Below are 57,671 nucleotides of genomic sequence, written 5' to 3'. Positions count from 1 at the left end.
CAAATCCGCTGTGGCACCGGCCTCTTGGATGTGGTAACCCGAGATCGAGATCGAGTTGAACTTCGGCATCTTGGTGCTGGTGTAGCCAAAGATGTCCGAGATGATCCGCATCGACGATTTCGGCGGATAGATGTAGGTGTTGCGGACCATGAACTCTTTGAGGATGTCGTTCTGGATGGTCCCGGCCAGCTTCTCCGGCGGTACGCCCTGTTCCTCGGCGGCGACGACGTAGAGCGCGAGGATCGGCAGCACCGCGCCGTTCATCGTCATCGAGACCGACACGCTGCCCAGATCGATGCCGTCGAACAGCTGGCGCATGTCGAGGATGGAATCGATTGCCACACCGGCCATTCCGACGTCGCCCTGGACGCGCGGGTGGTCCGAGTCGTAGCCACGGTGGGTGGCGAGGTCGAACGCGACCGACAGCCCCTTCTGGCCGGCGGCCAGGTTGCGGCGGTAGAACGCATTGGACTCGGCGGCGGTGGAGAATCCGGCGTACTGACGGATGGTCCACGGCTGGTTCACGTACATGGTCGGGTACGGCCCGCGGATGAACGGCGGGGTGCCCGGGAAGCTGTCCAGCGGGTAGCCGGCTGCCATCGCGGCGTCCCTGTCTTGGGCGATGTACACCGGCTTGACGTCGATGCCCTCCGGGGTCGACCAGGTGAGCTGCTCGGCGGTGTAACCGTGGGCCTGGGCCGCGTCGGCGACGTGGGTGCCGACGGCGTCGGCGGTGGGGACGGTCGCGGCCTCACCCTGCAGCGGAACGTCGGCGAAACTGCCGATGGTGGTGACGTTAGAAGCGGTCATGGTCATGCCCCCAATCGGGTGAGCAGGGTCGAAAGCGCTTCGACGGCATCGATTTTCATGGTCAGGTACTCGTCGGGCTGGTCGGCGGCACCGGCCACCGCCTGCTCCGGACCGGCGAGATAGATGTGCGTGATGCCGGCTGCCCGGGCGGCCTTGACGACGCCACTGGCCTCCTCGGCGTACCGGGCGTCGGTGCCGCAGACCACAGCCGCGGCATGGCCGTCTGCCACCGCGAAGACCCCCGCGGCATCGACCGTGCCCGGGTTGACGACCTCGATGCCACCGGAAGCCAGCAGGTTCGAGGCGAACGTGGTGCGGATGTTGTGCTCGGCCAGCGGCCCGACGGGCAGCAGCACTGCCTGCGGCCGCTTGCCGGTCTTGGCCAGGTAGGCATCGGAGCGGTTGCGCAGCGCCTCGAAGGCCGCCGCGTACCGGACCACGCCCGGGAACGAATCAGTCTGCGCCAGTGGGTTTTCCTCGAGGTTCGGGAACTCGTTGACGCCGGTGAGGGCGGTGCGCCGGTGCGCGATGTCGTCGGCGCGAAGGGCCGCGACCTCGGCGATCTGGGCGCCCAGGTGATCACGGGCCGCGACAAAGCCGCCGAGCGACTCCAGCTCCTGGAACTTCGTCCAGGCCTGCTGCGCCAGCTGATCGGTGAGGTCCTCGACGAACCATGAGCCGCCCGACGGGTCGATTACCCGGCCCAGGTGCGACTCCTCCAGCAGCAACAGCTGGGTGTTGCGGGCCATGCGACGACTGAAAGTGACTGCGGTACCGGGCAATCCGCCGTCGATGGCGGCATCGAACGTCTCGACCAGCACGGTGTCCGCGCCGCCCACGCCTGCGGCAAACGCGGCGAGAGTGGTGCGCAGCATGTTCACCCACGGGTCGCGCTGCGACATCATGGCCTTCGACGTGACGGCGTGGATGGTCGCGGCACCCGCGTCGGGGGCGCCGGCCACCTCGGCCACGCGGGCCCAAAGTCGGCGGGCCGCACGGAGTTTGGCGATGGTGGCGAACTGGTCGTCGTCAGCGGCGAAACGGAAGCTGATCTGCCGCAACGCATCAGCGACGGACAGTCCGCTCTCGGTGAGCAGGCGCAGGTAGGCGACACCGGCGGCGATGGCACCCGCCAGCTCCAGCGAGGCGCTCGAGCCGAGGTTGTGCAGGGCGGCGGCGTCGACCGTGACGGCACGCACTCCCCCGACGTACTCGGTCAGCTTCGCCGCGGTGGCGACGACGTCCGCCTCGGTCGCGGCGGCGCGGCCCGACAGCGGTGCCGTCAGCGGGTCGGCGCCCAGGTCGATCGACAGCCGGGCGCGCTGGTCGGCGTCGAACGGCTGCACCAGGGTGAGCAGCTGATCCGCTGCGCCTGCTACGTCGGTGCCGGCATCGAGGATCACCGGGACGAGGTCCAGGAAGACGCCCTCGAACACGCGGTCCAGCTGGTCGACGGGGACGCCGCCGGTGCCGACCCGCACCTCGAGGGCACTGGTGCCGTCGGTGAGGGCGAGCAGGACGGCGCCGTTGACCATGCGGACGTCAGCGACATCAACATCGCCGGCGATCGGGAAGGGCTCGGCCACCTTCCAGCCGGCGAGCACGTCGCGGTGGGCGTCACCGCCGCGGGTGAACGGCCAGTGCCCGGGCAGCGCGGGCTCGGCCAGACCGTCCAGGCTGGTGTAGAGCGGACGGACCGGGAATCCGTCGTACGTCGGCGAATCGAGCAAGCGCTCGGGTTCGGCCGGCAGATCCTCGACAGCCTTCCGCGTGCTCTTGGCGAGCACGCCGGCGACGTTCGTCTGCCACCGCGCGTAGCGGTCCCGAACGGTGGACACGTCGACAGTCACCGGCGACTCCCAATCTTTCGGCCATCGGATATATGGCACTGCATGCAGAAATGCCTATCACACTTGACTTTCAGGCTAAATCACGCAGGTCGCTACTACCCAGTAGCTCCACTGCGCACCGACTGTCCGCATCGTCGGCGCCGGTGGAGGCTGGTGCCGCGGCCCATCCCGTGGACACGCGCCTGACGTCAGCGATCGGCGATGGCCCCGTACCCTTGGAAAGCGTGAACCCCGTTGTCAGCGCGCTGCGCACGGTCCTGTCTGCGGTGCAGACGACTGCGGCGCAGATGCCGTTGCGTCGAGCCGTGGGCATCGGAACGGCGATTGTGATTCTCGTCGCAATTGCCATCTGGGTGCCCTTGCCCAGCGCGGTGGAGATGCGCGACTGGGCTGCCGCGGCCGGCCCGTGGTTCCCGCTGGCCTTCCTGGTGGCCCACACCGTCGTCACGGTGCTGCCGTTCCCCCGCACCGCATTCACCCTCGCGGCGGGCCTGCTGTTCGGTTCCGCACTCGGCGTCACGCTGGCCGTCATCGCCAGCACGCTGAGCGCATTGATCGCGCTCTGGCTGGTTCGGGTGCTGGGCTGGCAGTTGAGCAAGCTCTCGCACCAGCACATCGACAGCCTCGATGCCCGGCTCAAGGAACGCGGCTGGGCGGCGATCCTGTCGATGCGCATGATCCCGGCCGTACCGTTCTCGGTGCTCAACTATGCGGCCGGCGCCTCGTCGGTCCGGGTCGTGCCGTACGCGATCGCGACGTTCTTCGGGTTGCTGCCCGGCACCGCGGCGGTCGTCATCCTCGGAGACGCCCTCACCGGGCAGATTCGGCCGTCCCTGCTGGTCGTATCGGCCTGCACTGCGACCATCGGGATCTCGGGGCTGATCTACGAGATTCGGCTGCATCGCCGAGCACACGCCGCAGCAGTCGCGCCCGACGCGGTGACTGCTCAACCCTGAGGCGCCGAGCGGCCACCTGCTACACGCGAAACGCAAGAATCCGGGTAGCAACTGGCCACTGAGCAGCCTTATGACTCGCGGTCGGGGCCTTTCGCCGTCATCGCGGTGAACAGCGCCAGGAACAGCACGGCGGGTGCCGCGTTCTGGGGCTTGTCATGCGCTCTGATGTGCGCGGTGACCGCCAGCGTGAAGTACAGCGCCAGCATCGCGGTGGTCAGCCGGGCAAGCGCGGGATTGCGCCCCACGGCAAGCAGACCCACAGCCGATGCCGCCTTGGACCCGACCAGAATCCACCGGTACTCCAGCGGGAAGTTCACTCCGGCCAGTGCCTTCTCGATCGGCGCGATGGGGACGGCACAGGCCGCCGCGTCACCTGCCTGCAGCAGCGCCAGCGCCGTGTAGGTCTTCGGGGACGTCAACACACTCATGGTCACCTTGCGTGTTGTCCGGCGGGCGGGTCGATTTCAGGAGTTGGACGCGCCTCGAGCGGCTGGGTCGGGGGTGCCGGGGGCACCGGGGGCGCGGGCAGCGGCGGTGGGGTGCTGTAGCCCGGCTGCTGCACCGAGGCACGCGCCTCGGCTTCGGCCTTGGCCACTGCCCTGGCGATCTCCGGGTCGGTCTGGGTGTTGAACCAGTCGGCGACCTCGTCGGCGTCGTCGTCGGCCTTGGGCAGGTTCTCCTCCACCGGCGACGGCGTGTAGCGGAACACCCCGTCCTCCCCCGGAGCTCCGAGCATCTTGGTGAAACCCTGTAGCGCAGAACCGAAGTCGCTGGGCACCACCCACACCTTGTTGGCCTCGCCCTTGGCCATCTGCGGCAGCGTCTGCAGGTATTGGTAGGCCAGCAGCTCCGGCGTGGGCCGGCCCGCCTTGATGGCCGCGAACGTCTTCTCGATGGCCTTCGCCTGGCCCTGGGCGTTCAGGTACTGGGCGGCCCGTTCACCCTGGGCCCGCAGGATCCGGGACTGCCGGTCCGCCTCGGCGGCCAGGATCGCGGCCTGCTTGGCACCTTCGGCCGACAGGATCTGCGATTGCTTGGCACCCTCGGCCTGCTTGATCGACGCCTCCCGGCTGCCTTCCGCCATCAGGATCATGGCGCGCTTCTCCCGATCGGCCCGCATCTGCTTCTCCATCGACTCCTGGATCGACGGCGGCGGATCGATGCTGCGCAGCTCCACCCGGGCTACCCGCAGGCCCCAGCGGCCGGTGGCCTCGTCGAGCACGCCGCGCAGCTGGGCGTTGATCGAGTCGCGAGAGGTCAGCGTCTGCTCCAGCGTCATACCGCCGACGACGTTGCGCAGCGTCGTGGTGGTCAGCTGCTCGACGCCGACGATGTAGTTGCTGATCTGGTACACCGCCGCCTGCGGGCTGGTCACCTGGAAGTAGACGACGGTGTCGATGTTGACCGTCAGGTTGTCCTCCGTGATCACCGGCTGCGGCGGGAACGACACGACCCGCTCACGCAGGTCCACCCGGGCCCGGATCTTGTCGATGAACGGCAGCAGCAGCGTCAGCTGCCCCGAGACGGTCTTGCTGTAACGGCCCAGCCGCTCGATGACCGCGGCCTCGGCCTGCGGGATGAGCGCCACCGATTTGACCACCACCACGATGGCCAGCGCCACCAGCATCAGCAGAAGAACAAGTGCACCAGTCAATTTCAGCTCCCCTTGCGTTCAGATGGTCCGGTAGACCACCGCGGTCGCGCCGTCGATCCGCATCACGGTGACGTGATCGCCGGGCTCGAAGACATCGTCGTCGGCCATCGGACGCGCCGTCCAGATTTCGCCGTCGAGTTTTACCTGTCCTTCATGGCGCGCCACGCGTTCCAGCACCAGGGCGGTCTTGCCTTCCAGGGCTTTTACCGGCTCGGGCAGGCCGGCAGCACCCAGCCGCTTGCGCAGCGACGGGCGGACCAGGACCAGCAGCAGCACCGACACGATGAGGAAACAGGCGCCGTCAGCCCAGATCGGCCAGTCGGTGGCCCAGCTCAGACCAGCGGTCGCCAGGGCGCCGCCGGACAGCATGAGCAGGAACATGTCACCAGTGAGCGCTTCGGCGCCGGCAAGCCCGATCGCCACGATGAGCCACAGCAACGGCACCGGCATGCGACCAGAGTAGCGCCTTACAGGCGTTCCGGGCCGGAGCGTTTTACACTGCGTGCATCATGTGGTGTCCGAGTATTTCGCTGACGGTGTGGGCCAATGCCTGGCATGCCGGCCTGGCCGCGCCCGACGATGTCCTGGATGCGCTATCGCCGTGGGCGCCAAGGCATTCCATTGCCGCCTACGACGCCGTGGCGGCCAGCCGAACCGGCCTGCCGTGGCCGGACCTGACCAACTACGGCGGCGTCACGTTGCTGCAGACGCTGCGACACGCAGCCGGCGCCGCCCGCTCGGAGCCGGCGCTGAACCTGGTACTGCCCGTACCCGGCGATGTCCGCGGCCTGCCCCCCGGCACCCAGTTCCAGCAGGACGCCGTCGACGTGGGCGAAGCCATCGTCATCACCTCGAACTACGGCGAGGCCGTCGGCCTGGTCCCCGACTTCGAGTACGAGGACGACACCGACGACGCCGAGGTCAAGGCGCTGTCCTGGACGGTGTACTCGCTGCCGAGCGCGCCGGTCATCGGTCATTTCGACCTCGGTGACGAGGAGTTCCGGCTGCGCGACGCGGTCCGGTCGGCGGCCGACGCCCTCAGCCGGTTGCGGGCCGAACCCGGCTCGGACATCGACGATCCGCGCGAGATGGTCGAGCAGCTGCTCGAAGCCGGCCAGCTGCACCGGCTGCCGGACCATGCCCCGACCCGCGCCGTGCGGGTGCTCGAGACCGCGGCCCACATCGACGCGATCATCACCGTCAGCGCCGGGCTGGCGCCCATCGGCCTGCAGAGCGCCTCGGAGATGCAGACCGCCAGCGAGGCCATGCGGCCGCTGGCCGACGTCGTGCGGTCCGCCCGACTGGCCGCTGTGACGGCCATCCTGCATTCGGCCTGGGAGCGCTAGGGACCCGTCAGTCGGCGAAGCAGTGCGGTGAGCAGGGTGCGCCGTCGACGCTGCAGCCGTAGCCGGGCACCGGGTCCGGACCGTCGACCCGCGCCGCCGCCGCGCCCGTGCGCAGTTCCTCGACCAGCGAGGCGGCCAACCGGGCGAACCGCGGGTCCGCGCCCGGAGTTGCAGTGCGCACCAACGTGATTCCAGCTTCGGCGGCGAGCTCGGCAAGCTCGTTGTCGAGGTCCCACACCACCTCGATGTGGTCGGCGACGAACCCGATGGGGCAGACGATGACGGCCTTGGTGCCGGCGGCCGCCAGCGCCGACAAGTGATCGCCGATATCCGGTTCCAGCCAAGGGATTTGCGGCGGACCGGACCGGGACTGCCACACCTGGTCGTAGTCGTCGTACCCGGCGGCCGCGGCGACCAGCCGAGTGGCGTAGCCGACCTGCCGGCTGTACAGCCGCGGGCCGTACCGCTCGTCGGCGCCGACAGGAATGGAATGCGCGGTGAACACCAGCCGCGCGTCGTCACGTAGGTCAGCGGGCACCTGCGCGGCCGCTGCCCCGATGGCTTCGGAGAACATCTCGACGAACAGCGGATGGTCGAAGTACTGGCGCAGCTTGACCAATTCCGGCGCCTGCGCCCCGGCCGCGGCGCGGCCGCGCGCGATGTCCTCGACGTACTGCCGGCAGCTCGAGTAACCGCCCCACGCGGATGTCGTGAATACCGCCGCCCGACGAATTCCGTTGTCCCGCATGGCGGCAACCGTGTCTTCGATGTACGGTTCCCAGTTGCGGTTGCCGAAGTACACCGGCAGCTCCGGCATTGCCGCCTCGAGCTGGGAGATCAACGCCCGGTTGATGCCATTGATCGGCGACGCTCCCCCGAAATGCATGTAGTGCTCGGCGACGGCGTCCAGGCGCTCCGGCGGCACCCCGCGCCCCCGCGTCACGTTCTCCAGGAACGGACGGACGTCGTCGGGACCGTCGGGTCCGCCGAACGACAGCAGCAGCAGCGCGTCAAAGTCCACGTGTTTGGTCCCTCCTCAGACGCGAAACGGCGTTCCGGCGGGAGAGCACACCTGCCGGAACGCCGTTTCGGCGGAAAACAATTCAGATCACATCAGCTGGGTGCTGGCGCCACCGTCGGCGTAGATGATCGACCCGGTGGTGGCGGGCAGCCATTCGGACAGCAGCGCACAGACGGTCTTGGCGACCGGCGTCGGGTCCTTCATGTTCCAGCCGATCGGTGCCCGCTGGTCCCAGCCCTCTTCGAGCAGCTGCATCTGCGCGCCGGCCTCGTCGCCCAGCGCGCCACCGACGATGGCGCTCATGGCCAGGGTCCGGATGGGGCCTGCCGCAACGAGATTGGACCGCACGCCGAACTTGCCGGCCTCACGCGCGACGAACCGGTTGACCGACTCGAGGGCGCTCTTGGCGACCGTCATCCAGTTGTAGGCGGGCATGGCGCGGGTCGGGTCGAAGTCCATGCCGACGATGCCGCCGCCTTCGTTCATGATCGGCAGCAGCGCATTGGCCAGCGAGGCGTAGGAGTACGCCGAGATGTGGATGCCCTTGGCGATGTCCTCGTAGGGCGCGTCGAAGAACGGGTTGATGCCCATGCCGCTCTGCGGCATGAAGCCGATGGAGTGCACGACGCCGTCGAGCTTGTTGCCCTCGCCGATCACCTCGGTGACGCGCTCACCGAGCGAAGCCAGGTGCTCGGTGTTCTGCACGTCGAGTTCCAACAGCGGCGCCGGGTTCGGCAGCCGGTCGGCGATGCGCTGGATGAGCTTCATCCGGTCGAAGCCGGTGAGCACCAGTTCTGCGCCCTGCTCCTGGGCGACCTTCGCGATGTGGAACGCGATGGACGAATCGGTGATGATCCCGGTGACCAGGATGCGCTTGCCTTCGAGCAAACCTGCCATTGTTCTGACTCCTTTAAGTTCTGCTAAGCCAAAGGGTTTCGAGTTGAGCCCGGTGGGTCAGTGACCCATGCCCATGCCGCCGTCGACCGGGATCACCGCGCCGGCGATGTAGCCGGCATCCTCGGACGCCAGGAAGCTGACGGCACCGGCAACGTCCTCGGCGGTACCGACGCGCTTGGCCGGGATGAACTCCAGCGCGCCTTCCTGGATGCGCTCGTCCAGGGCGCGCGTCATCTCGGTGTCGATGTACCCGGGGGCGACGACGTTGGCGGTGACGCCCGCCTTGGAGAGCTCACGGGAGATCGAGCGGGCCATGCCGATCAGGCCGGCCTTGGCGGCCGCGTAGTTGGCCTGGTTGCCGATGCCCCACATGCCCGAGACCGAGCCGATGTAGATGATGCGGCCGAAGCGCTTGCGCTGCATGCTGCGTGACGCGCGCTGGGTCACCCGGAACGCGCCGGTCAGGTTGGCGTTGATGACCTCGGTGAACCGCTCCTCGGTCATGCGCATCAGGAACGCGTCCTTGGAGATACCGGCGTTGGACACCAGCACCTCGACGGGGCCTTGGTGCTCCTCTACCTCTTTGAAAGCGCGGTCGACGGCCTCGGTGTCGGTGACGTCACAAACGACGCCGAACAGCCCCTCGGGGGCACCGGAACCGCGGTGGGTCACGGCAACCTTGTGGCCGTCGGCGGCCAGGCGCTGCGCGATGGCCAGGCCGATGCCCCGGTTACCACCGGTGACCAGCACGGAACGGGAAACAAAGGCCGGACGGCCGGCGACCACGTCGGTGGCACCCCCAACAGCACTTTCCGAGGCAACAGTGTCACTCATGCTGGTCAACTTATCGTCTCGGCCTTTGTTCGCCGAAATCGGCGCGCTGCGGCGAGCCGCACATCGATCTGTGCGACCGTTGACAGCTACCGCGCCGCCATGGCACCACGGCGGCGGCTCGCCACGAACCTCACGACGTCCGCGATCCAGTCCCGGTCGGTGCGCAGGGTCAGCAGCGGGGCGTCGCATCGGCGCAGGGTGCGGGCCACTTCGTCGCGGTGTGCCTGGGCGGCGCGGGCGAAGTCGTCTCGAAGTTGCTCGTCGATGGTGAATTCCTTGGTGATGCCGGACTCTGCGTCCTGCAGCACCACGTCCCCGATCGCGGGCAGCTCCACGTCGCGCGGGTCGATGACCTCGATGCCGAGGACCTCGTGCCGCCCGGCGATGGCCCGCAATGGGCGCATCCAGTTGATGGGTCCCAGGAAGTCGCTGATGATCACCGCCATGCCGCGCCGGCGCTCGGGCCGTCGCAGCGCGTCGATGGCCACGGCCAGGTCACCGCGGACCCCGGCCGGAGCCTTGGGCGTGGTGGCGATGGCGCGCAGCAGCTCCTGCTCGTGCAGCCGGCCCGACAATGCGGGCACCCGGCGGATGGTGTCACCGTTCGAGATGACCGCACCGAGCCGGTTGCCGCCACCGCTGTTGAGGAACGCGATGGAGGCCGCCGCGGCGACCGCCAGATCGCGCTTCTCGCAGCCCGCGGTGCCGAAGTCCAGGCTCGCCGACATGTCGACGACCAGCCAGGTCTCCAGCTCCCGGTCGGCGATCATCTGGCGCACGTGCGGATGCGTGGTGCGGGCTGTGACGGACCAGTCCATCCGGCGCACGTCGTCGCCGGGCTGGTAGAGCCGGGACTCCCCCGGCTCGGAGCCGGGTCCGGGGATCAGGCCCTGGTGGTCACCGTGCAGGACGCCGTCCAGCTTGCGCCGGACAGTGAGCTCGAGCTTGCGCAGCGCGGCCGACAGTTCGGGATCCCGAATCTGCCCGCGCTGCAACGACGGCAGGTCGACGGAGCGGCCTGGCTGCGGCGAAGCCGGACGATCAGACCTGGGCTCGGTCACCGACCTGCGGCCCCAGCTACGCCGGCCATCACGGGCGGAACCGAATGTCCTTGCTGCGGAATGGCATTCACCTGCGGCAGCGCGACGGTCTGCAGGATGCGGTTGACGACGGTCTCAGCGGAGATCTCGTCGGCGAGCGCGTCGTAGGTGAGCACGAGACGGTGCCGCAGCACGTCCGGGATGACCTCGACGACGTCCTGCGGGATGACGTAGTCGCGGCCGCGCACCAGCGCAAGCGCACGGGAGGCGCTGATGATGCCCAGCGAGGCACGCGGCGAGGCGCCGTACGCGATCCAGGCCTTGGCGTCGGGCATGCCGAACTTCTCCGGCTCACGCGTGGCGGTGACGATGCGCACGACGTAGTCGACGAGGGCGTGGTGCACGAAGTTGTTGGCGGCCACGTCCTGCAGGTGCAGCAGTTCCTCGGTGGTCAGGATCTGCTTGGGCTCCGGCGGCTTGACGCCCATCCGGTAGATGATCTCGCGCTCTTCCTCGGGCGACGGGTAGCCGACGTTGAGCTTGAACAGGAAGCGGTCGCGCTGCGCCTCGGGCAGCTGGTAGACGCCCTCCTGCTCGATGGGGTTCTGCGTCGCCATGACGAGGAACGGGCTGGGCAGCGGGAAGGTCTTGCCGCCGATGGAGATCTTGCGCTCGGCCATGACCTCCAGCAGCGCCGACTGCACCTTGGCAGGCGCACGGTTGATCTCGTCGGCGAGCAGGAAGTTGACCATCACGGGGCCGAGCTCGATGTCGAACTCTTCCTTGCCGACCCGGTAGATGCGGGTACCGACGATGTCGGTGGGCACCAGGTCGGGGGTGAACTGGATACGGGCGAACGAACCGCCGACCACCTTGGCGAAGGTCTCCACGGCCAGGGTCTTGGCGACACCCGGCACACCTTCGAGCAGCACGTGGCCCTTGGCCAGCAGGCCGACCAGCATGCGCTCGACCAACTGGTCCTGGCCGACGATGATGCGCTTGACCTCGAAGATGGCGCGCTCAAGGGTGTGCACCTCGGACTGCAACGCCCCGCTGCCAGGCTGCTGCGCGGTGGGTGCGGCGTGCGCCCCGGGCGGGTAGCCCTGTGTGGGGGCCGGGCCTGGGTAGCCTCCGGCGCCCTCCAGCGGCCCACTCGGTGACGTCATCTAGCTTCCTCCCACGTTTTGATTCGGCCGATTGCCCGGCGCAAAGTCGCTGGTCTAGCAGGTAGCCGCCAATATAGCGGCGAACCCGGAATCAACTATTCCAGGCGGCCCCGTATCCGTCGAATGATTGCCGACGGCGGAGCCGTCAGTGCTGCTCGGTCGGACTTTCCGCAAGTCTAGGTCTCGATGATGCGGGACAGGTGTGGCGACATGCCGGCCGTCCGGACCGGGCTGACCGTCACCTTTCCCGCGCTGCCGGAGGCCTCCAGCATCTTGCCGCCGCCGAGGTAGATCGTCACGTGCTGGCTGCCACCCGGACCGTAGAAGATGAGATCGCCGCGCTTGGCTTGCGACGGCGGGATGGCGCGGCCGGTGTCGTACTGGTCGCCCGAGTACTTGGGGATCTGGACGCCGACACCGGCATAGGCGTAGCGCGTGAACCCGGAACAGTCGTAGCCGATCTTGCCGGCGTCGTAGTCGACGCCGGGTCCGGGACCGGTCAAGGTACCGCCGCCCCACGAGTACGGGACGCCCATCTGGGAGCCGCCGCGCCGGATGACGTATTCGATGGCCTGCTTACCGCCGACGCGGCCGCCGGGCATCATCGTGGCGGTCCCGCCGCCACCGCCGCTCGGCTTGCCACCAAGGCCCAGGGCGGACAGGAAACTCTGACCGAGGTTCTGGGTGGTCTGCAGGGCAAGCTGACTGGCCTGGAAGGACGCGTTGGCGATGGCCACCGGGTCCCCGGGGGCGCCGGAGCTGGCTTTCATGGGCAGTGTTGGGTCCCAGCCGCCGTCGGGCTCGGCGATCGCACTCGGCGCAGGCCCGAACACAAGCGCCAGCGCCAGCGCGCCAACGCCCGCGAGGACGTCTCTCCGGTGAAATTCCTTGCCCTGCAATGCAATAACCTCTGTTCTTCCCGTCGCTTCGCTCGCCCTGAATCAGTATTCGATGTAACGGATCACGTACGGCGTCATGCCGCTGGTGCGGACCGGCGAGACGTGCACGTCTGAGCCGGTGTACGGCGCTTCTAGCATCTGACCGTTGCCGAGGTACAGGGTGACGTGCTGGCTGCCGCCCGGGCCGTAGAAGATGACGTCGCCGCGGCGGGCCTGCGAGGTCGGGATCTTGCGGCCCATCTCGTACTGGTTGCCCGAATAGTGCGGCAGCTTGATGCCGACGCCCGCGAAGGCGTACAGGATCAGGCCCGAGCAGTCGAAGCCGACGGTGCCGGCGCCCGAGTCGATGCCCTTGCCCGGGCCGGCCGCGGTGCCACCGCCCCAGGAGTACGGCACGCCGATCTGCGTCATGGCGCGCTTGATCACGTACTCCGAAGCCTGCTTGCCGTAGACGCGCGGGATGGCGCCATTGGTGTAGCCGCTCTTCGTGACCTCCGCGGGCACCAGGCCGAGCTTCTGCAGGAAACTGTGGCCCATCTGCTGGGTGACCTGCGCCGAGGTGGCGGTCATACCGAGCACGTTGTTGATGACGGCGATCGGGTCACCGGGAATATTGGCGCTGGGCAGCTTCGGCAGGGTCGGGTCCCACCCGCCGTCGTCCCACTTGCGGGGGCCGGCGGCGGTGGGAGCGCCGTCCCAGTTGGCGGCGTACCGACCGGGGTCGGCGGCGGGCACACCGGATGCGGCGGCCGGCCCGGTGGTCGTCCCGGTGGTCGTGGCCGCCCACTGCGTGCGCACCGCGTCGAGCTTGGCCTGGGCCGCATTCCGCTGGCTGACCAACTGATCGAGTTGGGTCTGCTGGTCGGCGAACGTGGTCCGGGCATCGGTCAGGGCTTTGACCGCGTCGTCCTGGCTGGTCTGCGCATCTTTGACGGCCTGGTCGGCCTTCTGCTTGGCCAGCCGGGCGGCAGATTCGCGATTGGCCAGTTCGGTCCGGGTGCGCTGCAGGTCGGCGATGGCCTCCTGCGAGCTGATGGTCAGGGCCTGGCCGGTGGCGGCGGTGTTGATCATCTCGCCGGGATCGGTGGCGGTCAGGTACGACGCGGACGGGCCGTTGACGTACGCCGCTTCGGCGTACTTGTCGAAGTGCGACTGCGCGGCGGCGATCGCGGCGTTGGCGTCCTTGAGCCCACTCTGACTGGCGTCGATGTCCTGCTGGGCAGTCGCGGCGTTGTCGCGGGCGGTCTGCACGTCGGAGATGGCCTTGTTGACCGATTCCTGCCGGGTCTGGATGGAGGCGCCGAGGTCCTGCAGTTTCTGGTTGGCGTTGGCCAAATCGGTGACCAGGGCGGCGATCTCGCTGCCGCCGGGTTGCGCGGAGGCGGTGCCGGAACCGAATACGGACGCGGTCATCACACCGAACACGAGCGATCCGGTGCCCACGCGGCAGCCCAGCCCGATGACAAAGGGGCGAATGCCGTGTCCCCTGACTCTGGGTCCCATTGACTCTGGTCTCCTATGGCTCCAGCGCGCTGGTGCCCGCGAAAGGCGTATGCGGGCGCAATCCGTCGGTTCCGTTAGTCGCAGAAATCAAAATTCATCACAACTGCAACATGCGGTACCAACTGCACCGTACGTCACAGGTTGCACAAATGAAACGTTAGTAACAAACCACATCGGTGTAATTGAAAAAGGTGTGACCGAATAGTGATATTCGAATTCGCGGCGCACCGCGCCCAGCTACTCCGAAGGAGTTGCGGCGACAGTCGCCGGAGCGGCCGCGCTGGCCGATTTCCGGGCCCGAACCTGCAAGAACCGGGTACCGACGGCGGCCGCTACCACACCGAGGATGACGACCAGAGTGAACGACGTCCACGGAAAAATCGGCGTTTCCAGCTGGCTCACAAAATTCTTCGACGACTGCACGACACTCGGCGTCTTCGCCAGATCCTGACCCGCTTCCAAGTGCGACCGGTCATAGGTCGGACTGTAGGCACCGGCGAATCCAGGACTCAGGGTGAGCACCGTCGACTCGGGGTACACATGGCCGACGTCGGCGGCGATGTCCCGCAGCGGGGTGTCGATGCCGGGACTCGTCGGCAGCACGACGATCTTGAGGTCGATGCCCTTGGCATGGGCGTCGGCGACCACCTGCCGCAGGGCCGCCGCCTCCGTGGCGGCCTCGGCGGCCTGCTTTGCTTCCTGCGGCGTGGCCGGCGTCTTGGCGGGCGCGATGCCCGGCGCACTGACCCCACCGTCACGCACCTGCGTGATCACCGTCGCCATGCAGACGTCGACGGGGGTCTTGGCCGGGTCCTGCCCGACCGTGGCACAGACGTCCGGCGGAATGAATGCCGCGAAAGTTGTCACGGGGCAAACGGTACTGGAATTTCGGCGAACTCCCTGACGGCACACCCACAACCCGACAACACTGTAGCCACCCCCTGGGCGCTCATAGGACAAGCGTACTGTTAGGGTAGCAACGCGCCGCTGACACAGCCCGTCGCGGCGAGATCTAGCCGGGAGTTGATGTGAGCAGCAATTCATTTGGAGCCCGTGACACGCTCGTTGTCGGGGAAAACAGCTACGAGATTTTCCGCCTCGACGCGGTGCCGGGGACCGAGAAGCTTCCCTACAGCCTCAAGGTGCTTGCGGAGAACCTGCTGCGCACCGAAGACGGCGCGAACATCACCAAGGATCACATCCTGGCCCTGGCCAACTGGGATCCCTCGGCTGAGCCGAACACCGAAATCCAGTTCACCCCCGCCCGCGTGATCATGCAGGACTTCACCGGCGTGCCCTGCATCGTGGACCTGGCCACCATGCGCGAGGCCGTCACCACCCTGGGCGGCGACCCCAACAAGGTCAACCCGCTCTCTCCCGCCGACATGGTCATCGACCACTCGGTGATCCTCGACGTCTTCGGCCGCGCCGACGCCCTCGAGCGCAACGTCGACTTGGAGTACGAGCGCAACGGCGAGCGCTACCAGTTCCTGCGCTGGGGCCAGGGCGCGTTCGACGATTTCAAGGTCGTCCCCCCGGGCATGGGCATCGTGCACCAGGTCAACATCGAGTACCTGGCGCCCGTCGTGATGGTCCGTAACGGCCAGGCCTACCCCGACACCTGTGTGGGTACCGACAGCCACACCACCATGGAGAATGGCCTGGGCGTGCTGGGCTGGGGCGTCGGCGGCATCGAGGCCGAGGCCGCCATGCTGGGCCAGCCCGTCTCGATGCTGATCCCGCGCGTCGTCGGCTTCAAGCTGACCGGCGAGATCCAGCCCGGCGTGACCGCCACCGACGTGGTGCTGACCGTCACCGACATGCTGCGCAAGCACGGCGTCGTCGGCAAGTTCGTCGAGTTCTACGGCAAGGGCGTCGCCGAGGTGCCGCTCGCGAACCGCGCGACGCTGGGCAACATGAGCCCCGAATTCGGTTCCACCGCTGCGATCTTCCCGATCGACGGGGAGACCATCAACTACCTGCGCCTCACCGGCCGCACCGACGAGCAGCTCGCGCTGGTCGAGGCCTACGCCAAGGCCCAGGGCATGTGGCACGACGCCGATCGTGAGCCGGCCTTCTCCGAGTACATCGAGCTGGACCTGTCCACGGTGGTCCCGTCGATCGCCGGCCCGAAGCGCCCGCAGGACCGAATCCTGTTGTCGGAGAGCAAGATCGCGTTCCGCAAGGACATCCACAACTACACCAACGACGGCACCCCTGCTGCGCCCACTCCGCACACGCACCTCGATGAGGCCGTCGAAGAGTCCTTCCCGGCCAGCGACTCGGCCGCCTTGTCGTTCGCCGACGACGGTGCCGTCGACGTCCAGTCCGCCGCCAACGGCGCCGAGGGCCGCCCGAGCAAGCCGATCACCGTGACCGGCGAGCGGGGCACGTTCGTGCTCGACCACGGCGCGGTCGCGGTCGCGGGCATCACGTCCTGCACTAACACCTCGAACCCGTCGGTGATGCTCGGCGCGGCACTGCTCGCGCGCAACGCCGTCGAGAAGGGCCTCACCACCAAGCCCTGGGTCAAGACCAACATGGCCCCCGGCTCTCAGGTCGTCACCGACTACTACGAGAAGGCCGGCCTGTGGCCGTACCTCGAGAAGCTCGGCTACTACCTGGGCGGCTACGGCTGCACGACGTGCATCGGCAACACCGGCCCGCTGCCCGACGAGATCAGCAAGGCCATCAACGACAACGACCTCACCGTCACCGCGGTGCTGTCCGGTAACCGCAACTTCGAGGGACGCATCTCCCCCGACGTCAAGATGAACTACCTGGCCTCGCCGCCGCTGGTCATCGCGTACGGGCTCGCCGGCACCATGGACTTCGACTTCGAGACGGATTCCCTGGGCAAGGACACCGAGGGCAACGACGTCTTCCTCAAGGACATCTGGCCGTCGGCGCAGGAGATCGACGACACCATCAAGTCGGCGATCAGCCAGGACATGTTCCGCAAGTCGTACTCGACGATCTTCGCCGGCGACGAGCGCTGGCAGAACCTGTCGACCCCCGAGGGCGACACGTTCGAGTGGGACGAGAACTCGACGTACGTGCGCAAGGCGCCGTACTTCGACGGCATGCAGATGGAGCCGGCACCCGTCACCGACATCTCGGGCGCCCGAGTGCTCGCCCTGCTGGGCGATTCGGTGACCACCGACCACATCAGCCCGGCCGGTCCGATCAAGCCGGGCACCCCGGCTGCGCAGTACCTGGATTCGCACGGCGTGGCCCGCAAGGACTACAACTCGCTGGGCAGCCGTCGCGGTAACCACGAGGTGATGATCCGCGGCACGTTCGCGAACATCCGCCTCCAGAACCGCGTGCTCGACGGTATCGGCCTCGAGGGCACGCAGGGCGGCTACACGCGCGACTTCACCCAGGAGGGCGGCCCGCAGTCGTTCATCTACGACGCGTCGCAGAACTACCAGGCGGCCGGCACTCCGCTGGTCGTGCTGGGCGGCAAGGAGTACGGCTCGGGTAGCTCGCGCGACTGGGCCGCCAAGGGCACCAGCCTGCTGGGCGTCAAGGCGGTCATCGTCGAATCGTTCGAGCGCATCCACCGCTCGAACCTGATCGGCATGGGCGTCGTCCCGCTGCAGTTCCCGGCGGGCGAGTCGTGGAAGTCCTTGGGCCTCGACGGCACCGAGACGTTCGACATCGCGGGCATCACCGAGCTGAACAACGGCAAGACCCCGAAGACCGTGCACGTCACGGCCACGAAGGAAAGCGGCGAAAAGGTCGAGTTCGACGCCGTGGTCCGCATCGACACGCCCGGTGAGGCCGACTACTACCGCAACGGCGGCATCCTGCAGTACGTGCTGCGGAACATGCTGCGGTCGGGTAGCGAGTCCTGATAGCTGGCTGACACGGTTGGGCGGCCTTTCGGGCCGCCCAACCGTTCACCAGTAGGAGCCCTCGTGCCCAAAGTTAGCGACGATCACCTCGCCGCCCGCCGAGCGCAAATCCTCGACGGGGCTCGACGCTGTTTCTCCGAGTTCGGGTACGAGGGTGCGACCGTGCGGCTGCTCGAAGAAGCCACCGCGATGTCGCGCGGCGCGATCTTCCATCATTTCCGCGACAAGGACGCGCTGTTCTTCGCGCTCGCCGAGGAAGACGGTGAGCGCATGGCGCAGACCGTCGAGAAGGACGGCCTCGTCCAGGTCATGCGCAACATGCTCGCCAAGCCGGACAACTACCAGTGGCTGGGCACCCGGCTGGAGATCGCCCGCCGGCTGCGCACCGACGCCGAGTTCCGCGCCGAATGGCAGCAGCGCTACGAGGAACTCAACCAGGCCACCATCGCTCGTCTGGAGCGCAAGAAGGCCGCCGGCACGCTCCGTGACGACGTGCCCACCGAAGTGCTGCACATCTATCTCGACCTGGTGCTCGACGGCCTCATCGCGCGGCTCGCCTCGGGTCAGACCGGCGAGGATCTGACCGCCGTCCTCGACATCGTCGAGGCGTCGGTGCGCCGCAAGCCCTAGCGGCTCTGTTAGCGGTTGGCGCTCATCACCGACAGCAGTTCATAGCCGACGTGTGCGGCCGCGATCCCCGTCAGCTCGGCATGGTCGTAGGCCGGCGACACCTCGACGATGTCGGCGCCGACGACGTTCAGGCCGGTGAGCGAGCGCAGCGAGTGCAGCAGCTCGCGCGAGGTCAATCCCCCGGCTTCCGGCGTCCCGGTCCCGGGCGCGTGCGCCGGGTCGAGCACATCGATGTCGACGGAGACGTAAACCGGGGCACCGTTTTTCCCGTCGCTTCGCTCGCCCTGGCCGGTCAGCCGCTTCACCATGCGCTCACGCACGCTGGCCAGACCGTCGACCTGGTAGTCGTCCGAGCGGATGACCTGGAAGCCCAGGATCGCGTCGTCCTCGAGGTCCTTCTTGCTGTACAGCGGACCGCGGATACCCATGTGCAGCGAGCGCTCCATGTCGATGAGGCCCTCTTCGCTGGCCCGGCGGAACGGGGTGCCGTGCGTGTAGGCGGCACCGAAGTAGGTGTCCCAGGTGTCGAGGTGGGCGTCGAAATGCAGCACGGCGATGGGGCCGTGGTCGCGGTGCAGCGAGCGCAGGATCGGCAGCGCGATCGTGTGGTCGCCGCCCAGCGTCAGCACGGCGCTGCCGTCCTTGCGCAGCGCGGTCACCTCGGCGTCGATGGTCTCGATCGCCTCGTTGATGTTGAACGGGTCGACGCCGATGTCTCCGGCGTCGGCGACCTGCTGGTTGGCGAACGGTGACACGTCGAGCGCCTGGTTGTAGGGCCGCAGCAGCTTGGACGCCGCCCGGATGTGGCCGGGGCCGAAGCGCGCGCCCGGGCGGTAGGAAACGCCGGAGTCGAACGGGACGCCGAGGATCGTGACGTCGGGTGACGACACCTGGTCCAGGCGCGGCACCCGCGCGAAGGTGGCCGGTTCGGCGTAGCGCGGGAAACGGCTGGCATCGACCTGGCCGATGATCTCGCGGCCGTCGGGCGCGGTGGTCGTGATGTACCGGTCGAAGCTCATCGGTTCTCCAAAGTCGTGGCGTGTGGCTTGGGTCTCATTGTTTCCGGCAGTAGAATTATTGTCAACCTTTGTTTCCTAGGAGGAAATCGTGGGCGGTTCGCCGGCAACGCAACTATCGATCGCCGCACGCTTGAAGGCTGCCCGCAGCGCCAAGCGGATGACCCTCGATGAACTCGCCGCCGCCAGTGGCGTCACCAAGGGCTATCTGTCGAAGGTCGAACGCGGCCAGTCCAACGCGTCCGTCGCCGCGCTCATCCGCATCTGCGAGGCACTCGAATTGCAGGTCGGTTCCCTGTTCGACGAAACGCCCGTCGGCGAGGTGGTCCGCGCCGGGGAGTACCCGCCCATCGAGTTCGGCGGAACAAAGATGAACGAGTTCCAACTGACGCCGAGCAATGAGCGCCGCTTCCAGGTCCTGATGAGCGATATCGAGCCCGGCGGCGGCAGCGGGACCGACACCTACTCCCTGCCCGCCGAGGTCGAGTTCGCCATGGTCATCGAGGGCCGGCTCCACATCGATTTCATCGAGGGCAACGGCAGCCGCATCACCCTCAACCAGGGCGACGCACTGACCTTCGATGCGGATCGTCCCCACGCTTTCCACGCCGATGCGCAGTCCGGGGCGAAGGTGCTGTGGGTGCTGACCCCGGCCCTGGCGCATCGCCGCCTCGCCGAGGCAGCTGAGTAGCCCCGCCGCTAGGCGGCACTCAACTCTTCGCGGCTGCGCTCGGCCGCCGCGTGCTCGCCACCGAGATCGACACCGCGGGTCAGGACGTAGTACGCCAGGCCGGACACCGCCAGCCCGACGATGAACGAGATATCCACTCCCCCAAGCAGTTTGGCGATCGGCCCTTCGTAGAAGTGCAATGCCACGAACGGCACCATCGACACCATGCCGAGGACGTACGCCGCCAGTCCCCGCCAGGACCACCGGCCGTAGATCCCGTCCGGCCGGAAGATGTCGACGATCGAATAGTGCCCGCGCCGAACGAAATAGAAGTCGACCAGGTTCACGGCGGTCCACGGGATCAGGAAGTACAGCATCAGCAGCACGAAGGTGTTGAACGACTCGAGGTAGCCCTCGGGCAGCGACAGCGCGACGACGAACGCGATGAACGACGTGACCGCGATGCCGATCACCCGCAGCCGAATGGTGGGCGTGATCGGCCGGAAGGCGTCGAGGGCGCTCATGCTGGTCAGGCTGGCGCCGTAGGCGTTGACCGACATGATGGTCACCAACGCCACCGACGACACCACGACGGTGAAAGTGCCGAAACCGGGCAACAATTGGTTGCCGACGGTCCGGATCGACGCGATGGCATCCGGTGTCGGCAGCGCGGACGCCAGGATGGCGCCGAACGACATCAGCCACACCGACGAGCCGGCGGCCCCCAGATAGGTCCACCAGATGACGTGCTTGGCCGAGGTGTTCTCGGGCAGGTACCGCGAATAGTCGGACACGTAGACCGCGTACGAAATCTGATAGCCGGCCGCCGCGGCGAACTGCATCAGGAACACCGTCAGCGAGAACTTGCCGCCGTCGGGGATGGCGGCGTTCAGGTGCAATGTCGACAACGCGTACACGGTCAGTACACCGAACACGACGATCAGCAGGTACGTCAGCCAGCGCTGCACGACCATCATCAGGTCGAAGCCCACGACGGCGATGACGATCGCGGCCACCATCAGCCCGAGGTACCAGACCCAGTTCGGGCCGGGGAAGACCGTCTTGAAGCCCGATGTCGCGAGGATCGTGTTGAAGACGTTGAAGCCGATGTAGACGAAGATGACGGCGATGAAGGGAACGAGAGCGCCGCGCGAACCGAACTGGGCGCGCGACTGAATCATCTGCGGCAGGCCCATCGTCGGGCCCTGGTTGGCGTGGAAGCACATGAAGAGCGTCCCGAAGCAGGCGCCAGCGACCGCGGCCAGTACCGACCACCCCGCGGACAAGCCGTTGGCCGGCCCGAGGAAGCCCGTGACCATCGTGGTCAACACGAAGTTCCCGGTAAACCAGAACGGCGCCTGGTGATGCACCTTGCCCTTGCGTTCCCGGGTCGGAATCCAGTCGATAGACCGGGTCTCGATTGCACCTGCCATGGCATCCCCTTTGATGTGGCTCAGATCACTGCCCCATAGGGTAGGCAGCAGGGACCCCAAAGGCAACAATTGTTTCCTAAGTCACTCCGGCTGTTGACAGATGGGAGTGACGTACCGCACTCTGTTACGCGAGTCACAAATCTCGTGGCGCGCCCTCCTCTCCACGGAGCTCCCCTTGGCCATCACCGAGGCCCCCAGGCCGGGCATTCTGCGCGCGATGAGCGCGCAAAAGTCGGTTGACGACATCGTCGCTGCGAACGACGCCACCGACGGCCCCCACCTCAAAAGGTCGATGGGATTCATCCATCTGACCGCCCTGTCCATCGGCGCCACCCTCGGCACCGGAATCTTCGTCATTCTCGGCGCGGCGGTACCAAAAGCCGGCCCCGCCGTCCTGCTCTCATTCATCCTCGCCGCCGTCACCGCGCTGTTCTCGGCGCTGTCCTACGCCGAGCTCGCGGGCACCATCCCCGTCTCCGGCAGCTCCTACTCCTACGCCTACGCCACCATGGGCGAGTTCTGGGCCTGGGTGTGCGGCTGGTGTCTGATGCTCGAGTACGGCGTGTCCGTCGCGGCGGTCGCCGTCGGCTGGGGCGGCTACATCAACACCCTGCTGCACCAGTTGTTCGGCGTCGAACTCCCCGCAGCCATCACCGCCGCACCCGGCGAAGGTGGCGTCATCAACCTGCCCGCCGTCGCGATCGTGGTGCTCGCGTCGATCCTGCTGCTGCGGGGCGCATCCGAGTCCGCGGTCGTCAACACCGCGATGGTCATCCTCAAGTGCGTCGTGCTGGTCTTCTTCTGTGCCGTCGCCTTCACCGCGTTCAAGGCCGGCAACCTGACCCCGTTCATGCCACTCGGCTTCCTCGGCGTCTCCGCCGCGGCGTCCCAGGTCTTCTTCTCCTACATCGGCTTCGATGCGGCGTCCACCGCCGGCAACGAGGCCAAGAACCCCAAGCGGGACCTGCCGCGCGCGATCATGGCCTCGCTGTTGATCGTCACCGTGCTGTACCTGGCGGTGGCACTGGCGGCGCTCGGCGCCATGAGCTGGACCAAGTTCAGCGCCGACGAAGGCGCCACCCTCGCCGTCGCGCTCAGCGGCATCACCACCAGCAACGTGCCGGCCATCATCCTGTCGGTCGGTGCCGTCATAGCCATCGCCAGCGTCGTCCTCGCCGTCCAGTACGGACAGACCCGCATCCTCTACACCATGGCCGTCGACGGACTGGTTCCCGCGCTGTTCGCCAAGGTCAACCCGAGAACCTTCGTGCCGACGTGGAACATCGTCATCTGCGGCGTCGTGGTGTCACTGCTGGCCGGCTTCATCTCGCTGGGCGAGCTGGCCAACGCCACCTCGATCGGCTGCCTGTTCGCCTTCGCCCTGGTCAACATCGCCGTCATCATCCTGCGCCGCACGCGCCCCGATCTCGATCGCACGTTCCGGCTGCGGCTGTTCCCCGTCGCACCGATCCTGGGCTTCCTGTTCTGCTGCTACCTGATGTGGGCGCTGCCTGTCGCGACCTGGATCGCGTTCGGCATCTGGGGTGCCCTCGGCCTCGTGGTCTACTTCGGTTACAGCATCAGGAAATCCAAGCTGCGAGTGGACGCTGCGTAGATGATCACCGTCGGCATGTTCCAAGGTCCGCAGGAATCCGGGACCGTCGCCGAGAACCTGGCCGCCATCGCGTCGGCGGCCAGGCAGGCCGCCGACGCCGGCTGCCGGATCGTCGTCACCCCGGAGATGTCGGCCACCGGATACAACATCGGAACCGACATCGCCCGGCGCGCCGAACCCGCCGACGGCCCGATCTTCCGGGCCGTTCAGCAGATTGCGCGCGACACCGGAATCGCCGTCGTCTACGGGTATCCGGAGTCGGCGCCCGGTCAGCCGTACAACAGCGTGCAGGTCGTCGACCGCGACGGCGAATCCCTGGCCAACTACCGGAAGACCCATCTCTACGGTTTCGACCGGGACTACTTCACCCCCGGTTCACAGTGGATCACGCAGTTCGACCTCGACGGCGTCACCTGCGGCCTCTTGGTCTGCTACGACATCGAGTTCCCGGAGAACGCGCGGGCACACGCCGACGCGGGTACCGAATGGCTGGTCGTCCCAACGGGACTCATGGAGCCATGGAGTTTCGTCGCGACGCACATCGTGCCCGCCCGCGCCTACGAAAGTCAGCTGTTCCTCTCGTACGTCAACCGTGCCGGAGTCGAGAACGACCTCGAATACTGCGGACTGAGCTGCACCATCGCGCCCGACACGACCGAACTGAGTCGCGCTGGTAAAGCCGAGCAATTGCTCATCACCCAGATTGATCCCACCGCGGTAGCCGTGTCCCGCGCAGTCAACACCCATCTCAGCGATCGCCGCCGAGACCTCTACCAGGAGAACCAGATCCGATGACTGTCCCCCAGCCCATCAACGAAACATCGTTGTCGGACCAGCCGGCAGCCAAGCCCATAACGATGTTCGGACCGGACTTCCCCTTCCCCTACGACGACTACGTGTCCTCCGCTGCAGGCCTCGGCGCCATCCCCGCCGACCGCCACGGCACCGAGGTCGCGATCGTCGGCGGCGGCTGCGCCGGCATCACCGCCGCCTACGAACTCATGAAGCTGGGCCTCAAACCCGTTGTCTACGAAGCGGATCAGATCGGCGGCCGCATGCGGTCCATCCCGTTCGAGCACGCCCCCGACGCGGTGGCCGAGATGGGCGCCATGCGGTTCCCGCCCACCTCCACCACGCTCTACGAGTACTTCGACAAGGTCGGCATCGAGACCGTCGAGTTCCCGAACCCGCTGTCGGTTGCGGCGCCCAGCACCGTCGTCGACCTCAAGGGCCAGACGTACTACGCCGAGAAGCTCGCCGACCTGCCGCAGGCCTTCACCGACGTCGCCGACGCCTGGCGCCAGACGCTCGAGGACGGCGCCGACCTGCACGCGATCCAGAACGCCATCCGCGAGCGTGACACCCAGGCGCTGAAGTCGGCGTGGGGCAAGCTCGTTCGCGAACTCGACGACGAGACGTTCTGGGGCTTCCTGACCAAGTCGCACCACTTCAAGTCGTTCGAGCTGCGCGAGATCTTCGGCAAGGTCGGCTTCGGCACGGGCGGCTGGGACACCGACTACCCGAGTTCGATGCTCGAAATCCTGCGGGTGGTGCTCACCGAGGCCGACGACAACCACCGCGGCGTGGTGGGCGGTTCGCAGCAGCTCCCGCTGCGCCTGTGGCAGCGCTCCCCCGAGCGCCTCGCCCACTGGCCGGCCGGCACCTCGCTCGAATCGCTGCACGGCGGCAAGACCCGAGGCGCCGTCACCGACATCCGGCGCACGCACCCCAACCGCTACACGATTACCGACGCCGACGGGGAAACCCGCACCTATGACGCCGTCATCGTCACCGCCCAATCATGGATGCTGCTCAACAACATTCGCTGCGACGACGACCTGTTCCCGTCGAATGTGTGGTCGGCCATCGAGCAGACCCACTACATGGGTTCATCGAAAGTGTTCGTGTTGGTGGACCGCCCGTTCTGGAAAGACAAGGACGCCCAGGGCCGCGACGTCATGTCGATGACGCTGACCGACCGGATGAGCCGTGGCACCTATCTGCTCGATCAGGGGCTCGACGCGAACGGCAACGAGAAGCCCGGCGTCATCTGCCTGTCGTACACCTGGGAGGACGACTCCCGGAAGATCGTGCCGCTGAACGCAACCGAGCGCATGGACCTCATGCTCAAGTCGCTGCAGGCGATCTACCCGAATGTCGACATCCGCAGCCACATCATCGAGACGCCGAAGACGGTGTCGTGGGAGATCGAGCGCAACTTCATGGGTGCGTTCAAGGCGAACCTGCCGGGCCACTACCGCTACCAGGAGACGCTGTACACCCACTTCATGCAGCATGGCCTCGACGAACGGCATCGCGGCATTTACCTGGCCGGTGACGACATCTCGTGGACGGCGGGGTGGGCGGAGGGCGCGATCACCACGGCGCTCAACGCGGTGTGGGCCGTGATGGATCAGTTCGGTGGATCGACCTCGCCGACGAACCCCGGTCCGGGCGACGTCTTCGAGATGATTGCCCCGGTGCGGCTGACGGACGAAATCTAGGGCGCGTTAACGGGTTACGAACCGCGGAGACCGTCTTGTGCGTACCCCCGCACGCGCAGGACGACTCCGCGAATGTCCGTTCGCGGCGAAAGCGGCTGGGCCGCGGGCTATTCAGGCAATCTTGCGGGTGTGGTTGGGGCCGCCGCGGCTGCGCATGACCGCGCCCGACTGCACCAGCATGCTGTGCACCGACCCATAGGATTTGCCAGATATGGCCACCAATGACCTGATACTGGCGCCGCTCTCGTAGGCGTTGCGCAGCTGGGTCATCATCTGGTCGCGAGATGCCTTGGATTGCCTCATCGCCGGTCCCCTGACTCTCCCCCGGCGGTATACCGGGCTGACGGGAATCAGCGTAAGAAACAGCAGTCGCTCGGCGCGGGCGATTCGGTGAATCGGGTCAGGCCAATTCGATGAGATCGCGGTAGGTGTCCGACCAGAAGTCCTCGGTGGCGTCGGGCAGCAGCAGCACTCGCTGCGGATTGAGCGCCTCGGCCGCGCCCGGGTCGTGCGTCACGAGCACCACCGAACCGGCGTAACTGCGCAGCGCATCGAGCACCTGCTCGCGCGATGCCGGGTCCAGGTTGTTGGTCGGCTCGTCGAGGAGCAACACGTTGGCGGTCGAGGCGACCAGGCCCGCCAAGGCCAGCCGGGTTTTCTCGCCACCGGACAGTGTGCCGGCGGGCTGATCCAGCTGCGGGCCGGTGAACATGAACGCGCCCAGCAGGCCACGCAGATCCTGCTCGCCCGTGTCCGGGGCGGCGTGCCGGATGTTGTCCCACACCGTCGCCGCGTTGTCGAGAGTGTCGTGCTCCTGCGCGAAGTAACCGATCTTCAGGCCGTAGCCAGGTTCGATACCGCCGGCGTCGGCGGTCTCCACGCCCGCCAGCAGACGCAACAGCGTCGTCTTACCGGCACCGTTGAGGCCGAGCACGACGACGCGCGAACCCCGGTCGATCGCGAGGTCCACGCCGGTGAAGATCTCCAGCGAGCCATAGGTCTTGGTCAGACCCTTGACGATGAGCGGCGTCTTGCCGCACGGTGCCGGCGTCGGGAACTTGATCTTGGCGACCTTGTCGGCCACGCGCTCGGCATCGAGCTCGGCGATCATGCGCTCGGCGCGGCGCAACATGTTCTGTGCCGCAACGGCTTTGGTGGCCTTGGCACCCATCTTGGCAGCCTGGGTCCGCAGCGCACTGGCCTTCTTCTCAGCGTTGGCGCGCTCGCGGCGGCGGCGCTGCTCGTCGGTGGCGCGGGCGTCCAGGTACTTCTGCCAGCCCATGTTGTAGACGTCGGCCTCGCCGCGTACGGCGTCCAGGAACCACACCCGGTTCACCACGTCGGCGAGCAGCTCGACATCGTGGCTGATCACCACGAGGCCGCCGGTGTGGCTCTGCAGGAACGTGCGCAGCCAGCCGATGGAGTCGGCATCGAGGTGGTTGGTCGGCTCGTCCAGCAGCAGCGTGGTGTTGGAGCCGGTGCCCTCGGATGCGCCGAACAGGATGCGGGCCAGTTCGATGCGGCGACGCTGACCGCCGGACAGGGTCCGCAGCGGCTGGGTCAGCACCCGGTCCGGCAGGCCCAGGCTGGCGCAGATCCGGCCGGCGTCACTCTCTGCGGCGTACCCGCCCAGGGCCGAAAACCGCTCCTCCAGAACGCCGTACCGGCGCACCGCCTTGTCGCGCGCGGCGTCGTCGACGACCTCGGCCATGATGGCCTGCACTTTCTCCAGGTCCGCGAGCAAGGTGTCCAGTCCGCGGGCCGAGAGCACCCGGTCACGGGCCAGGACGTCCAGATCGCCTTCCTTCGGATCCTGTGGCAGGTATCCGACTTCACCGATCCGCTCGACCGAGCCCGCGTAGGGCTGGCTTTCACCGGCCAGGATGCGCAGAGTGGTGGTCTTGCCGGCGCCGTTGCGGCCGACCAGACCGATCCGGTCGCCCGGCTGGATGCGCAGCGCGGAACCCTCGAAGGCCAGCAACGTGCGCGCTCCGGCGCGGACCTCCAGGTCCGTTGCGGTGATCACGCTGCTGCCTCCTTGGCTCGGGGTACTGCCTACTTGTCGACGGTGCTAGCCGATTCCTCGCGCTAGCGCTCGTCGGTGAAGACCGCGGGTCGTTTCTCGGCGCGCGCGGCAACCGCCTCTTCGAAGTTGGCGGTGAGCAGTCGGATGAAGAGCTGACCCAGGCCTTCGGCCTGCATATGGCTCTCCAGACTACCGGCGTCCAGTCCACTCCAGAGAGTCCGCTTGGTCAACTCGATTCCCGGGCGGGAGAACGAGCCGATGCGCTCGGCCATGTCGAAGCAGGTTTGCAGGAGCTGATCGTCGGCGACGGTCCGCGACACCAGACCGATGCGCTCGGCCTCTTGCGAGTCGATGTCCCGGCCGGTGAGCATCGCCTCGAATGCCCGCGACGTGCCGATGGCCCGCGGCAGCAGATAGGACAGGCCCAGTTCGCTGGCCGTGAGGCCGTTGTTGATGCCCGCGGCCCGGAAGTAGGCGCCCTCGGCGGCGACCCGGATGTCGCACGCCAGTGCCAGGCACAGCCCGCCGCCGATGGCCGCACCGTTTACCGCTGCGATCACGGGTTGGTGCAGCTTGCGCAGGGCAAGGATGACGTCGTCGAGCACCTCCATGGAGCGCAGCGCGAACGTCGGGCGGGTCAGCCCGGCCACGTGCGGCACCGACCCGGCCGACTTGTGGTCGGCACCCGACGAGAACCCGCGGCCGGCTCCGGTGAGGACGACCGCGCGCACGTCGTTGTCGTGGTTGATCTCGTCGAGCGCCGCCTTGAGCGGGACCATGACGTCGAAGGCCATGGAGTTCATCCGCTCGGGGCGGTTCAGGGTGACCAGTGCGACGCCTGGGCGCGGCCGGTCGACGAGTACCAGTGGGGTCTGTTCGCTCACGTCCTGCACGCTAGCGGGTGCGCAATGTCACACCCGCCGGCAGTGCAGATTGCTCAGATGTCGGTGGTCGCGCTGTCGTCGGCCATCGCGGCGTCGATGTCGAATTCCTTGATCTGGCTGATGACCTCGTCGAGCTGGTTCGCGGCGAGCATGCCCGAGTGACGGAAGACCAGCTGGCCCTTCTTGAACGCCATCAGGGTCGGGATGGCCTGGATCTCGGCCGCGCTGGCCAGACCCTGCTCGGCCTCGGTGTCGACCTTGGCGTGAAAGACGTCGGGGTGCTTCTCGGACGATGCGGTGAACGTCGGGGCGAACGCCCGGCACGGTCCGCACCATGACGCCCAGAAGTCCACCAGCACGATGTCGTTGTCGCTGATGATGCCGTTGAATTCGGCGGCGGTGATGTCTTTGGTGCTCACGCTTCTCCCAACATTGCGATGTACCTGCTTGTTCCCAGTATGTGGTCAGGCCAACCGGGCCAGCGCACTGGCCGCATCGTAGCCATTGAACCCGTCCAGGGTGCCCGTGCGCAGGCGGTTCACCCATCCGGGATCGGCGAGCAGCGCCCCAGACCATTGAAGTTGGCAAAACCAGGCCATTCCCTGTGAAACTGCCGGGTACCATCCCCGCATGTCGCTAGAGGTCCACGAGCAGTTTGCGGACTTCACAATCATCCGCCGCATCGGGGCCGGCGGGATGGGCGAGGTCTATTTGGCGCAGCATCCTCGATTGCCCCGACGGGACGCACTGAAACTGCTCGCGGGCGAAGCATCCGACGACGCCGAATTCCGCGAACGGTTTCTCCGTGAAGCCGACCTCGCCGCCACACTGTGGCATCCGCACATCGTCGGTGTACACGACCGCGGCGAGTTCCACGGCAAACTGTGGCTGTCGATGGACTACGTCGAAGGAGAAGACGCCAGCACGCTGTTGAAGCGCCAATATCCGAGTGGCATGCCGATCGATCTCGTCGCCGAAATCATCAATGCGGTTGGTGCGGCACTGGATTACGCGCATAGCAAAGGCTTGCTACACCGAGACATCAAACCCGCGAACATCCTGCTTACCGACGCCGACGACAACGGCGGGCGGCGCATTCTGCTGAGCGATTTCGGCATCGCTAGAACAATGGACGACCGAGCCGGACTCACTGCCACAAACATGACAGTGGGCACCGTGGATTACGTTGCACCCGAACAGCTTCTGGGTGAGGCGCTCGATGGCCGCGCCGATCAGTATGCATTGGCGGCCACCGCGTACCACCTGCTGACCGGCACAGTCCTGTTCCCGAATTCCAACGCTGCTGTGGTCATCAGCCACCACTTGCGTTCGTCGCCTCCACCACTACGGGCCATCCGGCCTGATCTCGCGGCGTTTGAGCCGGTGTTTGCCGCAGCACTGGCCAAAGACCCCAATGGACGCTTCGCGAAGTGCACAGATTTCGCGAGTGCATTCGCGGCCCAGCGCGGTACCGACGCGGCGGCACCGACCATGGCCGCCGTGCTCCCCGGATTGACGATGGTTAGAGAACCCGTCGCACATCACACGCTGCCTCCGCCATCAACAGCACAGGCTCCTCAGACTCTCGGCACGCATCGCACTGCATGGATCGTGGCCGCTGCCATCGCAATTGGTGTCGTCGCCCTCGTCGGAGGGCTCCTCATCGTGGCGAAGCAGAGCAACTACACATCCACAACCACCCAACAAACGACGGTGACCGTCGCAGCGCCTCTGCCGCAGTCGCCACCGAATCTCACCGCCGGCAGCGCGCCGCTGCCCCCGTCCACAGTCACCGTGACCCGCCCGTCGCCAGTGGTCGTCACACCAACGGTCAATGCCTCACTACAGCCGGTCGGCGTCGTCGTCGGCACCTGCGATGAGGGAGGTTCGTGCGGGGTGCAGCAGCGGATCGCTCCGCGTACCAGTGCAACTCGCATGTATCCAGATGATCTGAAAGACGGCATGACGGTCACGATCGCGTGCCAGACCACCGGAGATCTGCGAACGAGTTCAGGGCATGGATCCAGCACCACGTGGGTGCGATTGACGAACGGCGCCTACGTGAACTCGGTATACCTAGATATCAGGCCGGCGTGGGTGCCATTCTGCTGAACCCGTCAGTCGACCGAGGACACCGCCGATTGGTGCTGATCTTGCTGTGCACCATGGCGTTAGGCTCGACCAGTTGTCAGGCCCCGCCGCCGCAACCTGCGGGGGCCGAGCCCTCGATCGTGCGCTCGACTGCCGTGCCGTTGGCACCAGCCACAGCAGTCACCACAGTCACCACAGCTGAACCTACCTGGCAGCCGATAGCCACTTCGGTACAAGACCGAAGTATCCAGGCAACGACGGTCGGACATGGCCCGCACCGGGTCCTGTTCGTCGGGGGGATTCACGGCGACGAGCCGGAAGGATCGGTTACCGCCGCCCAACTGCCCGCCGCTTTCGTCGCCGCCGGACTGAGCGAAGCAGCCACACTCACCGTCATCGAGGACGTGAACCCCGACGGCCGCGCGGCGGGAACACGCGGCAACGCGAACGGTGTCGACGTGAACCGGAACTTTCCCGCACGCAACTTCGACTCCACCATCCCGGAATCCGGGGGCGAGCCATTGAGTCAGCCCGAATCCCGCGCGTTGGTGGACACGATCGACCGCGTGCACCCTGACCTCATTCTCGTCGCACACTCCTGGCGGGGCCGGCAGTTCATCAACTTCGATGGACCTGCTCGACAGATCGCCGAGCAGTTCTCGATGACCAGCGGCCTACCCGTCGAAGAGTCGTCGTCATTCGCCCCGACCCCCGGCTCCTTTGGGTCCTACGCCGGACGCGACCGAGGTATGGCAGTGCTCACCATCGAGGTGCTCAGAGGCACGGACCCGACCGTTGTATGGGCTTCGCTCGAAGAAGCACTGCTGCAGGCGATACGCGGTTGACCGACATTCCCGTCCGGAGGCCGCTGGTCAGGCCAACCGGGCCAGCGCACTGGCCGCATCGTAGCCATTGAACCCGTCCAGGGTGCCCGTGCGCAGGCGGTTCACCCATCCGGGATCGGCGAGCAGCGCCCGGCCGATCGCGATCATGTCGAACTCAGCGGCGTCGAACTGCTCGACCAACTGGTCCACCGGGCCTGGCTCGATGACCTGGCCGGGCTTCTCGGACCGGAACGCGGTCTGCAGGCCCACCGAGCCGACGGCGATGACGGGCGTCCCGGTGACCTTCTTGGTCCAGCCGGCCAGCGTCAGGGCCGGGTCGGCGTCGGGGAACGCCGGCACGTAGTGGCGGCGGGTCGAGGGATGTAGCGCGTCGACGCCGGCATCGACCAGCGGGGCCAGCAGTTCCTGCAGCTGCATCGGATCGTCGACCAACGTCGCGTTGTAGTCCGTGCCCTTCCACTGCGAGAAGCGGTAGATGATCGGGTAGTCCGGGCCGACCGCGGCGCGCACCGCCGCAATCACCTCAGCCGGGAAACGGGTCCGGTTCTCGAGCGTGCCACCGTATTGGTCGGTGCGCAGATTCGTTCTGGTCCACAGGAATTGGTCCAGCAGGTAGCCGTGGGCGCCGTGCAGTTCGACCGCGTCGAAGCCGACGTCCTTGGCGTTGCGGGCCGCCTCGGCGTACCACTGCGCGACAGCAGGCAGCTCATCAGCGGCCAGGGCCCGGCCCATCTGCTCGCCGAGACCGTTCACGCCCGACGGGCTGACCGGGGCCACCCCGTCGCGGTCGCCACGCTCGGCGCCCTGGTGCCAGAGCTGCGCGGCGATGGTCGCGCCGTGGCGGTGCACCGCGCTGGTGACGTTGCGCCAGCCGTCGAGCGCCTCGGCGCCGACCAGCGTCGGGATGTCTTGCGAACCGGTCGCCGTCGGGTCACCCAGTCGCACACCTTCGGTGATGATCAGGCCGACACCGCCGGCAGCCCGGCGGGCGTAGTACTCCGCCACGTCGGGCCCCGGGACGCCTCCGGGCGACGCCTGCCTGGTCATGGGAGCCATCGCGAACCGGTTGGGTACGGTCAGGTTCCGCAGGGCCAGTGGAGCGAAGAGTCCAGTTGCATCGACGGTCATGAGCCTATGCAACACCGTGACGGCTCAACCGATTCCGCCGGCGCCCGACTGGCGGGTCGGTTATCGCCTTTTCATGCGGTCTCCGCGTCCGGTGGTGCCGCTCGGAGGCTCGGCGGTTGCACCAGCATCAGCAGGTAGCGCCAACTGAAGCCCGAACGCTGGCCCGGGATGGCGCACCAGACTCGCTGCACCTCGGCGGACAGTTCGTCGTCCTCGGCGACGGCTCGCAGGTCTGCCGCCGTCGCAATGCCGAGCGCCGAGAACTGCTGTGCGATCTCGGCCAGCGCCACCGCACGCAGCGGCGCGTTCTTCGCCGTCGATGTCGGTCGGCGATTCCCGATGTCGGCGGCCCACTGGTAGGGCCCGCCCACGGCGGCAATGTTCGCCAAGAGCTCCGGCACGCCATCGCGATCGGCGTTCCCGCCCTGCCCGGCCCGAAAAGCGCGGTACCGCGCGACGATGTTCTCGACCGTCAGGTGCCGGGCCCCGGTGACGTACATCGCGTCAATCATGCACAGCGCCAGCGAATTTGGGTACTCGTCGCCGGGATCGCGCGCGACTTCGCCCGGCCTGATTTCAGAATTCATGGTGCCTCCGTTCCGCATCGGACCTGATTGGTCCTCTTGCGGTGGAAGCTAGAGAAGGCGACCGACAAGAACGCCGCCAAAAGACGTCAGAATCGCCGGTTATCCACAGGCCTCAGGGCCTGGACTGCGTCGAGCGTGTGGCTAAACGAGATAATTCGGGCAAATCTCCTCGTCTTCCCACACGCTCGACGAAAACTAGCTAGACGGTGAAGCCCAGTGCCCGGAGCTGCTCGCGGCCGTCGTCGGTGATCTTGTCCGGACCCCACGGCGGGTTCCAGACCCAGTTCAGCTTGAGGTCGCTGACCAGGCCGGCGCCCACCAGGGCGGACCGCGACTGATCCTCGATCACGTCGGTCAACGGACAGGCCGCCGACGTCAGCGTCATGTCGAGCTTCACGACGGTGCCTTCGTCGCCCTCTTCGAGCGTCATGCCGTAGACGAGACCCAGGTCCACGACGTTGATGCCGAGCTCAGGGTCGACGACGTCGCGCATGGCCTCTTCGACGGCGTCGAGCAGCTGGGGGTCGTCGACCACGTTGGCCGTGGTGGTTCCTTCGGGTGTGCCTTCAGTCATCGCCTGTCCTCCGCATTGGTGCCGACAGCTGCCAGCACAGTCTCTGATGCACTCGCCTCGGCGAGCGCGGCTTTGAACGCAGTCCAGCCCAGCAGCGCGCATTTCACCCGTGCCGGGTACTTGGCGACACCGGCGAACGCGATGCCGTCACCCAGCACATCTTCGTCCCCCTCGACGTTGCCGCGGGAGGAAATCATCTCGGTGAACGCGCCGACGGTCTTGAGCGCCTCTTCCACGCTCTGGCCGATCACCTGATCGGTCAGCACCGACGTCGACGCCTGGCTGATCGAGCAGCCCTGCCCGTCATACGAGATGTCGGCGACGGTCTCGCCGTCGTCGGACAGCGTCACGCGCAGCGTCACCTCGTCACCGCACGTCGGGTTGACGTGGTGCACCTGCGCGCCGAACGGCTCCCGCAGCCCGCGGTGATGCGGGTGCTTGTAGTGGTCCAGGATCACTTCCTGGTACATCTGTTCCATTCTCATGCAAAGAACTCCACAGCGCGTTTGACACCGGCGACCAGCCGGTCGACCTCGTCGAGGGTGTTGTAGACCGCGAACGACGCCCGGGCCGTCGCGGCGATACCGAATCGCCGGTGCAGCGGGGCCGCGCAGTGATGACCGACCCGGACCGCGATGCCGCCGTCGTCGAGGATCTGGCCGACGTCGTGGGCGTGCACTCCGTCGAGCACAAAACTCACGGGTGAACCGCGGTGCTCGGTGGTGGTCGGTCCGATGATCCGCACCTGCGGAATCTGAGTCAGTCCGTCGAGCGTGGCAGCCACCAACTCGGCTTCGTGTGCTTCGACGGCCGCCATCCCGATCGCGTCGAGATACCGTGCGGCAGCGGCCAATCCGACCACTTGCGAGGTCATCGGGGTGCCGGCCTCGAACCGCTGCGGTGCCGGGGCGTAGGTCACCGACTCCATGGTGACGGTCTCGATCATCGATCCGCCGGTGAGGAACGGGGGCAACGCGTTCAGCAGCGCACGACGGCCGTACAGCACACCGATTCCGGTGGGTCCCAACATCTTGTGACCCGAGAACGCCGCGAAGTCGACGTCGAGAGCATGGAAGTCGATCGGCTGGTGCGGCACCGACTGGCAGGCGTCCAGCACGGTCAACGCGCCGACGGCCTTGGCCCGCGACACCAGTTCGGCGACCGGCGCGATGGCGCCGGTGACGTTCGAATGATGAGTGAAAGCAACAACTTTCACCCGATCGTCGAGCTGCAGAGAATCCAGGTCGATGCGGCCGTCGTCGGTCACGCCGTACCAGCGCAGCTCGGCGCCGGTCCGGCGGGCCAGCTCCTGCCACGGAATCAGGTTGGCGTGATGCTCCAGCTCCGTGGTGACGATGACGTCCCCCGGCCCGACCACGCGGTCGAACCGGCTGTCCCCCACCGCATACGACACCAGGTTCAGCGCCTCGGTGGCGTTCTTGGTGAACACCAGCTCGTCGTCATCGGCACCGACGAACGCCGCGATGTCCGCGCGCCCTTGTTCGTAGGCGTCGGTGGACTCCTCCATCAGCTGGTGCGCACCGCGGTGCACCGCGCCGTTGGAGGTGGTCAGGAACTGCCGCTCGGCATCGAGGACCTGCAGCGGCTTCTGCGACGTGGCCCCGGAATCCAGGTACGCCAACGTGTTTCCGCCGCGCATGACCCGACTGAGGATCGGGAAGTCGGCCCTGATCCGCGTCACATCCAAATGAACCGACACCGTCACCGTCTTGCTCCTCGCGTGCGCGCTATGTCAGGCCTGGGCAGCCGCAGCGGTGTAGCGCTCGTAGCCGTGCTCTTCGAGCTCGTCGGCCAGCTCCGGCCCACCGGACGTGACGATCCGGCCGTCGAAGAAGACGTGCACGAACTGCGGACGGATGTAGCGCAGGATGCGGGTGTAGTGCGTGATCAGCAGGACGCCGCCATGCTCGGCCTCGGCGTACCGGTTGACGCCCTCGGACACCACGCGCAGCGCGTCGACGTCCAGGCCCGAGTCGGTCTCGTCGAGGATGGCGATCTTCGGCTTCAGCAGGCCCAGCTGCAGGATCTCGTGGCGCTTCTTCTCACCACCGGAGAAACCTTCGTTGACGCTGCGCTCACCGAACGCCGGGTCGATGTCCAGCTCGGACATGGCGGTCTTGACCTCTTTGACCCAGTGGCGCAGCTTGGGGGCCTCGCCACGGACCGCGGTCGCCGCGGTGCGCAGGAAGTTCGACATCGAGACGCCGGGCACCTCGACCGGGTACTGCATGGCCAAAAAGAGGCCCGCCCTTGCCCTTTCATCGACGCTCATCTCCAGCACGTCCTCGCCATCGAGGGTGATGGACCCGGAGGTGACGGTGTACTTGGGGTGGCCGGCGATGGCGTACGACAGCGTCGACTTGCCAGAACCGTTGGGGCCCATGACCGCGTGGGTCTCGCCCGACTTCACGGTCAGGTTCACGCCCTTGAGGATCGGGACGTCGGCACCGTCGGGTGCGGTGACCGAGACGTGCAGGTCCTTGATTTCCAGTGTGGTCATGAGTTGTTGCGTCCTTCAGTCAGTTCAAGTTCGTGTTCGATGGCGGCGGTCAGGCGGTCGCGGACTTCGGGCACGGCGATCTTCTGGATGATCTCGCCGAAGAAGCCCCGGACCACCAGGCGGCGGGCCTGGTCCTCGGGGATACCGCGGGCCTGCAGGTAGAACAGCTGCTCGTCGTCGAAACGTCCGGTGGCACTGGCGTGTCCGGCGCCGACGATCTCGCCCGTCTCGATCTCCAGGTTGGGCACCGAGTCGGCGCGGGCGCCGTCGGTGAGCACCAGGTTGCGGTTCACCTCGAAGGTGTCGGTGCCGGTGGCCGCGGCCCGGATCAGCACGTCGCCGATCCACACGGTGTGGGCATCGGGCTTCTTTGAATCCGGATCCCCTTGCAGCGCACCCTTGTACAACACGTTGGAGCGGCAGTTCGGCTGCGCGTGGTCGACCAGCAGGCGCGACTCGAAGTGCTGGCCGTCGTCCGCGAAGTACAGACCCAGCATCTCGGCGTCGCCGCCGGGAGCGAGGTAGCGGGTCCGCGATGTCAGGCGCACGACGTCGCCGCCGAGGGTGACCGCGATGTGCCGCAGCACGGCGTCCTTGCCCAGGGTCGCGTGGTGGGTGCTGATGTTCACCGCGTCGTCGGCCCAGTCGGCGATCGACACGACGGTCAGGCGGGCCGCGTCGCCGACGACGAATTCGATGTTGTCGGCGTAGGTTCCGCTGCCGGTCTGGTCGATGACCACGACGGCCTCGCCGAGTTCGGCGACCCGCAGCTGCAGGTGGCCGTACGCGGTCTTGCCCTCGCCGGGGCCGGCGATGGTGATCTCGACAGGCTCGGCGACCTGGACGTCGCGGCCGACCGACACCACCGTCGCCTCGGCGAACGACGAATAGGCCTGGGCGGCAACCCGGTCCGCGGGCACACCGCCCTGGCCCAGGCGCTCGTCATCGCGACCGACGGTCTCGACGGTGACGCCGGCGCGTTCTGAAACCTCAACGCGCGCAGCGCCGGTGGCGACCGCGGAGCCGTCGTGCAGACCGTGCAGGCGCTTCAGCGGGGTGAACCGCCACAGCTCGTCACGGCCGTGCGGCACCTCAAAAGCGTTGACGTCGTAGGACGTGAACAGCTCACCCTTATTGGTGACAATGCCCTCAACGGGTTCAGTCAAACTCACTATCCGACAGCGCCTTCCATTTGCAGCTCGATCAGCCGGTTCAGCTCGAGCGCGTATTCCATTGGCAGTTCCTTGGCGATGGGCTCGACGAAGCCGCGCACCACCATCGCCATGGCCTCGTCCTCGGTCAGACCGCGGCTCATCAGATAGAACATCTGATCCTCGCTGACCTTCGAGACGGTGGCCTCGTGACCCATCGTGACGTCGTCCTCGCGGATGTCGACGTACGGGTACGTGTCCGAGCGGCTGATGTTGTCGACAAGCAGCGCATCGCATTTCACGCTCGACTTGGAGCCGTGCGCGCCCTTGTTGATCTGGATCAGTCCGCGGTACGACGACCGGCCGCCACCACGGGCCACCGACTTCGACACGATGTTGCTCGACGTGTTCGGCGCCAGGTGCACCATCTTGGCGCCGGTGTCCTGGTGCTGGCCTTCGCCCGCGAACGCCACCGAGAGCACCTCACCCTTGGCGTGCTCGCCGGTCATCCAGACCGCCGGGTACTTCATTGTGACCTTGGAACCGATGTTGCCGTCGATCCACTCCATGGTGGCGCCGGCCTCGGCGCGGGCCCGCTTGGTGACCAGGTTGTAGACGTTGTTCGACCAGTTCTGGATGGTCGTGTACCGAACGCGCGCACCGGGTTTCACCACGATCTCGACGACGGCCGAGTGCAGCGAGTCCGACTTGTAGATCGGCGCGGTACAACCCTCCACGTAGTGCACGTAGGAGCCTTCGTCGGCGATGATCAGCGTCCGCTCGAACTGGCCCATGTTCTCGGTGTTGATCCGGAAGTAGGCCTGCAGCGGGATGTCGACGTGCACGCCCGGCGGCACGTAGATGAACGAGCCACCCGACCACACGGCGGAGTTCAGCGCCGAGAACTTGTTGTCGCCGGCCGGGATCACGGTGCCGAAGTACTTCTTGAAGATCTCCGGGTGCTCCCGCAGTGCGGAATCGGTGTCCAGGAAGATGACGCCCAGCGCCTCGAGGTCTTCGCGGATCTGGTGGTACACGACCTCGGATTCGTACTGCGCGGCGACACCGGACACCAGGCGCTGCTTCTCGGCCTCGGGGATGCCCAGGCGGTCGTAGGTGTTCTTGATATCGGCCGGCAGGTCGTCCCAGGTCGCTGCCTGCTTCTCGGTGGACCGCACGAAGTACTTGATGTTGTCGAAGTCGATGCCGTCGAGGTCACTGCCCCAGCGCGGCATGGGCTTCTTGTCGAAGATGTGCAGCGACTTCAGCCGGAAGTCGAGCATCCACTCCGGCTCGTTCTTCTTCGACGAGATGTCGCGGACGACAGCCTCATTCAGCCCACGGGTCGCGGCGGCGCCTGCGGCATCACTGTCAGCCCAGCCGTAGCCGTAAGTGCCCAGGGAGGCAATGGTCTCCTCCTGGGTCAACTGTTCCGGGGTGGTCGTCATTGCGACACTCCTTCTTCTTGGGTCGCGGTGTGGATGGGTGTAGAAGCCGTTGAGACTGCGTGCTCCGGCGTGACCGGTACGTGCGTCGTACACGCACAATCCCCGTTGACGATGGTGGCCAGGCGCTGCACGTGCGTACCGAGCACCTCGGCGAACGCTTCACGTTCGGCGTCGCACAGTTCGGGGAACTCCTCGGCGACATGCGAGACCGGGCAGTGGTGCTGACAGATCTGCACCCCGCCGATGGGTCCGGTCACCGGAGTGGTCGTGGTGGCGTAGCCGGCCTGGGTCAATGCCGCGGCCAGCTGGTCCGCGGTATCGGCGATGTCCGGTGTGGTGGTGACGCCGGACAGGATCGAGTCGATACGACGACGGGCGAAGGTCCGGATGGCGTCGTCGCCGCCGATCTCGCGCAGCTGGCGCATGGCGGCCGCGGCGAGGTCGTCGTAGGTGTGGCCGAGCTTGGCGCGTCCCGCGGCGGTCAGCCGGTACCGCTTGGCGGGCCGGCCGCGGCCGTTGTGCTGCCACGCTGCGGCAGCGCTGGATTCCGCGTCGCCCGCGTCGATCAGCGCGTCGAGATGCCGCCGGACTCCGGCCGCGGAAATGCCGAGCTGCTCACCGATCTGGGTCGCGGTAACCGCGCCTTCCAGCAGCAATTGCACGATCGCCGACCGGGTGTGTCCGTCTGAGACGGCCGTCGCCGACGTCACCGCGGTCGCGGTGCCGACAGCTCCGAGCGCTTCGGACGGCAATTTCACAACACCATTGTGACGGAATTCGGAACCCGAATCTAGGAAGGTAACCCTTATCACCGCCGCCGCGGACTTGGACGATCCAGAATCGGCCTACGGCTAATCTGCTCTGATGCCCGACCGCCTTCAGCATCTGAGCACGGCCGTCGCGCATTGGCACGCCGACGAGCCGCCCGTCGCCTCCCCGCTCAACGCGTCCGAGGTCGCCTCGCTGCGCCGGACCCGGCGGTTCGGCGCCACCGGAACGGTACTGATGGCCATCGGTGCTCTCGGCGCCGGCGCCCGGCCCGTCGTGCAGGATCCGACGTTCGGGGTGCGCCTGCTGAACCTGCCGTCGCGCATCCAGACCGTCTCGCTGACCATGACGACCACCGGTGCCGTCATGATGGCGCTGGCCTGGCTCATGTTGGGGCGCTACACGCTGGGCAAACGCCGCATGTCCCGCAGCCAGCTGGACCAGACGCTGATGCTGTGGGCCTTACCTCTGCTGATCGCGCCGCCGATGTACAGCAAGGACGTGTACTCCTACCTGGCGCAGAGCCAGATCGCCAGCATCGGCCTGGACCCATACCGCGTCGGCCCGGCCACGGGCCTCGGGCTCGGCCACGTCTTCACCTTGACGGTGCCGAGCCTCTGGCGAGAAACCCCGGCCCCGTACGGTCCGCTGTTCTTATGGATCGGACGCGGCATCTCCGAGCTGACGGGCGACAACATCGTCGCCGGAGTGCTCTCGCACCGGCTGGTCGTGCTGCTGGGCGTCGCGGCCACCGTGTGGGCAACGCCGCGCCTGGCCCGCCGCTGCGGCGTCGGCGAGGTGAGCGCCCTGTGGCTGGGACCGTGTAATCCGCTGCTCTTCATGCACCTCATCGCCGGTATCCACAATGAGGCGCCGATGCTCGGGCTGATGCTCGCCGGCACCGAATTCGCCATGCGGGGCATCGATTCCGGCCGGCCACTCATCCCCCGGCCCTTGAGCTGGCCACGGCACCGCGAGGAGTGGGCCGCCTGGTGGCCGCTGGCGATGCTGTTCACCGGCACGGTGCTCATCGCCATGTCGTCCCAGATCAAGCTGCCGTCCCTGCTGGCGCTGGGGTTCGTGGCCATGGCCCTCGCGCGCCGGCTCGGCGGGACGGTCAAGGCCTTCTTCCAAGCCTGTGTCCCGTTGGGCGTGGTCGCGCTGGCGGTCATGGCGCTCATCGGCTGGGCCAGCGGCCTCGGCTTCGGCTGGCTGTTCACCCTCGGCACCGCGAACGTGGTGCGGTCCTGGATGTCACCGCCGACGCTGGTCGCGCTCGGTACCGGACAGGTCGGCATCCTGCTGGGGCTGGGCGACCACACCACTGCGGTGCTCGGGCTGACCCGTGGGATCGGCGTCTTCGTCATCGGCGTGCTGGTGAGCTGGCTGCTGCTGTCGGTGCTGCGCGGCCGGCTGCATCCGCTCGGCGGCCTCGGGGTCGCCATGGGTGCGACGGTTCTGCTGTTCCCCGTCGTGCAGCCCTGGTACCTGCTGTGGGCGATCATCCCGCTGGCCTGCTGGGCCACCCGGCCGGGCTTCCGCGGCACGACCATCGTGGTGACGTTCGTCGTCGGCGTCTTCGGCCCGACGGCCAACGGAGACCGGTTCGCGCTGTTCCAGATCCTCGACGCCACGCTGGCCAGCACCGTCATCGTGGTGCTGCTGATCGCGCTGACCCGCAATCGCCTGCCGTGGCGCGGATTGCCGGATTCAGACGACGGTGACGCCCCTGGTAGCGCCGCTGCCAGGCCCGACGCTTACGCTGAATCCCCGTGAGTTCCACTGAGACGCCCGTATTGCTGCGCGGCGTCAGCAAGCGCTACGGCGAGATCCAGGCCGTGAACAACCTGGATCTCGAGGTGCAGCGCGCCGAGGTGCTGGCCCTGCTCGGACCCAACGGTGCCGGTAAGACCACCACCGTCGAGATGTGCGAAGGCTTCATCAAACCCGACTCGGGCGCCATCTCGATCCTGGGCCTCGACCCGACCGCCGACAACGCCAAGCTGCGCGCACGCATCGGCGTGATGCTGCAGGGCGGCGGCGGCTACCCCGCCGCCAAGGCCGGCGAGATGCTGAACCTGGTCGCGGCGTACTCGGCCAATCCGCTCGATCCGCAGTGGCTGATGGACACCCTCGGCCTGACCGAGGCCGCCCGCACCACCTACCGCCGGCTGTCCGGCGGCCAGCAGCAGCGCCTGGCGCTGGCCTGCGCCATCGTCGGACGCCCAGAGCTGGTGTTCCTCGACGAGCCTACCGCCGGCATGGACGCCCACGCCCGAATCGTGGTGTGGGAGTTGATCGAAGGCCTGCGCCGCGACGGCGTGACCGTCGTGCTCACCACGCACCAGCTGACCGAGGCCGAGGAACTGGCCGACCGCATCGTCATCATCGACCACGGCGCCGCGGTGGCGGCAGGCACGCCCGCCGACCTGATGCGCGGTGGCGCCGAGAACCAGTTGCGCTTCTCCGCACCGCCCAAGCTGGATCTGTCGCTGTTGGTCTCCGCGCTGCCCGAGGACTACCGCGCCAGCGAAGCCGCCAGCGGCGAGTACCTCGTCGAAGGGCACATCGACCCGCAGGTGCTGGCCACCGTCACCGCCTGGGCCGCCCGCCTGAACGTGCTCGCCACTGACATGCGCGTCGAGCAGCGCAGCCTCGAGGACGTGTTCCTCGACCTGACCGGACGGGAGCTGCGGCCGTGACAACCGAGACGAACCGGTTCGCACCGGGGACCTTCACCCCGGACCCGACGCCCGCGCCGATCCCCGCGATGTTGGCGGCGCAGTACGGCCTGGAGCTCAAGCTGCTGCTGCGCAACGGCGAGCAGCTGCTGCTGACGATGTTCATCCCGATCACGCTGCTGGTCGGGCTCACGCTGCTTCCGATCGGCTCGCTCGGCGATCACCGCCCGGGGACGTTCACGCCGCCGATCATGGCGCTGGCGGTGATCTCCACGGCGTTCACCGGACAGGCCATCGCCGTCGCGTTCGATCGGCGCTACGGCGCACTGAAGCGCCTCGGCGCCACCGCGCTGCCGGTGTGGGGCATCATCGCCGGCAAGTCGCTGGCCGTGGTCACCACGGTGTTTCTGCAGTCAGTTGTGTTGGGCGGCATCGGTATTGCGCTGGGCTGGCGACCGAGCCCGCTGAGCCTGCTGCTGGGCGCCGTGGTCATCGCACTCGGCACCGCCTCGTTCGCGGCGCTGGGTCTGCTGCTCGGCGGGACGCTGAAAGCCGAGATCGTGCTGGCCCTGGCGAACCTGTTGTGGTTCATCCTGGCCGGCCTGGGTGCCTTGACCATCGAGCACCGCGTGGTCCCCGAGGCCTTGCGCTGGGTGGCCCGGCTGACGCCCTCGGGCGCGCTGACCGAGGCTCTCACGCAGGCGATGACGCTGTCGGTGGACTGGTTCGGCATCGCGGTACTGGCCGCCTGGGGCGTCATCGCCGGGCTCGCCGCGATGCGCTGGTTCCGGTTCAGCTGACGGGCGCAGACCCTCTACTACAAGCGGTAGTTAGCCGTCACCTACGCTTGGACCGTGTTTCGCCGCCTGGTTGATCTGCTGCCCGACCCGAGCTTGCGTGCGCAGCGCCTGATCGCCGCGCTCGTCGTCCTGACTCAGGCCGGTATCGCCGTCACGGGTTCTGTCGTCCGCGTGACCGCATCCGGCCTCGGGTGCCCGACCTGGCCGCAGTGCTTCCCCGGCAGCTTCGTCCCGATCGCGCACCCCGCGGTGCCACGAATCCACCAGGCCGTCGAGTTCGGCAACCGGATGATCACCTTCGCCGTCGTGATCACCGCGATCGCCGCCGTACTGGCCGTCACCCGGGCGCGGCGCCGGCGCGAGGTCATCATCTACGCCTGGCTGATGCCGGCGTCGACGGTGCTGCAGGCGGTGATGGGCGGCATCACGGTGCTCACCGGCCTCCTCTGGTGGACCGTCGCCATCCACCTGATCGCGTCGATGCTGATGGTGTGGCTGGCAGTGCTGCTCTACGTGAAGATCGGCGAGCCCGACCAGGGCGTGACCCGCACGACGGTGCCAAAAGCGCTGCGCGGCCTGACGGCACTCAGTGCGGCGGTGCTGTCTCTCGTGCTGGTGACGGGGACGTTGGTGACCGGAGCCGGGCCACATGCCGGCGACAAGAGCATCGAACGGCCCGTCGCACGACTTCAGGTCGAGATCACCACGCTCGTGCACGCGCACTCGTCACTGTTGTGGATCTATCTCTCACTGCTGGTCGGTCTGGGCTTCGGCCTGGTCGCCGTCGGTGCGCCGACCGCTGTCCGCAAGCGTCTCCTGGTTCTGGTGGCGGTGGTGTGCGCACAGGGCACGATCGGCGTCGTGCAGTTCTTCACTGGGGTCCCCGCCGTTCTCGTCGCATTCCACGTGGCGGGCGCCGCCGCCTGCACGGCGTGCACCGCCGCGCTATGGGCGTCGATGCGACAGCGGACGGCCTCTTAGGGACTTTGCCTTCGGTTCTCAGCCGACGCGCACTCGAGAGTGTCCCTGGTTTCAATCAGATCAACGACACGGCGTCATGATTGCAACCAGGAACGCGACGGCGCCGAAATCGATCCCTAGCTGCAGTCGAAGCAGCGATATGCCGCCGCAGATTGACGTCAGGGATCTCAAGGGATCTCGGCGTGGCCCTCATCGATATCGATCGACGGATCGGGACCCGAGCGTTCGGAAGAAACACGCCTGCCGCCGCGATTGACCGCTGCCGCCGCGCGAATGGCGGGGCCGAGTTCGTCGTATTCGCACTCACACGGCTTGAGGGCTTTTAATGGCCCGAGCCTAATCGTCTTCTGCGCCAATGCCTTTTGATTGATCACGCTCGTCGGCAGCACATGGAACGTCCATTGTGCGACGTCGAGCGGGTCGATGCGTTCGCGTTCCGTGCCGTTGAGCAAGCAAAAGACGTAGACGTCGGCGCTTCGCTCCGCACTCGCCGCGTGCGTGTTGGTACGGGCGTCCCAGCCTTTCGCAGGGCGGATGTCGAACGAGATCACCGAGGGCTGGGATTGCACCCACGATTGCACGTAGGCAGCCGATTTCACCTCGACGCCGATATCGCCGACGCAGAGGTCGTGCTTGTCCCATTCGAGGCGCCTGGTGTCATGGACGCCGAGCGCTGTGGCCACGATGTACTCGGCCAGCACGCCGCGGGTGGTGTTGGTCAGCAAATCGTCGTACGCCCAGGCGTGGAATTCCTGCTTGTTCAGATGCATCATCGCCGACCTTTCAGCGCCATAGCTGTTCCCTTTCCCAGGACCTTCGCCACCGCATGCTTATCGATGTCGTCCAGGGTGAGCACCACCGCGGGCCGGGTGATCCGCTTCATGTCCTCGGCCGACGGCCGGGAAACCAACAGCGCTAGTTCCCGCGCCTCGTCAATGTCGACGATTGTGTGTGACCACTGGCTCTGATCGGTGCGCTCGCGGTCGACGATCACGAACCAGTTGGCCATGAAGACCTGCCGCTGCGGGATCAACGTCCATACCTTGCGCCGGCCCAGTGTCGAGCGCGCATCTGGCCGGGTGAACGCGAGCCAGGCTAGTGCGCCACTATCGGCGTCGGTGAGCTTCCAGAACACCCGTCCGTTGTCAGGAATGACATTTCGCCGGGTAGCGGCGATGCCCTGCCCCATCTCGCGGGCGAGTCTGCTGAGGTCGGCAAGATTGTCGTGGTAGTCGTCAGGCACCGTGCCCGCCTTTCAATACGAGCTAGTGCGACAGCGGACCGAGGCCGAGCCGCTCCAGCGCTGACTCGACGCCGACGGCGAATTGCCGTTGCGCCAAAGCCCGTTCGGGTTCGGCCAGTTGTCGCCAGCCCAGCCCTGGCTCGACCAATTCCAGCTCGAGCAACCGCGGGTCCCGACGGTCGCCGATGACGTCCACCCGGGCGTACAGGAATTCCGTCGGCTCGATGCCGAGATGGGCGGCCGCGGCAGCCAGCGTCGCGTAGCCGACGTCCCACAATTCGAAGTCCGGGTCAGCCGGTTGCAGCTGTTCCTCGGCGTAGGTGCCGGAATCGTGCATCTCCAGACTGCCGCCGGGCGGCGGCAACATCGGCCCCTTGATGAAGGCGTGCGACTGCTTGCCGGCCAGGAACACCAGTGCGGTCTCCCCTGCCTCGATGCGCTCGTCGTAGGGCTGGATCAGCGCGGTGCGGCCGTCCGCCTGTAGTGCGGCGGCATGCTCAGCGGCCGCGGCAGCATCGGTGAATCGTTGCGCCCCAACCGAACCGGCACCCACTGCGGGCTTGACCACCACCTGGCCACGGGGCACCGACACCGACTCTCCCGGCGCGAAGAAACCGCTGGGCACCGTCGGCACCCCGGCGGCCGCCAGATCGGCCAGGTACCGCTTGTCGCTGTTCCACGCGACCACCTCGGGCGCGTTCAGCAGATTGCGCACCTTCTTCGTCCACGCCAGGAATTCGTCGTGCCGCTCGGTGTAGTCCCAGGTGGCCCGCAGGATCACCAGATCGGCCTGCAGGGTGGCCGGGTCATCCCAGGCCAGCCAGTGGGCATGCAAACCGCGGTCGCGCAACGCCCTGACCAACCCGTCGTCGTCTCCGTCGCCTTCGACGAGAGCCTGACAACCTGCCAAAACGACACGGGGATGACGGATATCGGGCCGCGCGAGTTTCACGTTGGAATGATAGGTGGCATGCACGCCATCGAAGTCGCCGAACTCGGCGGTCCGGAAGTCCTGTCCTTCGTCGAACGTCCCGAGCCCACCCCGGGTCCGGGTGAGGTCCTGATCAAGGCTGAGGCCATCGGCGTCAACTTCATCGACACGTACTTCCGCTCCGGGTTGTACCCGCGTCCGGTGCCCTACATCCCGGGCCAGGAGGTCTGCGGCACCATCGCCGCCGTCGGCGACGACGTGGCAGCGCTGGCCGTCGGTGACCGGGTGGTCACCGCCGCGGCGGACGGCACGTACTCCGAATACTGTGTCGCGCCGGCCGATTACGTGGCCTACGTGCCCGACGGCGTGGAGCCCGAAGTCGCCGCGGCGGCCCTGCTCAAGGGCATGACGGCCCACTACCTGATCAAGTCGACGTACCCCGTGCAGCAGGGCGACACGGTGCTGCTGCACGCCGGCGCCGGCGGCGTCGGGCTGATCCTGACCCAGTGGGCCACCAGCATGGCGGTGCGCGTCATCACGACGGTCTCCAACAGCGACAAGGCTGCGCTCTCGCGGCAGGCCGGCGCCATCGAGGTGCTGGACTATCCCGACGATCCCGCCGAGTTCGGCGCCAAAATCCGCGAACTCACCGACGGCAACGGCGTCGCCGCGGTGTACGACGGAGTGGGCGCCTCCACGTTCGAGGCGAGCCTGGCCAGCCTCGCGGTGCGGGGCACCCTGGCATTGTTCGGCGCATCCAGCGGCCCGGTGCCGCCGATCGATCCACAGCGCCTGAACAGTGGCGGATCTCTGTTCCTGACCCGGCCGACGCTCGCGCACTACACCCGCAACACCGACGAGTTCTCCTGGCGGGCAGGCGAACTGCTGCAGGCCATCTCCGATGGCACCCTCAACGTGACGGTCAGCCAACGTTACCCGCTGGCCGACGCCGCCCGCTCACATGCCGACCTGCAGGCCCGTCTGACCGTCGGCTCGGTGGTGCTGGTCCCCTAGACCGGCTGGGCGGCGGGGAACGTCCAACCGCCGTCGAGGATCTCGGGCCGCGGGCGGTAGAGCCGGACGGTGTAGTTCCAGCCCGGGGTGATCGGCAGCAGGTTGGGACCGTCGGCGCCGCCGAACTGGATGGTGGTGCTGCCGTCGGCGTCTTTGACCGCGGTGATGTTGTTCAGCGAGTAGGCGTTCTGGTCGTTGGCCGTGAAGTAGCCGTCCTTGTTGTAGACGGTGACCGACCAGAAGCCTTCCACCGGAACGTCTTTGACGGTGAGCCGGTGCACCGTGGTGCCGTCGTTGCGCGCCGGTACGACGGTCAGGTAAAACGCGTCACGTTCGGGATTGCCGCCCCAGGCGTTGGCCGACCCGATCAGGTGGCGCACCGGCTCGGTGTCGGCAGCAGTGCCGAACATGCCCTTGGTGTCCGGCAGCGTGGTGGCGAGGGTGACGAGCGCGTCGCGCACCGTCTTCTGGCTCACCGGGTCCCACTGCGGCACCTCGAAGCTGCCGGGCGCGTCCTGCGCGACGGTGATGGCGTCCTGCAGTGCGTGCACGGCCGCCAGATCGGCAGCATCGTTGGGATCGACCAACGTGCGAATCGCCGCCGCGACGTAGCGGGTACCGACGGCTTCGCGCGTCAGGGTCACCGTGGCCGGGGCGTAGGCGACCTGGGTCGTGTAGTGGTCCTCACTGATGGCCTGCAGCGACATGAAGCGGCCCGCGCTGTCGGGCAAGGTGACGGTGACGGGTCCGGCATCGAGGTCGAACACCGCTGCCGAGTAGAGCGTGTCGCGGTTCTGCCGGATGACGATCTGGTGGTCGATCGAGCTCAGTTCGCGGTGGTGAAGAAAGCTACCGACGCCTCCGTCGTTCACGATGCCGGAGAAGTACAGATCCGATTCGGCGCGGGCGAAGTTGTCGGGGCTCACCAGTTGGGGCATGCCCCAAAACTAGCGGGTCCGTCAGCGGCCGAACACCATCGGCAGCGCGAGAGCCGAGTCGACCGCAAGGGCGCAGAACACCACGGCGAGGTAGTTGTTCGACTGCAGGAACAGGCGCAGCGGCTTCACGGGCTCGCCGCGCTTCACGCCGGAGTACAACTGGTGTGCCATGACCAGGAACCACACGCCGGCGACGAGTGCGACACCCGCGTACAGCCAGCCGGTGGCGAACGCCAGGGCGAGCGTGGTGATGACGGTCGCCCAGGTGTAGATCAGGATCTGCCTGGTGACCTCGCGCTCGGTGGCGACGACGGGCAGCATCGGTACCCCGGCTGCCTCGTAGTCTTCCTTGTAGCGCATGGCCAGCGCCCAGGTGTGCGGCGGCGTCCAGAAGAAGATGATCAGGAACATCACCAGCGCCGGCCACTGAATGGTGCCGGTGACCGCAGACCAGCCGATCATCACCGGCATGCAGCCGGCCGCGCCGCCCCACACCACGTTTTGCGAGGTGCGGCGCTTCAGCAGCAGCGTGTAGACGAACACGTAGAAGGCGATGGTCGCCAGGGCCAGCAGGCCCGACAGCAAATTCGAGGTGCGCCACAGCCACAGGAATGACGTGATGGTCAGCACCAGGCCGAAGATCAGCGCGTTCCGGGTGGGTACCGTCGCCCGGGCCAATGGCCGGCGGGCCGTGCGCTTCATCACCTTGTCGATATCGGCGTCGGCGACACAGTTCAGGGTGTTGGCGCCGGCGGCTGCGAGCATGCCGCCGAACAAGGTGTTCAGGATCAACAGCGGTTTGATCGGACCTTGGCTGGCCACCCAGTCGAAGCGGTGGGCCAGCAGCATCGCCGGGATCGTGGTCACCAGCAGCAGTTCGATGACCCGCGGCTTGGTGAGGGCGATGTAGGCCAGCAACGTGTCCCGAACCCGGTTCGGCGACTTGGTGGCTGACTCGTCAGACGCCGCAGCTCCGGGACCGAAACCGTGCGCCCCGTGGACAGAACGGCGCTCGCGAATGCTCACGCAGATATCTCCTCGGATGTCACGGCCGCGCAGCCTCTACTACAGACGATGGTAGACCGGCTACCTGAGTGCTCGACACCGCAGGGTGGTTTCAGGTGAACAGAAACCCAATCGCGGACAGGCCAAAGGTGAAGCGGTCTGCACCGCACGAGCGGCGCGCACTAGGGTAGTCATGCAGCTCGCTTGCGATGTGCCGAGCCCGAGACGTCCCTCAGTAGGAGTGCGCCCGTGACCACAGTCGAAGAGATTTCCGAACTCACCCGCCCGCACCACCCGGACGACTGGACCGAGCTGGACTCGGCCGCCGTCGATACCGTACGAGTGCTCGCCGCGGACGCGGTGCAGAAGGTCGGAAACGGCCATCCCGGAACCGCCATGAGCCTGGCCCCGCTGGCCTACACCCTGTTCCAGCGCCAGATGCGCCATGACCCGTCGGACACCCACTGGATCGGCCGCGACCGCTTCGTCCTGTCCTGTGGGCATTCCAGCCTGACGCTGTACCTGCAGCTGTACATGGGCGGCTTCGGCCTCGAATTGGCCGACATCGAAGCCCTGCGCACCTGGGGCTCGCTCACCCCGGGCCACCCCGAGTACGGCCACACCAAGGGTGTCGAGATCACCACCGGCCCGCTGGGCCAGGGCCTGGCCTCGTCGGTCGGCATGGCGATGGCCGCCCGGTACGAGCGCGGCCTCTTCGATCCGGACGCCGCGCCGGGTGAGAGCCCGTTCGACCACTTCATCTACGTCATCGCCTCGGACGGCGATATCGAAGAGGGCGTGACCAGCGAGGCGTCGTCGCTCGCCGGCACGCAGCAGCTCGGCAACCTGATCGTGCTGTGGGACAACAACAAGATCTCCATCGAGCACGACACCAACATCGCGCTGTCCGAGGACACCTGCGCCCGGTACCGCGCCTACGGCTGGCATGTCCAGGAGGTCGACGGCGGCGAGAACGTCACCGCGATCGAAGAGGCCCTGGCGGCCGCACGTGCCGTGACCGACCGGCCGTCGTTCATCTCGGTGCGCACGATCATCGGCTACCCCGCCCCCACCAAGATGAACACCGGTGGCGTGCACGGCTCGGCGCTGGGCGCCGACGAGGTCGCGGCCACCAAGAAGGTGCTCGGCTTCGACCCGGACCAGAGTTTCGACGTCAAGCCTGAGGTCATCGAGCACACCCGCGAGCTCGTCGCCCGCGGCAAGAAGGCACACGACGAGTGGCAGGTCGCGTTCGAGGCGTGGGCCGCCAAGGAACCCGAGCGCAAGAAGCTGCTGGACCGGCTGCACGCCGGCGAACTGCCCGAGGGCTGGGACGCCGACCTGACGTACTGGGAGCCGGGCAGCAAGGCCGTCGCGACCCGCGCCGCGTTCGGCAAGGTGCTCAACGACGTCGCCACCAAGCTGCCCGAATTGTGGGGCGGCTCAGCCGATCTCGCGGGCAGCAACAACACCACCATCAACGGGGTCAAGTCGTTCGGCCCGCCGTCGATCTCGACCGAGGACTACACCGCCGACTGGTACGGCCGGGTGCTGCACTTCGGCATCCGCGAGCACGCCATGGGCTCGATCCTCAACGGCATCGTGCTGCACGGCCCGACACGTCCGTTCGCGGGCACCTTCCTGCAGTTCGCCGACTACATGCGTCCGGCGGTGCGCCTGGCCGCGCTGATGAACATCGACCCGATCTACATCTGGACGCACGACTCCATCGGCCTGGGTGAAGACGGCCCGACGCACCAGCCGATCGAGCACCTGGCCGCGCTTCGCGCGATCCCGAACCTGTCGGTGGTCCGTCCCGCCGACCCGAACGAGACCGCGTACACCTGGCGCACCATCCTGCAGCGCACCCACGGCAACAACCCGACCGGTTTCATCCTGACCCGTCAGGGCGTTCCCGTTCTGGAGGGCACTTCCGCTGAGGGCGCTGCCAAGGGTGGTTACGTGCTCGGCGGCGGCAACCCCGCCGACGACGCCGACGTCATCATCATCGCGACCGGCTCCGAGGTGCAGCTGGCCGTCGAGGCGCAGAAGCTGTTGGCGGACAAGGACATCGTCGCCTACGTGGTGTCGATGCCGTGCCTGGAGTGGTTCGAGGCACAGCCCAAGGAGTACCGGGACGCAGTGCTGCCCCCGGACGTCTCCGCACGAGTTGCGGTCGAGGCAGGCATCGCCCAGCCTTGGCACAAGCTGGTCGGTGATACCGGCGAGATCATCTCGATCGAGCACTACGGCGCATCGGCCGACGACAAGACCCTGTTCCGGGAGTTCGGCTTCACCGCGGAAGCGGTGGTTGCTGCCGCGGAACGATCGCTCGATAACTAAGTCGACAGAAGAGAGCATTCAGATGACTCAGAACCCGAACCTCGCGGCGCTGAGCGCCGCCGGTGTCTCCGTGTGGCTCGACGACCTTTCCCGTGAGCGACTGCAGACCGGAAACCTGCAGCAGCTCATTGACACCCGCAGCGTTGTGGGTGTCACCACCAACCCGTCGATCTTCCAGGCCGCGCTCACCTCGGGCACTGCCTACGACGAGCAGGTGCGTGAACTCGCCTCGCGCGGTGCCGATGTCGACGCGGTGATCCGCAGCGCGACCACCGATGACGTCCGCAACGCCTGCGACGTGCTGGCCAAGGCCTACGAGGCCTCCGGCGGCGTCGACGGCCGGGTGTCCATCGAGGTCGACCCGCGGCTGGCGCACGACACCGACAAGACGATCCTGCAGGCCATCGAGCTGTGGAAGATCGTCGACCGGCCGAACCTGCTGATCAAGATTCCGGCGACGCTGGCGGGCTTGCCCGCCATCACCGCGGTGATCGCCGAGGGCATCTCGGTCAACGTCACCCTGATCTTCTCGGTGGAACGCCACCGCGCCGTGATGGACGCCTACCTGACGGGCCTGGAGAAGGCCCGCGAGGCCGGCCACGACCTGTCCAAGATCCATTCCGTCGCTTCGTTCTTCGTGTCCCGCGTGGACACCGAGATCGACGCCCGGCTGGAGAAGCTCGGCGGCTCGGCGCTGGGTCTGCGTGGCAAGGCCGGCGTCGCGAACGCCCGGCTCGCGTACGCGGCCTACGAGCAGGTCTTCGGCGGTCCGCAGTTCGCGAACCTCAAGGCTGAGGGTGCCCGGGTGCAGCGTCCGCTATGGGCGTCGACCGGCGTGAAGAACCCGGACTACTCGGACACGTTGTACGTCACCGAACTGGTGGCCGTCGACACCGTGAACACCATGCCGGAGAAGACCATGGAAGCGGTCGCCGACCACGGTCAGGTCACCGGCGACACCATCTCCGGAACGGCCGCGGCTTCGCAGGCCGTGTTCGAGGAGTTGTCGGCCGTCGGCATCGACTTGGACGACGTGTTCAACGTGCTCGAAGTCGAAGGCGTGGACAAGTTCGAGAAGTCCTGGAGCGAATTGCTCGAGGCGGTGCAGGGCCAACTCGACGCACTGAAATGAGCGATTGCAGCGGGCGGCCCGCGGATTGGGTGAACCCCCTGCGGGACAAGCGCGACAAGCGCATGCCCCGCATCGCCGGCCCGTGCGCGGTGGTGATCTTCGGCGTCACAGGCGATCTCGCCCGTAAGAAGCTGATGCCGGCGATCTACGACCTGGCCAACCGGGGGTTGCTGCCGCCGAGCTTTGCCTTGATCGGCTTCGCCCGCCGGGATTGGGCCGATGAGGACTTCGGCAACGTCGTACACGACGCGGTCAAGCAGCATGCCCGCACCCCGTTCCGCCAGGAGGTGTGGGACCGGTTGGCCGAGGGCTTCCGGTTCGTGCAGGGCACGTTCGACGACGACGCCGCTTTCGAGCGACTGCGCGACACCTTGCGCAAGCTCGACGAAGAACGCGGCACCGGGGGCAATCACGCGTTCTACCTGTCGATTCCGCCGAACGCGTTCCCGCAGGTGTGCGAGCAGCTGTCCAAGTCGGGCCTGGCCAACAAGCCCGACGGCTGCTGGTCGCGGGTGGTCATCGAGAAACCGTTCGGCCACGATCTGGCCAGTGCCGAGGCACTCAACGGCGTCGTGAACAGTGTGTTCCCGGAGTCGTCGGTGTTCCGCATCGACCACTACCTGGGCAAGGAGACCGTCCAGAACATCTTGGCGTTGCGATTCGCCAATGAACTGTTCGAGCCGGTGTGGAACTCGCACTACGTCGACAGTGTGCAGATCACCATGGCCGAAGACATCGGGCTCGGCGGCCGCGGCGGCTACTACGACGGTGTCGGGGCGGCCCGGGACGTCATCCAGAACCATCTGTTGCAGTTGCTGGCGCTGACGGCACTCGAGGAACCGGTGAGCTTCTCCCCTGCCGAGCTGCAGGCCGAGAAGATCAAGGTGCTCTCGGCGACCCGGCTGGCCGAGCCGCTCGACGAGACGACCTCGCGCGGCCAGTACGCGGCGGGGTGGCAGGGTGGCGAGAAGGTCGTCGGCCTGCTGGACGAGGAAGGCTTTTCCAAGACCTCCACCACCGAGACCTTCGCGGCGATCACCGTCGAGGTGGACACGCGGCGGTGGGCCGGAGTGCCGTTCTACCTCCGCACCGGAAAGCGGTTGGGCCGCAGGGTCACCGAGATCGCACTCGTGTTCAAGCGGGCGCCGCACCTGCCGTTCGATGCCACTATGACCGACGAGCTCGGTCAAAACGCATTGGTCATTCGGGTGCAACCGGACGAAGGCATCACACTGCGGTTCGGTTCCAAGGTGCCGGGCCACCTCATGGAGGTCCGTGACGTCAGCATGGACTTCTCCTACGGCTCGGCGTTCGCGGAGGACTCTCCCGAAGCGTATGAGCGGCTGATCCTCGACGTCCTGCTCGGCGAGCCCTCGCTGTTCCCCGTCAATGCCGAGGTCGAATTGTCCTGGAAGATCCTGGATCCCGCGCTGGAGCACTGGGCCGAGCAGGACAAGGCCGGGGGTAGGCCCGACGCCTACGAATCCGGCACCTGGGGCCCGGATTCGGCATTCGAGATGCTGCAGCGGTCGGGCCGCGAATGGAGGCGACCGTAGTGATTGTCGATCTGCCCGACACCAATACCGGTGCCATCAACAAGAAGATCGTCGCGCTGCGCGAAGAGGGTGGCGCCATCACCCTGGGCCGAGTGATGACGCTCGTGGTCGCCCCGGACACCGAGGTGATGCTGGAAGAGTCGATCGAGGCGGCCAACACCGCCAGCCGCGAGCACCCGTGCCGGGTTATCGTCGTCATTCCCGGCGACCGGCTCGCCACCGAAGCGAGACTGGACGCCCAGCTGCGGGTCGGCCGCGATGCCGGCGCCAATGAGGTTGTGGTGCTTCGGCTTTCCGGCCCGCTGGCGGGCCACGCGAGCAGCGTCGTCACGCCGTTCCTGCTGCCCGACACCCCAGTGGTGACCTGGTGGCCCGACATTGCGCCCGCCGTGCCTGCGGCCGATCCGCTGGGCAAGCTCGCGATCCGGCGGATCACCGACGCCACCAACGGAACCGATCCGCTGAGCTGCATCAAGAGCCGGTTGGCCGGCTACACCTCCGGCGACACCGACCTCGCCTGGAGCCGAGTCACGTACTGGCGGGCCTTGCTCGCCTCGGCTCTCGACCAGGCGCCCTACGAGCCCATCACCTCGGCGCTGGTGTCCGGACTGAAAGACGAACCAGCACTGGACATCCTGGCGGGTTGGCTGGCCAGCTGCATCGACGGACAGGTAACTCGGGCGGTCGGCGACCTCAAGGTCGAGCTGGTACGGCCCAGCGAGGTCATCGCGCTGAGTCGGCCGCAGAAGGGCGTCACCGCCAAGCTCACCCGCACCGGCCGGCCTGATGCCCGAATTCCATTGGCACGCCGAGAAGCCCGCGATTGCCTCGCCGAGGAGATGCGCCGGCTGGACGCCGATGACATCTACCACCGCGCCCTGCAGGGCCTGGACAAGGTCGTTTATGTCTGAGCAGATCATCGAAAAGTACTCCGACGCAGACACTTTGGTGACTGCAGTGGGCGACCGTCTCGTTGCGGCCATCAACGGCGCCATCGAAGCCCGCGGCGTGGCCTACATCGTGCTGACCGGCGGCGGTACCGGCATCAAGTTGCTCAAGCATGTCGGCGGACATCCGATCGAGTGGTCCAAGGTGCACCTGTTCTGGGGCGACGACCGCTACGTCCCGGCCGACGATGCCGACCGGAACATCAAGCAGGCCCGGGAAGCGCTGCTGGATTCCATTGCCATTCCAGCAGACAACGTGCACGCGATGGCCGCGAGCGATGGCAAATTCGGTGACGACATCGACGCCGCGGCTGCCGCCTACGCAGGTGAGCTGGCCGCCGTGTCCGGAAACGGCGCGTCCACACCAGAATTCGACGTGCACCTGATGGGCATGGGCGGCGAGGGTCACGTCAACTCACTGTTCCCGCACAGCGACGCGATCCGCGAGACCGCGCGGTATGTCGTCGCCGTCACCGACTCCCCCAAGCCGCCGCCGCGACGGATCACGCTGACCCTGCCCGCCGTCCGTCGCTCCCGTCAGGTGTGGTTGGTCGTGGCCGGCGCCGAGAAGGCCGATGCGGTGGCAGCCGCGGTCGGTGGCGCTGCGGCAGATGACATTCCAGCGGCCGGCGCAATCGGCACCGAGGCAACCGTGTGGTTGCTCGACGCGGCCGCGGCGGCGAAACTGTAGCCATGGTCGACAAAGGCGATGGGCGGACCCGTCCGGTCGGCGGCCGCATCCGGACGCTCACGCAGGCAGCGCTGAACGCGGATGTCACGGTCTCCCAGGTCGATGCGCTGCTGGTCGATATGGAAGGCACACTGGCCACCCTCAGCGGGCTGACCGACAACCTCGACACGACGATGTCGCGGTTCAACGAGACCATCACACAGATCGACGAACTCGCGCCCCGCATTTTTGGAGTCGTCGATCGGATGGAGGCGATCGTGACGCGCGTCGAGGCCATCGTCGGCGTCGCCGAGACGGTGCTGTCGCCCATCGCGGTCACCGAGAGTGCGGTGCGTGGCGTGCTGAAGTCCGTTCGCGGTTGGGCGCCGTAGCGCGCCTGCTGCCTACCCACGACAGTCCTTGGGCACAGACCAACGGCATGCCGAGCCGCCGTTTAGGTCGCGAATTCCACCGCCATCCGCGCACCGCCCAAAAACTTTGGTCACTTTGTTTGCGCTGGTCACGGTAGGTAACTAGCGTCACATTTCCCGCGGTTTCTTGTCAGTACTTCGAACTATTGTTCGAATATGGCCACCGACCGCGCCACCATCTTCGCCGCTCACGCGGCGCTGGAGAATGCGGTCACCGAGATCAACGCGTTCGACTACAGCGGCCTATCAGTCGCTGACCAACTCGAGCTGCTCTCACGCCGGGAAGTGCTGGCCCGTCGTATGCCGGTCGCCGACCACGCCCTCCTGGCGGGCCTGCACACGCAAACCTCCCCGCGCGAGGTCGGCGCCAAGAGCTGGGCCGACGTGCTGACCATCCGCCTGCACATCTCCGCAAAGGACGCCCGGCGACGGGTCCGCGACATGGCCGACCTGGGCCCGCGCACCACCATCACCGGCGAGGCGCTGGCACCGGCACACGAACACATCGCCGCAGCCCAAGCCGCTGGCGCCATCGGCACCGAACACATCGCGATCATGAACACGTTCTTCAAGAACCTGCCCGCCTGGGTGGACACCACCACCAGCAGCCAATGCGAAGCAACCCTGATCACCAACGCCGCCGCAGGCCAAACCCCCGAAGAACTCAAAGCCGCCGCCGATCTGCAGTTGTACCTGCTCGACCAGGACGGGCCACTACCCGATGACGCCGAGCGAGCCCGCAAACGCAGCTTCCGCATCGGCAAGCAGCAACCCGACGGAATGTCCAAGGTCGAGGGCTGGCTCGACCCCGAAGCGCGCGCCACCCTCGAAGCAGTCCAGGCCAAACTCGGCGCCCCCGGCATGTGCAACCCCGCCGACCCCACACCGTGCCAGTCGGGCACACCCACTCAGGCCCAGATCGACAACGACACCCGCAGCGCCGACCAACGCAACCACGACGCCCTCGCCGCCATGGGCCGCATCGCCCTCGGAACCAACCTCGGCGATCACAACGGTCTCCCCGTCACCGTCGTGGTCACCACCACCCTGCAAGAACTCGAACACGGCGCCGGCCTGGCCCTCACCCACACCGGCTCCAAGCTCCCAATCCCCGACCTGATCCGGATGGCCGCCCGCGGCGCCCACCCCTACCTGCTGGTGTTCGACAAACACACCAACGTCCCGTTGTACCTGGGCCGCGCCCGACGCACCGCATCATTGGGACAGCGACTGGCCTTGTTCGGCCGCGACCGCGGCTGCACCCGCCCCACC

General features: G+C 67.1%; 55 protein-coding genes (1 of these 55 running past the window's edge). 22 read left to right on the top strand and 33 right to left on the bottom strand.

The window, feature by feature from the left end; translation table 11 throughout:
* Window positions 1–810 carry the 5' end (the start) of a methylmalonyl-CoA mutase gene (scpA, locus tag TL10_RS22660; protein ID WP_110789195.1) on the bottom strand. The gene continues 1,440 nt to the left of window position 1, outside the view, so 810 of the gene's 2,250 nt are visible here — the first part of the coding sequence; the start codon lies at window positions 808–810; the stop codon falls past the left edge of the window.
* A 2-nt stretch (window positions 811–812) separates the two neighbouring features.
* Complete coding sequence (gene mutA, locus TL10_RS22655) at window positions 813–2,660, bottom strand: methylmalonyl-CoA mutase small subunit (protein ID WP_043987442.1); 1,848 nt, start codon at window positions 2,658–2,660, stop codon at window positions 813–815.
* Window positions 2,661–2,884: 224 nt separating this feature from the next.
* Here mutA and TL10_RS22650 point away from each other — a divergent pair, with 224 nt between their 5' ends.
* Window positions 2,885–3,616 (top strand): TVP38/TMEM64 family protein, encoded by a 732-nt coding sequence (locus tag TL10_RS22650; RefSeq protein WP_162625355.1) that lies wholly within the window; start codon window positions 2,885–2,887, stop codon window positions 3,614–3,616.
* 68 nt (window positions 3,617–3,684) lie between these two features.
* Here the strand turns inward: TL10_RS22650 and TL10_RS22645 are convergent, their stop codons facing one another.
* Genes TL10_RS22645 through TL10_RS22635 form a run of 3 tightly spaced genes read right to left on the bottom strand, consistent with a single transcriptional unit; the run spans window position 3,685 to window position 5,720 of the window.
* Window positions 3,685–4,044, bottom strand: coding sequence for a DoxX family protein (locus tag TL10_RS22645; RefSeq protein ID WP_043987437.1), 360 nt, complete (start codon window positions 4,042–4,044; stop codon window positions 3,685–3,687).
* A gap of 2 nt (window positions 4,045–4,046) precedes the next feature.
* A complete protein-coding gene (locus TL10_RS22640; protein ID WP_110789189.1) occupies window positions 4,047–5,243 on the bottom strand; it encodes an SPFH domain-containing protein in 1,197 nt (398 codons plus the stop codon).
* Between the two features lie 45 nt (window positions 5,244–5,288).
* Window positions 5,289–5,720 carry an NfeD family protein gene (locus tag TL10_RS22635; RefSeq protein ID WP_043396381.1) on the bottom strand — a complete coding sequence of 144 codons (432 nt, stop codon included), beginning with the start codon at window positions 5,718–5,720 and terminating at the stop codon, window positions 5,289–5,291.
* Window positions 5,721–5,779: 59 nt separating this feature from the next.
* Here TL10_RS22635 and TL10_RS22630 point away from each other — a divergent pair, with 59 nt between their 5' ends.
* Window positions 5,780–6,616: an Rv1486c family protein gene (locus TL10_RS22630; RefSeq protein ID WP_043987435.1), complete on the top strand. Its 837-nt coding sequence runs from the start codon at window positions 5,780–5,782 to the stop codon at window positions 6,614–6,616.
* 7 nt (window positions 6,617–6,623) lie between these two features.
* Here the strand turns inward: TL10_RS22630 and TL10_RS22625 are convergent, their stop codons facing one another.
* The 8 genes from TL10_RS22625 to TL10_RS22590 all read right to left on the bottom strand — a co-directional run bounded on the left by TL10_RS22625 (window position 6,624) and on the right by TL10_RS22590 (window position 14,843).
* Complete coding sequence (locus TL10_RS22625; protein WP_043987434.1) at window positions 6,624–7,637, bottom strand: ferrochelatase; 1,014 nt, start codon at window positions 7,635–7,637, stop codon at window positions 6,624–6,626.
* 87 nt (window positions 7,638–7,724) lie between these two features.
* The gene (gene inhA / locus TL10_RS22620; RefSeq protein WP_043396384.1) at window positions 7,725–8,534 is read right to left on the bottom strand and encodes an NADH-dependent enoyl-ACP reductase InhA; all 810 of its coding nucleotides are present in this window, start codon (window positions 8,532–8,534) and stop codon (window positions 7,725–7,727) included.
* Window positions 8,535–8,591: 57 nt separating this feature from the next.
* A complete protein-coding gene (gene fabG1 / locus TL10_RS22615; protein ID WP_043987432.1) occupies window positions 8,592–9,368 on the bottom strand; it encodes a 3-oxoacyl-ACP reductase FabG1 in 777 nt (258 codons plus the stop codon).
* 86 nt (window positions 9,369–9,454) lie between these two features.
* Window positions 9,455–10,429 carry a DUF58 domain-containing protein gene (locus TL10_RS22610; protein WP_043987431.1) on the bottom strand — a complete coding sequence of 325 codons (975 nt, stop codon included), beginning with the start codon at window positions 10,427–10,429 and terminating at the stop codon, window positions 9,455–9,457.
* Window positions 10,426–11,574 (bottom strand): chaperone MoxR1, encoded by a 1,149-nt coding sequence (gene moxR1, locus TL10_RS22605; protein ID WP_043396386.1) that lies wholly within the window; start codon window positions 11,572–11,574, stop codon window positions 10,426–10,428. Before moxR1 ends, TL10_RS22610 begins: the two co-directional genes overlap by 4 nt.
* A gap of 176 nt (window positions 11,575–11,750) precedes the next feature.
* On the bottom strand, window positions 11,751–12,422 hold the full coding sequence (ripB, locus tag TL10_RS22600) for an NlpC/P60 family peptidoglycan endopeptidase RipB (RefSeq protein ID WP_413784711.1): 672 nt from the start codon (window positions 12,420–12,422) through the stop codon (window positions 11,751–11,753).
* Window positions 12,423–12,515: 93 nt separating this feature from the next.
* Window positions 12,516–13,976, bottom strand: a complete 1,461-nt coding sequence (gene ripA, locus TL10_RS22595; RefSeq protein WP_081936708.1) for an NlpC/P60 family peptidoglycan endopeptidase RipA — start codon at window positions 13,974–13,976, stop codon at window positions 12,516–12,518.
* Between the two features lie 237 nt (window positions 13,977–14,213).
* The gene (locus TL10_RS22590) at window positions 14,214–14,843 is read right to left on the bottom strand and encodes an Rv1476 family membrane protein (protein WP_043987430.1); all 630 of its coding nucleotides are present in this window, start codon (window positions 14,841–14,843) and stop codon (window positions 14,214–14,216) included.
* A gap of 161 nt (window positions 14,844–15,004) precedes the next feature.
* Here TL10_RS22590 and TL10_RS22585 point away from each other — a divergent pair, with 161 nt between their 5' ends.
* Both TL10_RS22585 and TL10_RS22580 read left to right on the top strand, forming a co-directional pair.
* A complete protein-coding gene (locus tag TL10_RS22585; RefSeq protein ID WP_043987429.1) occupies window positions 15,005–17,836 on the top strand; it encodes an aconitate hydratase in 2,832 nt (943 codons plus the stop codon).
* 63 nt (window positions 17,837–17,899) lie between these two features.
* On the top strand, window positions 17,900–18,466 hold the full coding sequence (locus tag TL10_RS22580; RefSeq protein WP_043396396.1) for a TetR/AcrR family transcriptional regulator: 567 nt from the start codon (window positions 17,900–17,902) through the stop codon (window positions 18,464–18,466).
* A gap of 8 nt (window positions 18,467–18,474) precedes the next feature.
* Here the strand turns inward: TL10_RS22580 and speB are convergent, their stop codons facing one another.
* Window positions 18,475–19,485 carry an agmatinase gene (gene speB, locus TL10_RS22575; RefSeq protein ID WP_043987427.1) on the bottom strand — a complete coding sequence of 337 codons (1,011 nt, stop codon included), beginning with the start codon at window positions 19,483–19,485 and terminating at the stop codon, window positions 18,475–18,477.
* Between the two features lie 88 nt (window positions 19,486–19,573).
* Between speB and TL10_RS22570 the strand changes: the two genes are divergently transcribed.
* Window positions 19,574–20,173 (top strand): helix-turn-helix domain-containing protein, encoded by a 600-nt coding sequence (locus TL10_RS22570; protein WP_043987425.1) that lies wholly within the window; start codon window positions 19,574–19,576, stop codon window positions 20,171–20,173.
* Between the two features lie 8 nt (window positions 20,174–20,181).
* Here TL10_RS22570 and TL10_RS22565 read toward each other — a convergent pair whose 3' ends face one another.
* The gene (locus tag TL10_RS22565; RefSeq protein ID WP_043987424.1) at window positions 20,182–21,585 is read right to left on the bottom strand and encodes a purine-cytosine permease family protein; all 1,404 of its coding nucleotides are present in this window, start codon (window positions 21,583–21,585) and stop codon (window positions 20,182–20,184) included.
* Between the two features lie 217 nt (window positions 21,586–21,802).
* Here TL10_RS22565 and TL10_RS22560 point away from each other — a divergent pair, with 217 nt between their 5' ends.
* From TL10_RS22560 to TL10_RS22550, 3 genes are read left to right on the top strand one after another with little or no spacing between them, the layout of a single operon-like run.
* Window positions 21,803–23,200, top strand: a complete 1,398-nt coding sequence (locus TL10_RS22560) for an amino acid permease (protein ID WP_234711519.1) — start codon at window positions 21,803–21,805, stop codon at window positions 23,198–23,200.
* On the top strand, window positions 23,201–23,995 hold the full coding sequence (locus TL10_RS22555; RefSeq protein WP_043987422.1) for a carbon-nitrogen hydrolase family protein: 795 nt from the start codon (window positions 23,201–23,203) through the stop codon (window positions 23,993–23,995).
* On the top strand, window positions 23,992–25,704 hold the full coding sequence (locus TL10_RS22550; protein WP_043987421.1) for a flavin monoamine oxidase family protein: 1,713 nt from the start codon (window positions 23,992–23,994) through the stop codon (window positions 25,702–25,704). The genes TL10_RS22555 and TL10_RS22550 overlap by 4 nt, the downstream gene beginning before the upstream one ends.
* A gap of 111 nt (window positions 25,705–25,815) precedes the next feature.
* Here TL10_RS22550 and TL10_RS22545 read toward each other — a convergent pair whose 3' ends face one another.
* From TL10_RS22545 to trxA, 4 genes are all read right to left on the bottom strand, one after another.
* Window positions 25,816–26,007: a helix-turn-helix domain-containing protein gene (locus tag TL10_RS22545; RefSeq protein ID WP_043396403.1), complete on the bottom strand. Its 192-nt coding sequence runs from the start codon at window positions 26,005–26,007 to the stop codon at window positions 25,816–25,818.
* A 97-nt stretch (window positions 26,008–26,104) separates the two neighbouring features.
* Window positions 26,105–27,730, bottom strand: coding sequence for an ABC-F family ATP-binding cassette domain-containing protein (locus TL10_RS22540; RefSeq protein ID WP_043987420.1), 1,626 nt, complete (start codon window positions 27,728–27,730; stop codon window positions 26,105–26,107).
* Window positions 27,731–27,792: 62 nt separating this feature from the next.
* Complete coding sequence (locus tag TL10_RS22535; RefSeq protein ID WP_043396410.1) at window positions 27,793–28,623, bottom strand: enoyl-CoA hydratase; 831 nt, start codon at window positions 28,621–28,623, stop codon at window positions 27,793–27,795.
* Window positions 28,624–28,667: 44 nt separating this feature from the next.
* Window positions 28,668–29,033: a thioredoxin gene (trxA, locus tag TL10_RS22530; RefSeq protein ID WP_043396413.1), complete on the bottom strand. Its 366-nt coding sequence runs from the start codon at window positions 29,031–29,033 to the stop codon at window positions 28,668–28,670.
* Window positions 29,034–29,244: 211 nt separating this feature from the next.
* Between trxA and TL10_RS29770 the strand changes: the two genes are divergently transcribed.
* Window positions 29,245–30,726 (top strand): serine/threonine-protein kinase, encoded by a 1,482-nt coding sequence (locus tag TL10_RS29770; RefSeq protein ID WP_052506509.1) that lies wholly within the window; start codon window positions 29,245–29,247, stop codon window positions 30,724–30,726.
* Between the two features lie 134 nt (window positions 30,727–30,860).
* Complete coding sequence (locus TL10_RS29765; RefSeq protein ID WP_157850386.1) at window positions 30,861–31,550, top strand: M14 family zinc carboxypeptidase; 690 nt, start codon at window positions 30,861–30,863, stop codon at window positions 31,548–31,550.
* 27 nt (window positions 31,551–31,577) lie between these two features.
* Here TL10_RS29765 and TL10_RS22515 read toward each other — a convergent pair whose 3' ends face one another.
* The 9 genes from TL10_RS22515 to TL10_RS22475 all read right to left on the bottom strand — a co-directional run bounded on the left by TL10_RS22515 (window position 31,578) and on the right by TL10_RS22475 (window position 39,711).
* Window positions 31,578–32,678 carry an NADH:flavin oxidoreductase gene (locus tag TL10_RS22515; protein ID WP_043987418.1) on the bottom strand — a complete coding sequence of 367 codons (1,101 nt, stop codon included), beginning with the start codon at window positions 32,676–32,678 and terminating at the stop codon, window positions 31,578–31,580.
* 71 nt (window positions 32,679–32,749) lie between these two features.
* Window positions 32,750–33,265 (bottom strand): DUF8548 family protein, encoded by a 516-nt coding sequence (locus tag TL10_RS22510; protein WP_043987416.1) that lies wholly within the window; start codon window positions 33,263–33,265, stop codon window positions 32,750–32,752.
* Between the two features lie 199 nt (window positions 33,266–33,464).
* Complete coding sequence (locus TL10_RS22505) at window positions 33,465–33,839, bottom strand: metal-sulfur cluster assembly factor (protein ID WP_043987415.1); 375 nt, start codon at window positions 33,837–33,839, stop codon at window positions 33,465–33,467.
* Window positions 33,836–34,324, bottom strand: a complete 489-nt coding sequence (sufU, locus tag TL10_RS22500) for a Fe-S cluster assembly sulfur transfer protein SufU (RefSeq protein ID WP_043987414.1) — start codon at window positions 34,322–34,324, stop codon at window positions 33,836–33,838. The genes TL10_RS22505 and sufU overlap by 4 nt, the downstream gene beginning before the upstream one ends.
* On the bottom strand, window positions 34,321–35,565 hold the full coding sequence (locus tag TL10_RS22495) for a cysteine desulfurase (RefSeq protein WP_043987413.1): 1,245 nt from the start codon (window positions 35,563–35,565) through the stop codon (window positions 34,321–34,323). Before TL10_RS22495 ends, sufU begins: the two co-directional genes overlap by 4 nt.
* Window positions 35,566–35,592: 27 nt before the next feature.
* A complete protein-coding gene (sufC, locus tag TL10_RS22490) occupies window positions 35,593–36,360 on the bottom strand; it encodes a Fe-S cluster assembly ATPase SufC (protein WP_043396422.1) in 768 nt (255 codons plus the stop codon).
* Entirely contained in the window at window positions 36,357–37,535 is a 1,179-nt protein-coding gene (gene sufD, locus TL10_RS22485) for a Fe-S cluster assembly protein SufD (protein ID WP_110789191.1), read from the bottom strand. The genes sufC and sufD overlap by 4 nt, the downstream gene beginning before the upstream one ends.
* The gene (gene sufB, locus TL10_RS22480) at window positions 37,532–38,959 is read right to left on the bottom strand and encodes a Fe-S cluster assembly protein SufB (protein WP_043396424.1); all 1,428 of its coding nucleotides are present in this window, start codon (window positions 38,957–38,959) and stop codon (window positions 37,532–37,534) included. The genes sufD and sufB overlap by 4 nt, the downstream gene beginning before the upstream one ends.
* Entirely contained in the window at window positions 38,956–39,711 is a 756-nt protein-coding gene (locus TL10_RS22475; RefSeq protein WP_110789190.1) for a helix-turn-helix transcriptional regulator, read from the bottom strand. The genes sufB and TL10_RS22475 overlap by 4 nt, the downstream gene beginning before the upstream one ends.
* A 112-nt stretch (window positions 39,712–39,823) precedes the next feature.
* Between TL10_RS22475 and mptB the strand changes: the two genes are divergently transcribed.
* Genes mptB through TL10_RS22455 form a run of 4 tightly spaced genes read left to right on the top strand, consistent with a single transcriptional unit; the run spans window position 39,824 to window position 44,189 of the window.
* Window positions 39,824–41,503: a polyprenol phosphomannose-dependent alpha 1,6 mannosyltransferase MptB gene (gene mptB, locus TL10_RS22470; protein WP_043987410.1), complete on the top strand. Its 1,680-nt coding sequence runs from the start codon at window positions 39,824–39,826 to the stop codon at window positions 41,501–41,503.
* Window positions 41,500–42,429, top strand: a complete 930-nt coding sequence (locus tag TL10_RS22465) for an ABC transporter ATP-binding protein (protein ID WP_043987409.1) — start codon at window positions 41,500–41,502, stop codon at window positions 42,427–42,429. The genes mptB and TL10_RS22465 overlap by 4 nt, the downstream gene beginning before the upstream one ends.
* The gene (locus tag TL10_RS22460) at window positions 42,426–43,208 is read left to right on the top strand and encodes an ABC transporter permease (protein WP_043987408.1); all 783 of its coding nucleotides are present in this window, start codon (window positions 42,426–42,428) and stop codon (window positions 43,206–43,208) included. Before TL10_RS22465 ends, TL10_RS22460 begins: the two co-directional genes overlap by 4 nt.
* Before the next feature lie 54 nt (window positions 43,209–43,262).
* Window positions 43,263–44,189 carry a COX15/CtaA family protein gene (locus TL10_RS22455; protein WP_043987406.1) on the top strand — a complete coding sequence of 309 codons (927 nt, stop codon included), beginning with the start codon at window positions 43,263–43,265 and terminating at the stop codon, window positions 44,187–44,189.
* Window positions 44,190–44,356: 167 nt separating this feature from the next.
* Here TL10_RS22455 and TL10_RS22450 read toward each other — a convergent pair whose 3' ends face one another.
* The 3 genes from TL10_RS22450 to TL10_RS22440 are packed head-to-tail and all read right to left on the bottom strand — an operon-like array spanning window position 44,357 to window position 46,384.
* Window positions 44,357–44,959: a hypothetical protein gene (locus tag TL10_RS22450; protein ID WP_192830285.1), complete on the bottom strand. Its 603-nt coding sequence runs from the start codon at window positions 44,957–44,959 to the stop codon at window positions 44,357–44,359.
* A complete protein-coding gene (locus TL10_RS22445; RefSeq protein WP_043987404.1) occupies window positions 44,959–45,432 on the bottom strand; it encodes a hypothetical protein in 474 nt (157 codons plus the stop codon). Before TL10_RS22445 ends, TL10_RS22450 begins: the two co-directional genes overlap by 1 nt.
* A 22-nt stretch (window positions 45,433–45,454) precedes the next feature.
* Window positions 45,455–46,384, bottom strand: a complete 930-nt coding sequence (locus TL10_RS22440) for an ATP-grasp domain-containing protein (protein ID WP_043987448.1) — start codon at window positions 46,382–46,384, stop codon at window positions 45,455–45,457.
* 18 nt (window positions 46,385–46,402) lie between these two features.
* On the opposite strand from TL10_RS22440, the gene TL10_RS22435 reads away from it, so the two are divergent.
* Window positions 46,403–47,377, top strand: a complete 975-nt coding sequence (locus TL10_RS22435) for a quinone oxidoreductase family protein (protein WP_043987402.1) — start codon at window positions 46,403–46,405, stop codon at window positions 47,375–47,377.
* Here TL10_RS22435 and TL10_RS22430 read toward each other — a convergent pair.
* Entirely contained in the window at window positions 47,374–48,303 is a 930-nt protein-coding gene (locus TL10_RS22430; protein WP_192830286.1) for a DUF1254 domain-containing protein, read from the bottom strand. The genes TL10_RS22435 and TL10_RS22430 overlap by 4 nt on opposite strands.
* Before the next feature lie 33 nt (window positions 48,304–48,336).
* Window positions 48,337–49,341: a heme o synthase gene (locus tag TL10_RS22425; protein ID WP_082068044.1), complete on the bottom strand. Its 1,005-nt coding sequence runs from the start codon at window positions 49,339–49,341 to the stop codon at window positions 48,337–48,339.
* Between the two features lie 228 nt (window positions 49,342–49,569).
* Here TL10_RS22425 and tkt point away from each other — a divergent pair, with 228 nt between their 5' ends.
* From tkt to TL10_RS22390, 7 genes are all read left to right on the top strand, one after another.
* A complete protein-coding gene (gene tkt, locus TL10_RS22420) occupies window positions 49,570–51,663 on the top strand; it encodes a transketolase (RefSeq protein ID WP_043987400.1) in 2,094 nt (697 codons plus the stop codon).
* 22 nt (window positions 51,664–51,685) lie between these two features.
* Window positions 51,686–52,795, top strand: a complete 1,110-nt coding sequence (gene tal / locus TL10_RS22415) for a transaldolase (protein WP_043396445.1) — start codon at window positions 51,686–51,688, stop codon at window positions 52,793–52,795.
* Window positions 52,792–54,351 carry a glucose-6-phosphate dehydrogenase gene (zwf, locus tag TL10_RS22410; protein WP_043396448.1) on the top strand — a complete coding sequence of 520 codons (1,560 nt, stop codon included), beginning with the start codon at window positions 52,792–52,794 and terminating at the stop codon, window positions 54,349–54,351. Before tal ends, zwf begins: the two co-directional genes overlap by 4 nt.
* Window positions 54,351–55,262: a glucose-6-phosphate dehydrogenase assembly protein OpcA gene (opcA, locus tag TL10_RS22405; RefSeq protein WP_043396616.1), complete on the top strand. Its 912-nt coding sequence runs from the start codon at window positions 54,351–54,353 to the stop codon at window positions 55,260–55,262. Before zwf ends, opcA begins: the two co-directional genes overlap by 1 nt.
* Window positions 55,255–55,989: a 6-phosphogluconolactonase gene (gene pgl / locus TL10_RS22400; protein WP_043987398.1), complete on the top strand. Its 735-nt coding sequence runs from the start codon at window positions 55,255–55,257 to the stop codon at window positions 55,987–55,989. The genes opcA and pgl overlap by 8 nt, the downstream gene beginning before the upstream one ends.
* Before the next feature lie 2 nt (window positions 55,990–55,991).
* Complete coding sequence (locus TL10_RS22395; RefSeq protein WP_043987396.1) at window positions 55,992–56,360, top strand: hypothetical protein; 369 nt, start codon at window positions 55,992–55,994, stop codon at window positions 56,358–56,360.
* 195 nt (window positions 56,361–56,555) lie between these two features.
* Window positions 56,556–57,671 (top strand): DUF222 domain-containing protein (locus TL10_RS22390; RefSeq protein WP_043987395.1); only part of this gene is annotated, 1,116 nt, incomplete at its 3' end.

This window comes from Mycolicibacterium llatzerense, assembly GCF_000878195.1.
GTDB lineage: Bacteria > Actinomycetota > Actinomycetes > Mycobacteriales > Mycobacteriaceae > Mycobacterium > Mycobacterium llatzerense.
This window is presented reverse-complemented; position numbering and strand designations above follow the sequence as displayed.

Bases quoted from the DNA above. Each gene is read 5' to 3' on its own strand.
- TL10_RS22645 (WP_043987437.1), bottom strand. From the start codon at position 4,044: ATGAGTGTGTTGACGTCCCCGAAGACCTACACGGCGCTGGCGCTGCTG.
- TL10_RS22640 (WP_110789189.1), bottom strand. From the start codon at position 5,243: ATGCTGGTGGCGCTGGCCATCGTGGTGGTGGTCAAATCGGTGGCGCTC.
- TL10_RS22635 (WP_043396381.1), bottom strand. From the start codon at position 5,720: ATGCCGGTGCCGTTGCTGTGGCTCATCGTGGCGATCGGGCTTGCCGGC.
- TL10_RS22630 (WP_043987435.1), top strand. From the start codon at position 5,780: ATGTGGTGTCCGAGTATTTCGCTGACGGTGTGGGCCAATGCCTGGCAT.
- inhA (WP_043396384.1), bottom strand. From the start codon at position 8,534: ATGGCAGGTTTGCTCGAAGGCAAGCGCATCCTGGTCACCGGGATCATC.
- fabG1 (WP_043987432.1), bottom strand. From the start codon at position 9,368: ATGAGTGACACTGTTGCCTCGGAAAGTGCTGTTGGGGGTGCCACCGAC.
- moxR1 (WP_043396386.1), bottom strand. From the start codon at position 11,574: ATGACGTCACCGAGTGGGCCGCTGGAGGGCGCCGGAGGCTACCCAGGC.
- ripA (WP_081936708.1), bottom strand. From the start codon at position 13,976: ATGGGACCCAGAGTCAGGGGACACGGCATTCGCCCCTTTGTCATCGGG.
- speB (WP_043987427.1), bottom strand. From the start codon at position 19,485: ATGAGCTTCGACCGGTACATCACGACCACCGCGCCCGACGGCCGCGAG.
- TL10_RS22565 (WP_043987424.1), bottom strand. From the start codon at position 21,585: ATGGCAGGTGCAATCGAGACCCGGTCTATCGACTGGATTCCGACCCGG.
- TL10_RS22560 (WP_234711519.1), top strand. From the start codon at position 21,803: ATGAGCGCGCAAAAGTCGGTTGACGACATCGTCGCTGCGAACGACGCC.
- TL10_RS22555 (WP_043987422.1), top strand. From the start codon at position 23,201: ATGATCACCGTCGGCATGTTCCAAGGTCCGCAGGAATCCGGGACCGTC.
- TL10_RS22550 (WP_043987421.1), top strand. From the start codon at position 23,992: ATGACTGTCCCCCAGCCCATCAACGAAACATCGTTGTCGGACCAGCCG.
- TL10_RS22545 (WP_043396403.1), bottom strand. From the start codon at position 26,007: ATGAGGCAATCCAAGGCATCTCGCGACCAGATGATGACCCAGCTGCGC.
- TL10_RS29770 (WP_052506509.1), top strand. From the start codon at position 29,245: ATGTCGCTAGAGGTCCACGAGCAGTTTGCGGACTTCACAATCATCCGC.
- TL10_RS22515 (WP_043987418.1), bottom strand. From the start codon at position 32,678: ATGACCGTCGATGCAACTGGACTCTTCGCTCCACTGGCCCTGCGGAAC.
- TL10_RS22510 (WP_043987416.1), bottom strand. From the start codon at position 33,265: ATGAATTCTGAAATCAGGCCGGGCGAAGTCGCGCGCGATCCCGGCGAC.
- TL10_RS22505 (WP_043987415.1), bottom strand. From the start codon at position 33,839: ATGACTGAAGGCACACCCGAAGGAACCACCACGGCCAACGTGGTCGAC.
- sufU (WP_043987414.1), bottom strand. From the start codon at position 34,324: ATGAGAATGGAACAGATGTACCAGGAAGTGATCCTGGACCACTACAAG.
- sufC (WP_043396422.1), bottom strand. From the start codon at position 36,360: ATGACCACACTGGAAATCAAGGACCTGCACGTCTCGGTCACCGCACCC.
- sufB (WP_043396424.1), bottom strand. From the start codon at position 38,959: ATGACGACCACCCCGGAACAGTTGACCCAGGAGGAGACCATTGCCTCC.
- mptB (WP_043987410.1), top strand. From the start codon at position 39,824: ATGCCCGACCGCCTTCAGCATCTGAGCACGGCCGTCGCGCATTGGCAC.
- TL10_RS22450 (WP_192830285.1), bottom strand. From the start codon at position 44,959: ATGCATCTGAACAAGCAGGAATTCCACGCCTGGGCGTACGACGATTTG.
- TL10_RS22435 (WP_043987402.1), top strand. From the start codon at position 46,403: ATGCACGCCATCGAAGTCGCCGAACTCGGCGGTCCGGAAGTCCTGTCC.
- tal (WP_043396445.1), top strand. From the start codon at position 51,686: ATGACTCAGAACCCGAACCTCGCGGCGCTGAGCGCCGCCGGTGTCTCC.
- zwf (WP_043396448.1), top strand. From the start codon at position 52,792: ATGAGCGATTGCAGCGGGCGGCCCGCGGATTGGGTGAACCCCCTGCGG.
- pgl (WP_043987398.1), top strand. From the start codon at position 55,255: ATGTCTGAGCAGATCATCGAAAAGTACTCCGACGCAGACACTTTGGTG.
- TL10_RS22395 (WP_043987396.1), top strand. From the start codon at position 55,992: ATGGTCGACAAAGGCGATGGGCGGACCCGTCCGGTCGGCGGCCGCATC.